This is a genomic window from Streptomyces sp. AC1-42W (assembly GCF_003248355.1).
Classification (GTDB): Bacteria; Actinomycetota; Actinomycetes; order Streptomycetales; family Streptomycetaceae; genus Streptomyces.
In genome coordinates, this window is the sequence record NZ_QKWY01000002.1 from 2,509,641 (window position 1) to 2,567,311 (window position 57,671).

At 68.7% G+C, this 57,671-nt stretch carries 47 protein-coding genes and 1 pseudogene (2 of these 48 cut by a window edge); 37 read left to right on the forward strand and 11 right to left on the reverse strand.

Annotated features, from left to right (window positions below):
* The 7 genes from casB to DNK56_RS29245 all read left to right on the forward strand — a co-directional run.
* Positions 1 to 1,068, forward strand: partial view of a type I-E CRISPR-associated protein Cse2/CasB gene (gene casB, locus DNK56_RS29215; protein ID WP_111338773.1) — the 3' portion only. The gene continues 93 nt to the left of window position 1, outside the view; 1,068 of the gene's 1,161 nt are visible here — the last part of the coding sequence; its start codon lies off the left edge, out of view; its stop codon occupies positions 1,066 to 1,068.
* Positions 1,069 to 1,230: 162 nt separating this feature from the next.
* Positions 1,231 to 2,412: a type I-E CRISPR-associated protein Cas7/Cse4/CasC gene (cas7e, locus tag DNK56_RS29220; protein WP_111338774.1), complete on the forward strand. Its 1,182-nt coding sequence runs from the start codon at positions 1,231 to 1,233 to the stop codon at positions 2,410 to 2,412.
* Entirely contained in the window at positions 2,409 to 3,209 is an 801-nt protein-coding gene (cas5e, locus tag DNK56_RS29225) for a type I-E CRISPR-associated protein Cas5/CasD (protein WP_111338775.1), read from the forward strand. Before cas7e ends, cas5e begins: the two co-directional genes overlap by 4 nt.
* Positions 3,210 to 3,213: 4 nt before the next feature.
* A complete protein-coding gene (cas6e, locus tag DNK56_RS29230) occupies positions 3,214 to 4,011 on the forward strand; it encodes a type I-E CRISPR-associated protein Cas6/Cse3/CasE (RefSeq protein WP_111338776.1) in 798 nt (265 codons plus the stop codon).
* Positions 4,004 to 5,032: a type I-E CRISPR-associated endonuclease Cas1e gene (cas1e, locus tag DNK56_RS29235; RefSeq protein ID WP_241990121.1), complete on the forward strand. Its 1,029-nt coding sequence runs from the start codon at positions 4,004 to 4,006 to the stop codon at positions 5,030 to 5,032. Before cas6e ends, cas1e begins: the two co-directional genes overlap by 8 nt.
* Positions 5,029 to 5,355 carry a type I-E CRISPR-associated endoribonuclease Cas2e gene (gene cas2e / locus DNK56_RS29240; RefSeq protein ID WP_111338777.1) on the forward strand — a complete coding sequence of 109 codons (327 nt, stop codon included), beginning with the start codon at positions 5,029 to 5,031 and terminating at the stop codon, positions 5,353 to 5,355. The genes cas1e and cas2e overlap by 4 nt, the downstream gene beginning before the upstream one ends.
* Before the next feature lie 76 nt (positions 5,356 to 5,431).
* On the forward strand, positions 5,432 to 5,926 hold the full coding sequence (locus tag DNK56_RS29245; RefSeq protein ID WP_111338778.1) for a hypothetical protein: 495 nt from the start codon (positions 5,432 to 5,434) through the stop codon (positions 5,924 to 5,926).
* A 145-nt stretch (positions 5,927 to 6,071) separates the two neighbouring features.
* On the opposite strand, the gene DNK56_RS29250 is transcribed toward DNK56_RS29245, so the two are convergent.
* Together DNK56_RS29250 and DNK56_RS29255 are read right to left on the reverse strand one after the other, a co-directional pair.
* On the reverse strand, positions 6,072 to 7,601 hold the full coding sequence (locus DNK56_RS29250; protein WP_111338779.1) for a helix-turn-helix domain-containing protein: 1,530 nt from the start codon (positions 7,599 to 7,601) through the stop codon (positions 6,072 to 6,074).
* A gap of 334 nt (positions 7,602 to 7,935) precedes the next feature.
* Positions 7,936 to 9,279, reverse strand: a complete 1,344-nt coding sequence (locus DNK56_RS29255; RefSeq protein ID WP_111338780.1) for a hypothetical protein — start codon at positions 9,277 to 9,279, stop codon at positions 7,936 to 7,938.
* Between the two features lie 730 nt (positions 9,280 to 10,009).
* Between DNK56_RS29255 and DNK56_RS29260 the strand changes: the two genes are divergently transcribed.
* The 11 genes from DNK56_RS29260 to DNK56_RS29310 all read left to right on the forward strand — a co-directional run bounded on the left by DNK56_RS29260 (position 10,010) and on the right by DNK56_RS29310 (position 19,849).
* Positions 10,010 to 11,311 (forward strand): TfuA-like protein, encoded by a 1,302-nt coding sequence (locus tag DNK56_RS29260; protein ID WP_111338781.1) that lies wholly within the window; start codon positions 10,010 to 10,012, stop codon positions 11,309 to 11,311.
* 22 nt (positions 11,312 to 11,333) lie between these two features.
* Positions 11,334 to 12,437, forward strand: a complete 1,104-nt coding sequence (locus DNK56_RS29265) for a YcaO-like family protein (RefSeq protein WP_158564903.1) — start codon at positions 11,334 to 11,336, stop codon at positions 12,435 to 12,437.
* 47 nt (positions 12,438 to 12,484) lie between these two features.
* Positions 12,485 to 13,261: a hypothetical protein gene (locus DNK56_RS29270; protein ID WP_111338783.1), complete on the forward strand. Its 777-nt coding sequence runs from the start codon at positions 12,485 to 12,487 to the stop codon at positions 13,259 to 13,261.
* 31 nt (positions 13,262 to 13,292) lie between these two features.
* Positions 13,293 to 13,571 (forward strand): hypothetical protein, encoded by a 279-nt coding sequence (locus tag DNK56_RS29275; RefSeq protein WP_111338784.1) that lies wholly within the window; start codon positions 13,293 to 13,295, stop codon positions 13,569 to 13,571.
* Positions 13,564 to 14,013, forward strand: coding sequence for a GNAT family N-acetyltransferase (locus DNK56_RS29280; RefSeq protein WP_111338785.1), 450 nt, complete (start codon positions 13,564 to 13,566; stop codon positions 14,011 to 14,013). The genes DNK56_RS29275 and DNK56_RS29280 overlap by 8 nt, the downstream gene beginning before the upstream one ends.
* On the forward strand, positions 14,010 to 15,134 hold the full coding sequence (locus DNK56_RS29285; protein ID WP_111338786.1) for an acyl-CoA dehydrogenase family protein: 1,125 nt from the start codon (positions 14,010 to 14,012) through the stop codon (positions 15,132 to 15,134). Before DNK56_RS29280 ends, DNK56_RS29285 begins: the two co-directional genes overlap by 4 nt.
* Positions 15,135 to 15,377 carry an acyl carrier protein gene (locus tag DNK56_RS29290; protein ID WP_111338787.1) on the forward strand — a complete coding sequence of 81 codons (243 nt, stop codon included), beginning with the start codon at positions 15,135 to 15,137 and terminating at the stop codon, positions 15,375 to 15,377. It begins immediately after the preceding gene.
* Entirely contained in the window at positions 15,377 to 16,936 is a 1,560-nt protein-coding gene (locus DNK56_RS29295; protein ID WP_111338788.1) for an amino acid adenylation domain-containing protein, read from the forward strand. Before DNK56_RS29290 ends, DNK56_RS29295 begins: the two co-directional genes overlap by 1 nt.
* Before the next feature lie 14 nt (positions 16,937 to 16,950).
* A complete protein-coding gene (locus DNK56_RS29300; RefSeq protein WP_111338789.1) occupies positions 16,951 to 18,234 on the forward strand; it encodes an MFS transporter in 1,284 nt (427 codons plus the stop codon).
* A gap of 46 nt (positions 18,235 to 18,280) precedes the next feature.
* Entirely contained in the window at positions 18,281 to 19,177 is an 897-nt protein-coding gene (locus tag DNK56_RS29305) for a phytanoyl-CoA dioxygenase family protein (protein WP_111338790.1), read from the forward strand.
* Positions 19,178 to 19,300: 123 nt separating this feature from the next.
* Positions 19,301 to 19,849: a hypothetical protein gene (locus tag DNK56_RS29310; RefSeq protein ID WP_146615266.1), complete on the forward strand. Its 549-nt coding sequence runs from the start codon at positions 19,301 to 19,303 to the stop codon at positions 19,847 to 19,849.
* A 142-nt stretch (positions 19,850 to 19,991) separates the two neighbouring features.
* Here the strand turns inward: DNK56_RS29310 and DNK56_RS29315 are convergent, their stop codons facing one another.
* The 4 genes from DNK56_RS29315 to DNK56_RS29330 are packed head-to-tail and all read right to left on the reverse strand — an operon-like array spanning position 19,992 to position 25,364.
* Complete coding sequence (locus tag DNK56_RS29315; protein ID WP_146610415.1) at positions 19,992 to 20,786, reverse strand: TniQ family protein; 795 nt, start codon at positions 20,784 to 20,786, stop codon at positions 19,992 to 19,994.
* A gap of 12 nt (positions 20,787 to 20,798) precedes the next feature.
* Entirely contained in the window at positions 20,799 to 21,437 is a 639-nt protein-coding gene (locus DNK56_RS29320) for a hypothetical protein (RefSeq protein ID WP_111338793.1), read from the reverse strand.
* Positions 21,438 to 21,465: 28 nt separating this feature from the next.
* On the reverse strand, positions 21,466 to 22,479 hold the full coding sequence (locus DNK56_RS29325; RefSeq protein WP_111338794.1) for a TniB family NTP-binding protein: 1,014 nt from the start codon (positions 22,477 to 22,479) through the stop codon (positions 21,466 to 21,468).
* Positions 22,476 to 25,364: a TnsA-like heteromeric transposase endonuclease subunit gene (locus tag DNK56_RS29330; RefSeq protein ID WP_111338795.1), complete on the reverse strand. Its 2,889-nt coding sequence runs from the start codon at positions 25,362 to 25,364 to the stop codon at positions 22,476 to 22,478. The genes DNK56_RS29325 and DNK56_RS29330 overlap by 4 nt, the downstream gene beginning before the upstream one ends.
* A gap of 323 nt (positions 25,365 to 25,687) precedes the next feature.
* Here DNK56_RS29330 and acnA point away from each other — a divergent pair, with 323 nt between their 5' ends.
* A complete protein-coding gene (gene acnA, locus DNK56_RS29335) occupies positions 25,688 to 28,405 on the forward strand; it encodes an aconitate hydratase AcnA (RefSeq protein WP_111338796.1) in 2,718 nt (905 codons plus the stop codon).
* Positions 28,406 to 28,497: 92 nt separating this feature from the next.
* Here acnA and DNK56_RS29340 read toward each other — a convergent pair whose 3' ends face one another.
* From DNK56_RS29340 to DNK56_RS29350, 3 genes are all read right to left on the reverse strand, one after another.
* Complete coding sequence (locus tag DNK56_RS29340) at positions 28,498 to 29,421, reverse strand: FG-GAP repeat domain-containing protein (protein ID WP_241990122.1); 924 nt, start codon at positions 29,419 to 29,421, stop codon at positions 28,498 to 28,500.
* 139 nt (positions 29,422 to 29,560) lie between these two features.
* The gene (locus DNK56_RS29345; RefSeq protein WP_111338798.1) at positions 29,561 to 30,418 is read right to left on the reverse strand and encodes an FG-GAP repeat domain-containing protein; all 858 of its coding nucleotides are present in this window, start codon (positions 30,416 to 30,418) and stop codon (positions 29,561 to 29,563) included.
* Between the two features lie 212 nt (positions 30,419 to 30,630).
* Positions 30,631 to 31,803 (reverse strand): alpha/beta hydrolase, encoded by a 1,173-nt coding sequence (locus tag DNK56_RS29350; RefSeq protein ID WP_111338799.1) that lies wholly within the window; start codon positions 31,801 to 31,803, stop codon positions 30,631 to 30,633.
* A 157-nt stretch (positions 31,804 to 31,960) separates the two neighbouring features.
* On the opposite strand from DNK56_RS29350, the gene DNK56_RS29355 reads away from it, so the two are divergent.
* From DNK56_RS29355 to DNK56_RS29385, 7 genes are all read left to right on the forward strand, one after another.
* Positions 31,961 to 32,854, forward strand: coding sequence for a LysR family transcriptional regulator (locus DNK56_RS29355; protein ID WP_241990197.1), 894 nt, complete (start codon positions 31,961 to 31,963; stop codon positions 32,852 to 32,854).
* Between the two features lie 161 nt (positions 32,855 to 33,015).
* Positions 33,016 to 33,660, forward strand: a complete 645-nt coding sequence (locus tag DNK56_RS29360; RefSeq protein WP_111338801.1) for a histidine phosphatase family protein — start codon at positions 33,016 to 33,018, stop codon at positions 33,658 to 33,660.
* Positions 33,661 to 34,031: 371 nt separating this feature from the next.
* Positions 34,032 to 35,480, forward strand: coding sequence for an N-acetylglucosamine/diacetylchitobiose ABC transporter substrate-binding protein (gene ngcE / locus DNK56_RS29365; protein ID WP_111338802.1), 1,449 nt, complete (start codon positions 34,032 to 34,034; stop codon positions 35,478 to 35,480).
* Positions 35,481 to 35,519: 39 nt separating this feature from the next.
* Entirely contained in the window at positions 35,520 to 36,443 is a 924-nt protein-coding gene (locus DNK56_RS29370; protein ID WP_111338803.1) for a carbohydrate ABC transporter permease, read from the forward strand.
* Between the two features lie 13 nt (positions 36,444 to 36,456).
* Positions 36,457 to 37,383 (forward strand): carbohydrate ABC transporter permease, encoded by a 927-nt coding sequence (locus tag DNK56_RS29375; RefSeq protein WP_111338804.1) that lies wholly within the window; start codon positions 36,457 to 36,459, stop codon positions 37,381 to 37,383.
* 187 nt (positions 37,384 to 37,570) lie between these two features.
* Positions 37,571 to 38,770 carry an ROK family transcriptional regulator gene (locus DNK56_RS29380; RefSeq protein WP_111338805.1) on the forward strand — a complete coding sequence of 400 codons (1,200 nt, stop codon included), beginning with the start codon at positions 37,571 to 37,573 and terminating at the stop codon, positions 38,768 to 38,770.
* Between the two features lie 58 nt (positions 38,771 to 38,828).
* A complete protein-coding gene (locus DNK56_RS29385) occupies positions 38,829 to 39,218 on the forward strand; it encodes a hypothetical protein (protein ID WP_241990123.1) in 390 nt (129 codons plus the stop codon).
* Here the strand turns inward: DNK56_RS29385 and tnpA are convergent.
* Complete coding sequence (gene tnpA, locus DNK56_RS29390; protein ID WP_111338806.1) at positions 39,133 to 39,609, reverse strand: IS200/IS605 family transposase; 477 nt, start codon at positions 39,607 to 39,609, stop codon at positions 39,133 to 39,135. The two genes, DNK56_RS29385 and tnpA, sit on opposite strands and share 86 nt — an antisense overlap.
* Positions 39,610 to 39,633: 24 nt before the next feature.
* Between tnpA and DNK56_RS29395 the strand changes: the two genes are divergently transcribed.
* The 5 genes and pseudogenes from DNK56_RS29395 to DNK56_RS29415 all read left to right on the forward strand — a co-directional run bounded on the left by DNK56_RS29395 (position 39,634) and on the right by DNK56_RS29415 (position 46,487).
* Complete coding sequence (locus DNK56_RS29395) at positions 39,634 to 40,791, forward strand: RNA-guided endonuclease InsQ/TnpB family protein (RefSeq protein WP_111338807.1); 1,158 nt, start codon at positions 39,634 to 39,636, stop codon at positions 40,789 to 40,791.
* 80 nt (positions 40,792 to 40,871) lie between these two features.
* Positions 40,872 to 41,369, forward strand: a pseudogene (locus DNK56_RS29400) (ABC transporter permease subunit); the annotation flags it as partial.
* Between the two features lie 174 nt (positions 41,370 to 41,543).
* A complete protein-coding gene (gene dxs, locus DNK56_RS29405; RefSeq protein ID WP_111338808.1) occupies positions 41,544 to 43,523 on the forward strand; it encodes a 1-deoxy-D-xylulose-5-phosphate synthase in 1,980 nt (659 codons plus the stop codon).
* 162 nt (positions 43,524 to 43,685) lie between these two features.
* Positions 43,686 to 45,191 (forward strand): amino acid permease, encoded by a 1,506-nt coding sequence (locus tag DNK56_RS29410; protein WP_111338809.1) that lies wholly within the window; start codon positions 43,686 to 43,688, stop codon positions 45,189 to 45,191.
* A 165-nt stretch (positions 45,192 to 45,356) separates the two neighbouring features.
* Positions 45,357 to 46,487 carry a hypothetical protein gene (locus DNK56_RS29415; RefSeq protein WP_111338810.1) on the forward strand — a complete coding sequence of 377 codons (1,131 nt, stop codon included), beginning with the start codon at positions 45,357 to 45,359 and terminating at the stop codon, positions 46,485 to 46,487.
* 97 nt (positions 46,488 to 46,584) lie between these two features.
* On the opposite strand, the gene DNK56_RS29420 is transcribed toward DNK56_RS29415, so the two are convergent.
* Positions 46,585 to 47,703, reverse strand: coding sequence for an LCP family protein (locus DNK56_RS29420; protein WP_111338811.1), 1,119 nt, complete (start codon positions 47,701 to 47,703; stop codon positions 46,585 to 46,587).
* Between the two features lie 353 nt (positions 47,704 to 48,056).
* On the opposite strand from DNK56_RS29420, the gene DNK56_RS29425 reads away from it, so the two are divergent.
* The 6 genes from DNK56_RS29425 to DNK56_RS29450 all read left to right on the forward strand — a co-directional run.
* Positions 48,057 to 49,070, forward strand: a complete 1,014-nt coding sequence (locus tag DNK56_RS29425; RefSeq protein ID WP_111338812.1) for a hypothetical protein — start codon at positions 48,057 to 48,059, stop codon at positions 49,068 to 49,070.
* A 375-nt stretch (positions 49,071 to 49,445) separates the two neighbouring features.
* A complete protein-coding gene (locus DNK56_RS29430; protein ID WP_111339661.1) occupies positions 49,446 to 51,248 on the forward strand; it encodes a stealth family protein in 1,803 nt (600 codons plus the stop codon).
* Positions 51,245 to 52,174, forward strand: coding sequence for a hypothetical protein (locus DNK56_RS29435; protein WP_111338813.1), 930 nt, complete (start codon positions 51,245 to 51,247; stop codon positions 52,172 to 52,174). Before DNK56_RS29430 ends, DNK56_RS29435 begins: the two co-directional genes overlap by 4 nt.
* Before the next feature lie 9 nt (positions 52,175 to 52,183).
* Positions 52,184 to 55,057: a stealth conserved region 3 domain-containing protein gene (locus DNK56_RS29440; RefSeq protein ID WP_111338814.1), complete on the forward strand. Its 2,874-nt coding sequence runs from the start codon at positions 52,184 to 52,186 to the stop codon at positions 55,055 to 55,057.
* Positions 55,058 to 55,115: 58 nt separating this feature from the next.
* Complete coding sequence (locus tag DNK56_RS29445; RefSeq protein WP_111338815.1) at positions 55,116 to 57,119, forward strand: PIG-L family deacetylase; 2,004 nt, start codon at positions 55,116 to 55,118, stop codon at positions 57,117 to 57,119.
* Between the two features lie 43 nt (positions 57,120 to 57,162).
* Positions 57,163 to 57,671, forward strand: the 5' portion of a protein-coding gene (locus DNK56_RS29450) for a GDSL-type esterase/lipase family protein (RefSeq protein WP_111338816.1). It continues 880 nt past the right edge of the window; 509 of the gene's 1,389 nt are visible here — the first part of the coding sequence; it begins with the start codon at positions 57,163 to 57,165; the stop codon falls past the right edge of the window.

Consider the following 57,671-nt stretch of genomic DNA (forward strand, 5'->3'; position numbering starts at 1 on the left):
GAGTACGTCGTGCGCAAGCTCAGGGCCGTGCGTGAAGGCGTGGGCCGGGAGGCGGGTTCCGTCGCGTCGATGCGATCCGTCCACCGCGTCTTCCTCCGGGACGAGGACCTGGACAGCCTCCCGCACGCGTACGTCGCCGAGCACTACGCGTTGACCCTGTTCGGTCTGCACCAGCACGCCTCGTCCGAGCCCGTGCACCGGCCCGGCATCGGGCTCGGCACCGCGTTTCTGCGGCTGTGGCGCACGGAACCGCAGGCCCGGCCCGCTCGGGAGCGGCGACTGCTCGCGGCCGCCACCGCCCAGGACGTGCACGAACTGGCGCAGCACCTCCAGCGCCTCGTACCCCTGCTGCGGCAGGCGGGTATCGGCCTGGACTACACGCGGCTGTTCTTCGAGCTGCAACAGTGGGACGGACCGAAGCGGGACCGCACGCTGCGGGCCTGGGGCCTCCAGTGCACCGACCCCGGCACTTCCGCCCCACCCGGTGACGAGGGCGGCCAGCGCTCCGACGCCGACAGCGCGTCCGCACCGTACTGGGTGACATACGACCCCAAGAGCCGGGACGCCGCCGCCGACCTGGCCGCGCTGCGCTCGGGCATCGGGCGTGAGGCGGGCACGGTGCCCGCCATGTGGACCTTCCACCGCATCGATATGGAGCCCGAATGGCGTGACAGGGGAGCCCTTACGCGGGATCTGAAGGCCGAACACGCGGCGCTCACCCTCTTCGCCCGTCACCAGCAGGCCCAAGAGCACCGGATGCACATCAAGGGCCACAGCCCCGGCACCGCTGTCGGCTCCCTCGCCAAGAAGACGGCGGAGGGCAAGGGCACGGGCGCCACCACCGCACTGGAACGGCGCTTCGGCGTCCTGCTCACCTCCAACGACTTCGACGAACTCGTCATGCATCTGCGGTCGCTCGTACCGCTGCTGAACCAAGCTGGTATCGGACTCGACTACGACCTGATCCGCAAAGCCCTGCGTGCCTGGGACGACCCGCGCCGGCCGGACGCCGCCGCGTCCTACCGGCAGCGCTGGGAGCGCGACTTCCATACCGCGAACATGCCCTGAATCCACCGACCGACCGGAGACGGCCGCCCGCCCGGCCGCCCCGGCGCGTACGCGGGACGTCGTCCCGAAGGAACCCCGCGTACGCCCCACCGCTTCGACTCTCACCCCCGCGTGCCGCCACGGGCGGCGCCCCACGCCTTCACGCCTTCTAGGAGCTGTGCCATGAACCAGCCGCACCTGTTCGTCGAGGTCCACATCCTGCAGAGCCTCCCGCCGTCCAACGTCAACCGGGACGACAGCGGTACCCCGAAGCAGGCCGTCTTCGGAGGCGCTCGGCGCGCCCGCGTCTCCTCGCAGGCGTGGAAGCGGGCCACCCGTACCGAGTACGCCCGGCAGGTGCCCGAGGCCGACCGGGCCACCCGCACCAAGCGCATCGCCACCCTGCTCACCAAGCGGCTCGCCCGGTCCACCGACAAGGGCGGAGCCGGCCTCGCCGCGGAGCAGGCCGACCGTCTGACCACCGCGCTTCTCGAACCGCTCGGGATCACCAAGTCGGCGAAGAAGGACGACCAGTCGGCGTACCTGCTGTTCTTCGGAAAGACGCAGCTCGATGACCTGGTGGCCGCGCTCGACGGCCGTGCCGCCGAACTGGCCGCCCTGCCCGACGACGAGCTGAAGGCGGAGGTGAAGAAACTCCCCGTCGTCCAGACGCTGTCCACCGGGCACCCGGCGGAGGTCGCGCTCTTCGGCCGCATGGTCGCCGACCTGCCCACACTGAACGTGGATGCCTCCGTACAGGTCGCGCACGCCCTGTCCACCCACGCCGTGCGCACCGAGTTCGACTACTTCACCGCGGTGGACGACGAGAAAACCGAGGACCACGGGGCCGAGATGATCGGCACCGTCGAGTTCAACTCCTCCACCCTGTACCGGTACGCGGTCCTGGGCGTGCACCAACTGCGCGACAACCTCTCCGACGCCGCCGAGACCAGGGACACCGCGGTCCGCTTCGTCGAGGCGTTCGCACGCTCCATGCCCACCGGACACCAGAACTCCTTCGCCCACCGCACCCTGCCCCACCTGGTCCTGCTGACCGTCCGCACCGACCAGCCGGTGAACCTGGTCTCCGCCTACGAGGAGCCCGTCACCGGCACCGCCGGCCTCGCCGAACAATCCGCAGTCCAGCTCGCCGAAGAACTCAAGAAGGTCGGCGAGACCTGGGGCAGCAAGCCGCTGCGTACGCTGGCCACCTACACCGCCGAGAAGGACAAGGTCACCGACGCGTTCGGCTCCTCCCTGCCCTTCCCCGCCCTCCTCGACGCCCTGGGCACCCTGGTCGGCGACTGGCTCGACGGCGGAGAGGCGGCCGTAGCCGGCGACGGCGCGGAGGCCGGTGCCCGATGACCGGCACCGAGTACGCGGTCCTGTTGCTGAGGCTCGCCGCCCCCCTGCAGTCCTGGGGCGGTCCCTCCCGCTACAACCGGCGCGAAACGCGCCCCCAGCCCACCAAGTCCGGGGTCCTCGGCCTCCTGGCCGCCGCCGAAGGCCGCGACCGCGCGGCGTCCATCGCCGACCTGGTCGGACTACGGCTCGGCGTCCGGGTCGATCAGCCCGGCTCCCTGCTCCGCGACTACCACACGTACAGCGACTACCGGGGGGTGCCGCTGCTGTCGGCCAAGACCAACGCCAAGGGGCAGCAGACCAGGACCTCACCCGCCAAGTACACGGGCGTCACCCAGCGTTTCTACCTCCAGGACGCCGTCTTCGTCGTGGCCCTCCGCGGCCCGAAGCCCCTCGTGGCGGGCCTGGAGAAGGCCGTCCGGCACCCCGTCCACCCGCTCTCCCTCGGCCGCCGCTCCTGCCCGCCCACCGGCCCCGTCAGCCTCGGCCTGCGCCCCGACACCGGGCTGGAGGAGGCGCTGAAAGAGGTGCCGTGGAAGGCGGGCGAGCACCGCCGCCGCCAGGTCCGGGACGCCACCGTGTCCCTGGAGGCCACCGTGGAGGACCCGGCGGGCGACCACCTCGCCGTGGACGTCCCCGACACCTACGACCTCAAGACCGGAACCACCTTCGGCCGCCGCGCCGTGCGCCATCTGTGGGTCACCGTGCCCACCGGACACGCCGAGCCGCCGCAGTCCGCGCAGGACACAGGCCCCACCGGCCGGTCCGGCCACGACCCGTTCGCCCTCCTGGGCTGGTGACCGCATGCCATACCTGTCGAAGATCACCCTCAACCCGCGCCGCCGGGCCGCCGTCTCCCTGCTCGCCAACCCGCACCGGCTGCACGCGGCCGTACTGAACGGGCTGGCCGTCCAGCCCGTCACGGAACGCGTCCTGTGGCGACTGGAGAACAACCGCCCCCATCAGGCCGAAGTCCTCGTCCTCACCGAGAGCCGCCCCTCCTGGGCGCAGCTCGTCGAGGACGCCGGCTGGCCCGGAGCCGACGGGGGCGATCCGCTCATCGCCGACTACACACCCCTGCTCGACCGCCTGGCGTACGGCCGTGAATTCGGCTTCCGCCTCACCGCCAACCCCGTACACAACGTCCTCGCACCCGCCCGGCCCAGCGAACAACAGGCCGCCCGTCTCAAGGAAGGCGCCGACAGGGGTGGCCGGCCGCGTGGTTTTCGCGTCGCCCACCGCACCGTGGCCCAGCAGGTCGGATGGCTCCTTCAGCGGTGCGAGCGCCACGGTTTCACCATCCCCGACGCCACCGCCACGCCGCCCGCCCCCGGCTTGCGCGAGTTCGCCGCCGACGACCGAGAACCGTCACCGGGGCCGGCGGTCGCCGTCGTCGGCCGGGACATCCTGCGCTTCAGCAAGCGGAAGGACGGACCGCGGGTCACCCTGTCCACGGCCACCTTCGAAGGACGGCTGCGCGTCACCGACCCCGACGCCCTGCGGGCCGGCCTGCTCGGCGGCATCGGCCCCGGCAAGGGCTACGGCCAGGGCCTCCTCACCCTGGCCCCGCTCCGCACCCCCGAGGACGTGACCCATGGCTGAACCGTGGTGGCGGACCGGGCCCCAGGACGTCCACCGGCTGGAGGACCGCATCAGCAGCCTCTACGCCGAACGCTGTCACATCGACCGCGACGACAACGCCATCGTCCTGGTCAACAAGGCGCGTACCGTCCACGTCCCGGCGGCCTGGCTCGCGGTCCTCCTGGTGGGCCCCGGCAGCCGTATCACGCACCCCGCCGTCACCCTGCTCGCCGACTCCGGCACCGCCGTGTGCTGGGTCGGCGAACACGGCGTACGCCTCTATGCCGCCGGTACCGGCACGGCGCGCGGCTCCCAGCTCCAGCTCCGCCAGGCATGGCTGGTCACCCGTCCCAAGGAACGCGTCGCCGTGGCCCGCCGCATGTACGAGATGCGCTTCGCCGGCGAGGATACGACCGGTCTGACCCTCCAGCAGCTCCGGGGCCGGGAAGGCACCCGCGTCCGCCGTCTCTACGCCAAGCACTCGGAGCGCACCGGCGTACCGTGGGTCAAGCGCGACTACAAGCCGGGTGACGCCTTCGCGGCGGGCGACGACGTCAACCGGCTCCTGTCCGCGGCGAACTCCGCCCTCTACGGCATCAGCCACGCCGCGATCACGGGGCTCGGCGCCAGCCCCGCCCTCGGGTTCGTCCACACCGGCAACGCGCTTTCCTTCGTGCTGGACGTCGCCGATCTCTACAAGGCGGAATACACCATCCCGCTGGCCTTCGACCTCGCCGCCCAGGGCCTGACCTCGGAGCGCGACGCGCGCACCGCGTTCCGCGACGCCGTCGTCAAGGGCAAACTGCTGCCCCGCATCGTCACCGACATCAAGCGGCTGCTCGTACGCGAAGGCACCGAGCTCTCCGACGAGGATCTCGGAGCCCTGTGGGACGACGGCGACACCGTCGTCAGCAGCGGCCGGAACTGGAGCGCCGCCGACCACCTCGACATCATCCCGGAACCGGAACCGGAACCCGAACTGGAGCCGGAGCCGAAGCCGGACGACAGGCACGGCTCCGGTGACGAGGAGGCGGCGTCATGAGCGCCGGCACGACCGTGGTCGTCCTCGTCGCGGCCCCGCCCGGTCTGCGCGGACACCTCACCCGGTGGTTCACCGAAGTCGCCGCAGGCGTCTACGTCGGCAACCCGAACCCCCGCATCCGCGACCGGCTGTGGAACGTCGTCGCCGACCGCATCCACGACGGCCAGGCCGTCATGATCGAACCCGCGACGAATGAACAGGGCTGGACCGCCCGTACGGCCGGCCGCGACCGATGGTCCCCCGTGGACTTCGACGGCCTCACCCTGATCGCGCGCCCCCGCCAGGACGGCCGGCCCTGGCGCCCGGCCGCCGAGACGAAGTAACCCCGCCGACCGCACACTCGTGTGCGTGCCTTGATCAAGCCCGCGGCCTCTCCGGTTCGCTGAATAGGATGCGTACATGTCCCACAACATCTGCGCCCTCATCGTGGCCGGAGGGGGCGACGTCGATCAGGCCCGCGCCGTGGGACTGCGTGCCGCCTTCGTGCGCGAGGGCGTGAGCGTGTTCCCGATTGATCACTATTTCTCCGCATACTGGGCCGCGGTACGCGGTAACAGCGCCAGGCTTGATCTTCCTGACGGCCTGAGCGATACGTTCCCGACAGAGGCGGTGTTGCGTGACCTCGTCTGCGAGGTGACCGGCACGGGCAGGCCGCAGTTCGCGATCATCCAGACAGATTATTTCGGGGGTCTCGGCGGCCAGTGGGCCGCAGCGTTCCGCGGCGAAGAGCGGTTGACGCCCGCTGGGGCATCGATCAACCAAGCGCTTGCGGCACTCGGCGTCAGGGCGACAGATTCCCTGGACGAGTTCGACGTGATCGGCCTCGGCGAGTTCCGGAGCAACCCTGATTTCCTTGAAATCTACGCCGACCTATGTGACGAACTGGGCGTGTAGGGCCTCACGGCGGCGCCCGGTGTCCGCCGATCCCGGGCGCCTGTCCGGGCGACCTCCAAAGAGGGAAGGAGCCCCGCGCCGTGAGGTGTGGGGCTCCTTCTCTGCTTCGTCCTGCAGCGCGTCAGCGAGCGGCGTGAGCCTGATGTCAGATGTCCCGGAAGATCTCGATCTGCGCGCCCACCGAGTTCAGGCGTTCCGCCAGTTCCTCGTAGCCGCGGTTGATCACATACACGTTGCGCAGCACCGACGTGCCCTCCGCGGCCATCATCGCGAGGAGGACGACCACCGCCGGGCGCAGGGCCGGGGGGCACATCATTTCGGCGGCGCGCCAGCGGGTGGGGCCCTCGACCAGGACGCGGTGGGGGTCCAGGAGTTGGAGGCGGCCGCCGAGGCGGTTCAGGTCCGTGAGGTAGATGGCGCGGTTGTCGTAGACCCAGTCGTGGATCAGGGTCTGGCCGTGGGCCGAGGCCGCGATCGCCGCGAAGAAGGGGACGTTGTCGATGTTGAGGCCGGGGAACGGCATCGGGTGGATCTTGTCGATCGGCGCCTCCAGTTTGGAGGGCCGGACGGTCAGGTCCACCAGCCGGGTGCGCCCGTTGTCGGCGGCGTACTCCGCGGTGCGGTCGCAGTCGACGCCCATCTCCTCCAGGACCGCGAGCTCGATCTCCAGGAACTCGATGGGCACCCGGCGGATCGTCAGCTCGGACTCCGTGACGACGGCGGCGGCGAGCAGGCTCATCGCCTCGACCGGGTCCTCGGAGGGCGAGTAGTCCACGTCCACGTCGATGGAGGGGACGCCGTGCACCGTGAGGGTGGTGGTGCCGATGCCGTCCACGCGTACGCCCAGCGCCTCCAGGAAGAAGCAGAGGTCCTGGACCATGTAGTTGGAGGAGGCGTTGCGGATGACCGTCGTGCCGTCGTGGCGGGCGGCGGCCAGCAGGGCGTTCTCGGTCACGGTGTCGCCGCGCTCGGTCAGCACGATGGGGCGGCCGGGCGTGACGGAGTGGTCCACGCGGGCGTGGTAGATGCCCTCGGTTGCGGCGATGTCCAGGCCGAAGCGGCGCAGCGCGATCATGTGCGGCTCGATCGTGCGCGTACCGAGGTCGCAGCCGCCCGCGTAGGGCAGCTTGAAGGCGTCCATGCGGTGCAGCAGCGGGCCGAGGAACATGATGATGGAGCGGGTGCGGCGGGCGGCGTCCGCGTCCATGGCGTCCATGTCCAGCTTGGCCGGCGGGACGATCTCCAGGTCGGTGCCGTCGTTGATCCAGCGGGCGCGGACACCGATGGAGTTGAGCACTTCGAGGAGGCGGTAGACCTCCTCGATGCGGGCGACCCGGCGCAGCACCGTACGCCCCTTGTTGAGCAGGGACGCGCACAGCAGCGCCACGCAGGCGTTCTTGCTGGTCTTGACGTCGATGGCGCCGGAGAGCCGGCGGCCGCCGACGACGCGCAGATGCATGGGGCCGGCGTAGCCGAGCGAGACGATTTCGCTGTCCAGCGCTTCACCGATACGGGCGATCATCTCAAGGCTGATGTTTTGGTTGCCGCGCTCGATGCGGTTCACGGCGCTCTGGCTGGTTCCGAGCGCTTCGGCCAGCTGGCTCTGTGTCCAGCCCCGGTGCTGACGGGCGTCACGGATGAGCTTGCCGATACGTACGAGGTAGTCATCTGACATGTCGGCAGGCTATCTCAGATATGAGATGGCACCCGTACGGGGGTGTGCTGTTCGGGTGAGAGTGGCGTGCCGGGTGCGGTGGGGGAGGTCCGGCGGGGTGGGGTCGGGCCGCGCATTCGGGGTACCCGGACCGGGTGGGTGCGCGGCGCACCGGTGACCCGTCGCAGTGAAGGTTGAGCGATTCTCAGCGAAGGTTGAGCGGTCCCTACGGAGCCCACAATGCCCAGGTGGCCCGGTGCGAGGACGCCAGCAAACTCGATCGTGTCCTCGGGTGGCGCGGTAAGGCGGTCGACCCTGGCCCGACGGCCCGCTCTGCCGCCGGACCGCTTTTTCCTCAGACGAGGTAGCGCCGGTCCAGGCTCTTGGGTGCGATGGCCGGGTACGCGAGAAGACGCCGACGGGGAGCGGGTTGGGGCGGATCGGCGGGGGCGGGGACGAGTTCGCGCACGACGAGATCGATGGTCATCGCCTGGGGAGCGAACGAGACGTCGCACTTCCGCGCCGCGGCTTCCAGGTGGTAGACCACGCCCTCGTGGACGACGTTCTCCGCCCGTGTTGCCAGATAGAGGAACTCCGGGTCGATCTCGCGCAGCAGTGACTTCGGTATGCGGGCCGGGAGCGTGAGCGCGTAGTAACGGGGCCAGTCCAAGAGCCGGTGGCGCTCGAGCCAGGACTGGCCGAACGGGCGGAGGCTGGTGAACATGGCGAAGGCCCACTCGAGTTTCACGCCGGTCACCACCAGAAGGAAGTTCACCACAAATGCCAGCCCGACCAGCCCATGGACAAGCATGACGTGGCTGCTTCGGAGGGCCGGTCCCTCGGCCCGTGACAGTACGGCAACCGCGCACAGGGCCCCGTAAACGGCGCCCTGGTAGAAGTCCTTCACGAGCCAGCTGCAGGACCGGCGGCCGGTGGCAGTGCGCCCTAGCGTCAGAGCGGCCAGACCAGCGAGGAGGGCAGCAAGCCAGATCGGGCTCGTGTCACCCGAGATGTCGATCGTTCCGTCAGGGGAGAACGCCGTCACCCACAGCGCCATGGCCACGACCGAAAACGGGAGGTTTCCCGAAACTCCGAAGGCCAGGTGCATCAGTATCGCGAGCCACAGGCTCCAGAGTTCCCCGCCCGGAACCCACAGCATGATGCCCGTCGTGAACTCAACGATGATCACTGAAGCCGCTACGGTTTTCAGGAACGCGGGACGGGCCGGCAGCCCGAGCAGTTGCAGGTAGTGCGCGGTGACGATGCGGCCCGCGCTCCGCTCGGTGAACAGGTACTCGTCATTGACCTTGAGCAGTGCTGCAGTCAGGTAAACGCACGCCAGGAGGTCTCGTGCAACAAATGGATGGACCTCTGCGGGGGTGACCGCCATGACTGCCACGGCAACCCACCCGAGCCAGGAGTGATCCGAAAGCCTCCGGTGCGTCGCGAGTATCCAGTAGAAGGCAAGCGCAACGGCCGCGAGGCGGCCGGCGAGTGAGTGTGCCGTCAACGCGATCAGCAAGGCCAGCGGGAGCGCAGCGACTTGGCCGACAACTGCGGCCACACGCGGTAGGCGAATGCCGAATACCGGTGCGAAGTGTTGCCCCACTGCCGAGAAACCATACTCCCAATGCCTGTTGATCTGATGGAAGAGAAGGCTGGATATCACCAAGGGCATGGGCGTGATCTGGAAAGCCATTACGAATCCCCCGAGTAAGTCAGGTCTCGTGCCGTGCCGGCTCGCTCACGCGACTGCACACGGGGCCTGCGCGATGCGCAGAAGTGCCGACGGTTCCACAGGCGTCGCCCGTCAACTGCCCCGGCTCCAAGATCCTGCATACGGCCACGGCTGGGCGTCAAGAGCCGAAGAGTCGCCTCCGGCCGGTGGCGACGGGAACCCGAGGGGCCTGTCTCATTCCCATCGGTGGGCTGCTTCGCGACCCCATGGATCAGCCGCTACGGGTTCACCAAGGAGACCCCATATCTCAACCAAGGGGGACTCGATTAAGGTTTGAGAAATATTAAAGAGTCAGTCGGCTGCCGTGTTTTCTGTTGCCTCTTGGTTTGGTGCCGCGTTAGGGGTCGGATGCTCGAATCTGCCTATTCCAGCACTCCAGAAATTGGCGGAAAGTTAGTCACCGTAAAAAACTTCTGGACCTGCGATCAAGCTCGATGTAGCCTGCGTCAGGCGCCGCAGTGGCGTCGGCAATTCCCTCAATCTGAATGGGGAGAAGATATGGCTGAGACCATCGTTGAGACCGCCAGTGAGGTTGAAGGGCTCACCGGCGAGGACTTCGAGAACCTGTTCGCGGACAGCCCGCTGATCATCACGGACAGCGAAGTCCGCGACTGACCATCGCATGACGCGGTTCGTGCAGATTGAACCGCTCGATCTGGTTTGACCGGCACGCCGTTGAAGGGGGAAGGGCATGACGGTTCATGTGTTCGTCGGGCCGTCGTGCCCCGAACCTCTTATGCTGAAGAATCATCCGAATTTTGTTCTGCACGGACCCGTGAAGCACGGTGATCTATTCTCGGGTGACCTCTCCTCCGGAGATGTCGCTGTCATTGTGGACGGAATTTATCACCACCGCTTGGCCCTGCGTCACAAAGAGATCCTCGATGCACTGGCGCGTGGCATCGCGGTCCTCGGGGCGGCCAGCATCGGTGCCCTGCGCGCTGCCGAGCTCGACGAGTTCGGCATGATCGGCGTCGGACGCGTCTACCACTGGTACCGCTCCGGCGTCTTCGACGGGGATGACGCGGTCAGTGTGGCCCACGGTGAGACCCGCTCACCTACCGGGATCAACGTGCCGCTCGTCAACCTCCACACCGCCGTCCTGGCCGCGTGCGAGGCAGGCGTCCTACGGCAGGAGGCAGGACGGGGTCTGATGGCCCGACTCGAGCGCGAGTACTACCCTCTCCGCACCCGGGAACGGGTCCTCACCATCGCCAAGGAGTGCGGTGAGGCGCCGTTCGCGGACTGGTACGGCCAACAACTCGCCTCCGACCCAGACGCGTTCGACCAGAAGAGAGCTGACGCCCTCGAAGCATGTGCGCTGGCTGAGCAGTTCGACAACCGCGCACGCCCTGAGCACCGCTGGACCACGGGCGGCAAAGGCGGACGGGACTGGTCTACCGAGTACCACCGACGCTGGCGCAACCGGTTCGCGACGTCGGCACCCGATCTACACCACCGGCTTGCCTACCAGCAGGTCTTCAACCCCGAATTCCCCGACGTGTGGTGGGACTTCCTGCACGTTTCCTCCGATCCGACATCCCCCTGCACTGCCGGCCGGTTTCGCGCTCACATCCAGCGGCAGCTGGGCCCGGTGGCTCTCCGGTGGCTCGACGACCCGCGGCTGCGGGCGCGCATCACCCGGCTGTTGTCTCCACTGCCCGACCTGGTGAACCGCCACGACGCCAAGCTGCTCCTGCAGAGGGAGACGCCTCAGGACCGGGCTCGAAGCGCTGACTGGCTGGAACAGACGCGGCGGCACCTGGACGCTCACCCGGAACGCAGTCTCAGCCAGATCCGGGAAGCTGTCTGCGCGCGGCTGCTGGGACGTATCTGGGGCGTCGGCGTCGAGGACCTGGCCACGGAGTGCGGCAGGAGGGGCCTCTCCTCAGTGCGCCAGGCATCCGCGGCCTTCCGGCCCTTCGCCATCGGCTACCTGTCCGACCTCCAGGGACCCAAGACACGTGGAGCGCGCAGCCATGCCCAAGGTTAGATTGCCCGGAACGCACCGGGCCGTGGCGCCGGAGACCACGTGGGCACGCCTGAAACCCAGATTGCGCCGCTACGGGATCACTCGCGTCGCCGATGTCACGCGCCTGGACAACATAGGCGTCCCCGTTTTCCTTGCCGTACGGCCCGATTCGGAGACCCTCGCCGTCACCCAGGGCAAGGGCGCTTCGCCGCTCCTCGCGAAGCTCTCCGCAGTCATGGAGTCCATCGAGCTGTGGCACGCCGAGCGCCCGCCGCTGGACGCCTTCACCGCCCCGCCCGCAAGCTTGGAGCTGCCCTATTCCGTGCGGGACCTGAACCTGCGGGTGGCGGAGGACTGGATCGAGGAGCTCGCGCTCCCATGGGTCTGGGGGCGATCGCTGGCCGACGACCGACCCGTTCCGGTCCCCCTCGACCTTGTCCGGCTCTCGTACAGCGGAGAACACTTCTGGCACCCCCGAATCTTCGAGACGAGCAGCACCGGGCTGGCGTCCGGCAACACTTTCGCGGAGGCGTGTCTCCACGGGATCTACGAAGTGGTCGAGCGCGACGTACTGGCAGCTCATCCCTCCCGCACTGACCCCGTCCGTGTCCGGGTGAATCCGGCGACAATCCACAGCGCACACCTGCGTTCCCTGATCCGGCATCTCACGGACGCGGGCGTCGAGTTCGAGATCATGTGCATTCCGAACCGGTTCGGCATTCCGACATTCGCCGCCTTCGTCTGGTCGGCCCTCTTTCCCATCGTGTGTGCTGGATCCGGCACCCACCTGGACGCGGACGTCGCCCTGTCCCGTGCGCTGACCGAAGCCGTGCAGAGTCGGCTGACGGAAATCAGTGCCACGCGCGACGACATCCCCTCGGACCAGGACACCACCAGAGACGCGAGCACGGATCCGGGCTTCGGCGCACACGCCGAGGGCCTGAGCTTCGAAGAAGCCCTGCGTGGTCACGGAAGCAGCTACGACGACATGGAACACGAGCTCGCCTTCGTGGTGCGGCGCATGACCGACAGCACCGGTCATGCGCCCGTCGTGGTCGAGTTGTCCGAGGAATCCGAGCCGTTCAGCGTCGTGCGCGTCGTCTGCCCGGGGTTCTCGTACGCGGAAGGCCGCACTCTCACCCCCTGACCACCCGGACTTGTGACCCGCGAGACCATTCGATACGAGGTTTTCCAGTGAAGATTCAGCAGGACCGTTTCCGGCACTCGGAGGGCTACGTCCTGGAGTACGAGGTTTCCGAACCCGAAACCGTTTCCAGCCCGTATCTGCACATCCTCTTCCACGGCTTCAGCCGTATCGAGAAGCACGTGCCTCCGGTCTTCGCGCGCAAGCAGTGGAAACAGGCGGCGCAGTCCGTTTGCCTTTCCTTCTCGGACCCGATCCACCGCTTCACCCAGGACTCGTGCTGCGGCTGGTTCCTGCTGGGCGAGGAAGAGTTCGTACCGAAGATGTACGACCTGCGCGCGACCCTGTTGGAACGCCACGGCCTCAAGGGAACCGTCTGGCACGGTCTGTCGTCGGGCGGCTACGCCGCGCTCAAGCACTGCATGCGGGCGGGGGGCGACGACCTGGCGTTCGTCATCGCACCGCACAACGACCCCACCGTCCTCCCCCAGTGGGACCGCGAAGCGAAGCCGTTCGCAGCTCTGCCCGGCATGGCTCCTCCCGAGACCGTGACCGACATCATCAAGGACTGGGCGGCTCCTGGCGCGGGTCGCTATCTACACGCGTTGGTTTCGGAGAAGGACTCGTACTTCGCTCTCGAGCACCTACGCCCGATCCTGCGGAGCCTGAGGGGCCATGAGAGCGCCCACGCAGCCATGCTTCGCGATGAGCGGGGCCATGGGTTCGTCAAGGACGCCGACTACGACTCCCAGCTCAGGGACGCCATCAGCCGCTGGGAGACCTACCGGGAACTGCACTCCTTCCGAAGCCTCAGCGCCTCTGAATGACGACAGGACCTATCCGAGTGAGGAGTACGCCGTGCCCGAGGTAGAAGTCGTCCTCTCGACCCCGCTCGCTCAGTTCGCCGACGGCGAGAGCAAGTTCCGAGTGCCCGCCGGCACCTTCAAGGAGATCATCGACAAGGTCTACGAGCGGCATCCGACACTGCGCGTGCGCATGGAGGACAAGTCCGGCGCCCTTCTGCCCTTCGTCAGTGTCTACATCGGTGAGGACAACATCCGTGATCTTGGATCACTGGATGTCGCGGTGGCGCCGGACAGCACGGTGATGATCATGTCGGCGGTGGCCGGTGGCTGAAGCCGAACCGTCGCGGACCATCCGCGAGGCCACGGTCGCGGACGCCCGGGCCATCCGTGAACTCTACGGATTCGGCGACGTCGAAGAGTTCGCGGCACGACTCGCGGACCCGCCCACAGCACCCGGGACGACGCACTATGTGGCCGAGTCCGACGGAGAGATGGTCGCGGTCTTCGCACTCACCGCCCTCGGCCGACTGCGCCCCGGCGGAAGGGACCGGTTGATGCTCCACGAGATCAAGCTACGGCCGAGTGTCCGAGGGGCCGGCGTCGCGGAGGACATCCTGGCCTGGCTGGAGGCCGGCCGCGCCGTGGGCACCGAGAGGGAACTGCTCGCACTGGCCCCGCTGGGGCAACGTCCCGCAGCCTTCAACCAGTTCGGGCTGACGGAATCCCATCAGGCGTTCAAGTGGGCCGTCGTGGAAGGAGGCGGGCGCACATGACGGAGCGCGCGACATCGCCATACAGTGCGGAGTTCGGCGACTGGCTGGCCGGTTTGCGTGACTGGGCCGGCAAATCACCGGACGGTGCCACTGCCTGGCGTGAGGTGGCCGGTCAGGGGCTGCTGGCCCTGCCCGTACCCGCAACGGCGGGTGGTACCGGCACCGGTTACGAGGCTGCCTGCCTCGCCCTGGAGGCGTTCGCCGAGGAGAGGGGTCGAAGCGGCCTGCCCTTCGCGATGGCGGCGCAGATGTGGGCGTGTCAGGAGCCGCTGCTTGCGTTCGGCACCCCGGGCCAGCACTCCAGATACCTGACGCCGCTCATCGAGGGAAGGGTCGTCGGCGCCTTCGCAGCCACGGAGTACGACTCGGGCTCGGACCTGTTGTCACTGCAGACCCGCGCCGAGCGGGACGCCGACGGGCGGTGGCGGCTGAACGGCTCCAAGACCTTCGTCACCAACGGGCCCACCGCTGACGTCTTCGTGATCCTGGCCCGTACCGCCGAGGGCAGTGCCCTTTCCGGGCTGACCGCCTTCCTCGTCCCTCGCGGCACCCCGGGCCTGCGGATCGGCAAGGACATCGACAAGGCCGCGCTGGACGGCGCTCAGCTCGGTTCGCTGCTCCTGGACGACTGCACGGTCGACGACAAAGACCAGCTTGGCGGAACCGGCTGTGGGTTCGCCGTGCTCATGCATGCGATGCGCCACGAACGTGCCTTCATCCTGGCTCCAGTCCTGGGGATGATGGCTCGGGCGCTGCGTCGCGCTGTCGAACACACGCGGGCACGCGCGCAGTTCGGGCAGCCGCTCAGCACGTACGACACGATTCGACAGCGCCTGGTGCGGATGCACCTGAGCCTGACGAGCGCGCGCGAGGTGCTGTATACAACGGCTCGTGCAGCGGATGAGGATTCTCTGGACCATGGCCGGTCGTCGCTGACGAAGCTGCACGTGAGCACCGAGTTTAACCGGTTCTGCCACGAACTCCCCGATGTGTACGGCGGTTACGCACTGCTGCCCGAGACAGAAGCCATGACGCTGATGGCCGACGCGGTGGCCAGCCGGTACTACTCCGGAACCTCCGACATGCAGATGAAGATCATTTCTGAAGGGCTGGGTTTGTAGATGACACAGGACACTGTGCTCGAGTCCGTCATTGCCGCGGTGCGGGAGGTGGCGCCGGGCGCCCTGGTCTCCGAGGACACCCAGCTCATAGCCGGGAGGATCATCGATTCCCTGTCACTGCTGAGCCTGGTCGCACTACTCGAGAAGGAATTCCCCGTCACCATCCGGGACGCGGAGGTGGTGCCGGTTAACTTCGAGACTCCGACCGCCATCCGCGCGTTCTTGAAGACCAAGGGCTGCTGATGGCTCCCGGACGATCTCTGGTGGACGACCTTCGCGCGACCGCCGCGCGCCACGGCGACCGTCCCGCCGTCATGGACGGGACGATCACGCTCACGTACGAGGCGCTGGACGCCGGCGCGGAGCACATCGCGGGGGCCCTGCGAGAGCTGGGTGTCCGGCCCGGGGACTGCGTAGTCTGGCACGGGGCGAAGAACGCCCTCGCGGTGGCGACGGTCCATGGCATCCTCCGCTCCGGGGCCGGCTACGTGCCCGTCGATCCTGACGGCCCCATCACCAGGGCCGAACTCATCGTCGGTTGCAGCCGCCCTCGGGCACTGGTGGCGGACGCCGAAGCCCGGGACCAGTGGCGTGCGGTTATGCCGCAGCTCGTCTGGCAATCGCTGACCGCTGGCTTCGAAGGGGCCGACGCGCTGTGGTGCGCGATCCCGCAGGACGCACCGCGCGCGCCGGTTGCTGATCTCGCCTACGTACTGCACACCTCCGGCAGCACCGGCGTTCCCAAGGGCGTGGTGCACACCCATGCGAGCGCCTCGGCCTTCGTCGACTGGTCGGTCCAGGAACTCGGGCTCGCCGAGCGTGACGTCATCATCAACTCCGCACCGTTGCACTTCGACCCCACGACGCTGCACCTTTTCGGTGCCGCCCGGGTGGGTGCCGCGGTCGCGCTGATGCCCGCGTCGGCGGCACCGTTTCCCGCCGCTTACATCGACTTCTGCCGGCAGGTCGGCGGGACCGTCTGGTACGCCGTGACGTCGACCCTGGCCTGGCTCACCCGCCGGGGCAAGGACCTGCTGCCGGAGCTCGGGACACTGCGTGCGGCGGTGGTCGGCGGCGAGGTGCTGCAGCCCGACGACGTGAACGTGCTGCTGGCGGCCGTGCCCGGGCTGCGGCTGCTCAACGTGTACGGCCCCACCGAGAGCAACGTGTGCACGTTCCACGAGATCCGCGGTATGCAGTCGGCCCATGCCGTCATCCCTATCGGGCGGGTGCTTCCCGGCGCCGAGATCGCCGTGGTGGACGAGCGACTGGAACCGGTGAAGCAGGGCTCTGCGGGCCAACTCCTGGTTCGAGGCGCCATGCTGATGGAGGGCTACCTCGATCCCGACCAGACGGCCCGGGCGTTCGTCCGGACCGCGGACGGGCGGTCATGGTACGCCAGCGGCGATCTCGTCCGGGAGACGCCGTCGGGAGAACTCGAGTTCATCGGTCGCGAGGACGCACAGATCAAGTCGCGCGGCTTTCGTGTCGAGCTCGGAGAGATCGAGCGGCACCTTCGCGCGCTCGGCGGCGTCCGAGAATGCGTCGCCGTGGCGACACCGGACGCCGTCTTCTCCAACCTGATCACCGCGTTCGTCACCGCGGACCACCCCGACGACGTCAAAGAACTGCCCGATCTGCTGCGCGCCCGGCTCCCGCACTACATGATCCCGCAGCGCATCCTGCTGGTCACGGACGAACTGCCGCGGAACTCCAACGGGAAGGTCGACCGCAAGGTGCTGGCGGAGTTGGCAGCACGACCGACGCTGGGTGAGATCCCCAGCCTTACGATCATCCGCTGAGGGAGAGAAGAACCATGACGCTCCCTTCTACTCTCGCCGACGACGATGCCACCGAGGTCCTCAAGGTCCCCGACTTCCGTCGACTGTGGGCCGCGAACGGTTTTAGGTACGCGGCCTCCGAGGTCGCCGGGTTCTCCCTGCCCGTCACCGCGCTCCTGCTGTTGCACGCGAGTCCGCTGGTGATGAGTCTGATCTTCGTCTGCAGTCGGGCGGGATTCCTGACGGTGGGTCTGCCCGCCGGCGTCTGGATCGACCGCTGGCGCAAGAAGCCGGTGATGGTCTGGGCAGACGTCGCATACGCCGTGACCTTCGGCAGCATCCCGATCGCTTATGCCCTGGACGTCCTCACCGTGACCCAGTTGATCGTGGTGGCCCTGGTGGTCAGCATGGCCGGGGTCTTCTTCGAAGTGGCCCACAGCAGCGTGTTGCCGCACGTGCTGCCCAGACGGCGAGTGGCAGACGGCAACGCCCGGCTGCAGACCTCCCAGACCACCATTCAGGCGATCTCCCCCAGCGTCGCGGGCGTGGTGACACAGAGCATCGCCGCACCTGTTCTCTACTGCTTCGTCGGGCTCTGCCACCTGATGTCGCTCCTGCTGGTACGACGTATCCACCCGTCCGGGGACGTCGCGCGAGGCAGGACCACGCCCGAGCGCAAGTTCCGCCGTGAGATCGCGGACGGTATGGGCGTCCTGTTCAAGCAGCCCCTGCTCCGCCTGCTCCTCAACCAGGCCGCCATGAACAACATCGGCGCGGGCATCATCCTGGCCATGCTGCCGGTCTTCCTTCTCAAGGAGATCGGCATCTCGACCTGGATGTTCGGCCTGCTGTCCACGCTCGGCGCCCTGGCCGGGTTCGCTGCCTCTCTCCTGGCCCCACGACTGCGGCGCCGGTTCGGTGAGATCCGGATGACGCTCATCTTCTCCGCCCTGGCACCGTTTGCCGTGGTGGCGGCCCCCCTGGCCGGCGTCTTCCGAGGCGTCGCCGTGCCGCTCATAGCGCTGGCGGAGGTCCTCATCGGCGTCGCTATCGTGGGCCGGTCGGTGTCCACGGCCGGACTGCGGGCCAGGGTGACCCCGAACGAGTACATGGGCCGGGTCACGGCCGCATACAGCGTCGTCGTCCAAGGGGCCACACCTCTGGGGGCCCTCGCCGGCGGCCTGATCGCCAACCACTGGTCCACCGGCACGGCTCTGTGGGCGGGAGCGGTGGCCATGGGCGTCCCGCTCGTTCTGCTGCTCCTGTCCCCCATACGCCGCCACAGCAGACTCCCCGAAGAGTGGGAGGTCCGCGGCTGAAGCCCGCAAGCACACACAGAGGTACAGTGATCAACTGGAGACACGCATGACCAACGCGCTGGAACAGGCCGCTGCCGACTACGCGGAGCACGGCTTCGCCATCATTCGCAACGTCATCCCCGAAGACCTCCTCGAAGAAGCACGTGAACACGTCGACTGGCTCACGGCCAAGTACCCGCAACTACGTCCCGAGCACTTCCACCACCCTCTGATCCGCAACGACGCGTTCTGGGTCCGTCTTATATCGGACCCGCGGCTCGTGGACATTGGTGAGTACTTCCTCGGCCCCGACCTCGCCTGCTTCACCGCGCACTACATCTGCAAGCCGCCGTACGACGGCCAACCAGTGCTCTGGCACCAGGACGGCGCGTACTGGAAGCTTGCACCGATGAACGCTCTCACGGTGTGGCTGGCCGTCGACGAGAGCACCACCGAGAACGGCTGCCTGCGCATGATCCCCGGCAGCCACGAACTGCCCTTGTACGAACCGAACCTGCGCACCGACAAGCCCAACATGCTGTTCTCGGAAGCCGACGGCGGACTGGTACGCCAGTGGGCCGAGGAGCGGGGCATTGTCGACATCGAGCTGAACCCCGGGGACGTCTCGATCCACCACCCCCACCTGCTGCACTGCTCGGAGGCGAACACCTCACCGAAGCGGCGCTGCGGGCTGGACATCGGGTACATCGCCACCTCCACCCGCATCGAGAGCCAGGGGCTCTACCTGGATCCGGTCCTGGTGCGCGGCGAACCCGTCGAAGGTGTGAACAACTACCGTCCCCTGCCACGGTACTTGCCCGGCGAGACCATTACGTTCGCCGGCCACGAGACGTGGAACGACCGACCCGGCGTTACCTCCGCCTCCTCCTCCGCCGTCGAGACCCCCATCGTCACGACCGAGCGCATGATCGCCCGCCTGAAGGAAGGCACCGTCGCCCAGTGAACCCGGGACACGGGCACCGGGCGTGACCGTGTCCGGCGAGAGCGACGCCGCGGGACCTGGGAAAGGACCGAGCAGAGCATGCAGAGAGTTGTCTACCTGCGGGACCGGCCCGACGGCCAGCGGATGAAAGACGTCGTGTACGTCCATCCGCCGCGTTACAAGGGCGAGGAGTTCCAGAACCCCGCTGGACTGCCGCGCCCGGTGGTGCGTGGGCTGCCCTTTCCCTGGGTCACCCCCATGGGCGACGGTCAGCCGCTCTTCCGCGAGATAGAGCGGGTGAAGGCGGAGCTGTGCCGTCGACTCTGGGGCTGTCAGGTGTGCGGGAACGATCTGGGCACCACGGCGTGGGTGGCCCTTCAGGAGCCGCGGGAAGGGTCGGCGGTGGTGTCCTCCGCTGCCATCCATGCCGAGTGCCTACGGATTGCGGTGGACTACTGCCCCGTGCTGGGCAACCCGAGCATGGGCTACGTGTTCACGGAGGCGTACGACGACGACATCGTCGCCGTCTCCGACACATCACCGGACCGGAACCCGCATGCGCCCACGGCGCGGTGGCATCTGCGTCCGGTTGTCGAGACCTCGCGACCCGACCGGGTCCGCAGGTTCCATTCGCTTGCCGAAGTCAAATCAGCAGCCCGGGGGGCCGCCTCCCAAGAGACGGACCCCCGTTGACCTGCACGTCCGCAAGATCCGCGCCGTGGTGGCGTCTGGCTCCGCTCAAGGGTTCGCGGTGGGGCAGATGGAGCAAGGTGTCCTTCGTCGGGTTCTGCGTCGCGTCGCTTCGTGGGTGCGCCGCCCCGGCTGCTGGCGGCGGTCAGGGTTCGTGGGTCAAGTGTTCTTGGGTGAGTCGCTCCTTTTTGCGCCGGTGGTAGAGGTATGTGCGGCAGGTTGCTGAGCATGTGAGGCGTATCTGGTTCTTGCGCCCTGGCAGCAAGGGGCCCGAGCAATAGGCGCAGATCGTCGGCTGTTCTCGGGGCGGTGCCTTTGGATCGGGTGTCGGCAGTGGGGATTCGCCTCGCTCGATCCTGCGACGTATGTAGGCCCGATGGCTGCAGACCTTCGAGCACCAGCGTCGTCGGCTGCCGGGGCCGAGTGGCGTGCCGCACTCGTCGCAGGTGGGCTGGGCCGCCAGAGCTTCGGCCCGTTCGCGTTGCCGTTGCCGGTAGCCCTTCTGACGGCAGCCTGCCGAACACCAGCGACGCGTCTCTCCATGGACGGTGATGATCAGCTTCCTCCCGCAGAACTGGCAGGCCACGGTCTGCTGCCTGTTCGGCTTCGGGTGCCGTCGCCGGTAGGCCTTCTGCCGGCAGGCCTGTGAACAGGTCTGTTTGTGACTGATGCCGAGGGTGGGGTTGCCGCATTGTGCGCAGTGCGTGCGGTCGAGGATCTCGCGCAGGGCGTCGGGGTCACGGCCGGTCACGGCGGCCAGACGGCTCCAGCTGGGGTGACCGCGGTGCAGTGGCGGCTCGCAGAGAAAGCTCCGCAGGTGGTCGGCTTTGAGATGATTGGCGGCCGCCAGGCGCACGATGAAGGACCTCGCGCGTTCTCCGGCGATCGGACGGACCTGGATGGGGAGCCGGGCCAGCGGACGGTAGTCGGGGGAAGACATCAGCACGCGGTTTCAGCAGATCGGCGGGGTGGGGCCGCGGTAGCCAGTCCGCTGGTTACGGACGTAGGCATTGAGCGTGGAGAAGGAGATCGAGATGCCGTGGTCGTCCATGAGCGTCTTCCAGATGTCCTTTGCGCTGACGTCCTGCGTGATCATCGGGACGATGATGTGCCGGACCGAGGCGATGACCGGGGTTTTCCGGTAATGGCTCGGGCGTTCACGAGCGGGCGGCATCACGGCGGTCAGGGCCGCGCGGACGGTGCGCCGGCTGACGCCGTGCCGCTGGGCGAGGTGCCGTAGCGAGAGACCGGCTTCCGCGTCCTTGCGGATGGCTCGATAGAGCAGGTAGGTGCCCCTAGGCAGCCGCTGGTACTGGCCGGTGACGGTGGTCCGCCGACGGGGCACGATGGCGTCCGTCAGGGCCAGGTTGAGATGGTCGGCCGGATGGCCGGTGAGGGTGGATAGACGGTCGAGGCGGGGCTTTCCGGTCCAGTTGGGCGGGCCGCAGGCGATCGCGTGCAGGGCACTGGGCCGAAGGTGGTTGGCCTTGGCCAGGCGCCTGATGTAGGTCTCGGTGCTCTCGCCCAGGTGCGGGCGGACGCGCATGGGAAGCGGAGCCGCGGGACGTTCGTCGGCGGCGGGGGACGGCATGGCGGGGCGGTGCCTTTCTGCGTGGCGGTCAGCTCGATTCCGAACTGTGGTCGAGAGGGATCGCTTGGAGACTCGCCTTCGTGATCTTCTCGCTGCCGGTCAGGATCGCGTCCAGGGCGGCGCCCCTGATCAGGTGGGACAGCGAGCCGATCATGCCGCCGGTGCGGTCGTGCAGATAGCGGTCCAGGGCGGTGAGGCTGCCCATCTTGTGATCGTGCAGCCGCAGCGAGTCCTCCAAGGTGGCCACCAGCCCCTGCCACTCCGTGTTGTAGGGCAACGATGCGGTGGGGACGAGGGTGAAACGTCCGGCGATCTGCTCGCCGCGAGTGCCGTCGAACAGTCCCTTCCGTTCGACGTTGATCCCCGCGTAGACGAATGTGGCGGGAATGCGCTCGGAGAAGTACTTCAGGGTGTCGGAGACCTCGGCGCCGGACCTGGTCGTCAGCGAGATGTTGTGCAGCTCGTCGACGAGGACCAGGCCCACACGGGCGTCCGTGAGGACTCCGCAGACAGTTTCCAGGATGTCGGTGATGTTCGAGCGGACGCGGACCGGCAGGCCGAGGAAACGGGCGAACTCCACCGCCACCATCCGCGCCGTCGCGGCGGGCGGGACGGTGATGTAGACGACCGGGATGCGGTCGCTCACCCCGGGATGCCGTGCCCGGTCGAGGAGCTCGTGAGCCCGGCCGAGCTGGGTGATCGCGGTGGTCTTGCCCGTGCCGGCCGGACCAGAGACGAACAGCCCGCGCCGGGCGCTGACCGCGTGCCGGTTCAGCAGGACCAGACGGCGGCCGCAGGTGACGGTGTGCTGGACGGTTGACGTCGCCACCACCAGCAGCCGGGTGTGATGGTCCAGGCGGTCCTCGTCGTAGCGGGTCAGCTCCGCCGGGCTGAGTGCGGCCCGCTCGGCCGCACTCAGCAACGCGGGTATGACGGGCTGATCGTCGACGAAGGACCGCCAGCCGGACAGGTTCGTCAGATGCCGTTCAGGCTCCCGCGGGCCGTTGGCGAAGGGGACGAGCGGGTCGTGCGATGTGGTCATGAACGCTTCCAGGGATCGGCGAGAGGATCGAACAGGCCCAGCGGGATCACCTTGGCCAGCGGCGCCTCTTCCTCCGATGCCTCGGGTTCAGGGACCGGGTCGGGCTCGGCGGCAGGGGGCGGCGTAGGAACAGGAGGGGTGGCCTTGGTGCGGGCGGCGACCTGCTTGTCCCGCCGCGTACGTTTCTGCGGCTTGCCCGGCCCGTCCTGCTGCGGTCCGGCGTGGGCCCGTGTCAGTAGAGCCGCAGCCGCCTGAGCGATCTCTTCCTCGGTGCCCTTGGGCAGGCCCTGGGCAGCGTGGTCCCAGGCCAGTTCACCGAAGGGAACCGGGGTGTGACGCAGGTGCTTCCAGGTCGCCTCGATCCACTCGCCGTCGCCGTGGTGGTTGCGTACCCAGATCCGGGAAATGTCGTAGGGGTCATGATGGACCTCCCACAGCCCCTTCTTCTCCGCGACACCGGAATGCTGACGGCGGATCAGGCCCGGCGCGTCGTAGGTGCGGCGCTTGATCCTGATGCCGTAGTCGTTCACCGCCCGCCAGGTTGAGGGCAGCAACTCGACATAGTCCTCGGCGCTCAGAGCCACCGGAACGTAGCCGCAGGCCTCGATGAGCGCGGCGTACTTCTCGTTCGGCGTGAACGACCGGCCCGGGTGCAACGGGTCACGCAGACCGTCGTGTTCGCGATTTTGCCACGCCGAAACGAGCCATTCGTCGAGAAGCTCCTGCAACTCCGGCAGGGACCACAGCGGCTGCTTGTCCAGGCGGCGGCCGCGGTGGTCGGTGCTGCGGCCGGTGTAGCCGGCGACGAACTGCGCGAAGAGCGTGCCGACGGAGTCCAGCATCTTCTCCACGTGCCCCTTCTGGAACGGGGACGCCTTGTGCGTGGGCTGGAAATCGATCTCCAGGAAACGGCAGGACGCCTTGAAGTTCCGAGAGATGAACACCTTCCCGTGGTCACAGACGATCATTTCCGGCACGATCACCGGCTTCGCCGCCGCGTGCTCCAGGTGCTCGTCGACCTCCAGCAGCCGACGGTAGGGCAGCACCGACCGCGACATCCGCAGGGCCTCCACCCAGCCCGGACGCATCACCTCGGGGGTGAGCGCGCGGGCCAGCAGCACGCTCGCGTCGACCGACTTCGTGGTGGGCCGCAGCACCGCCGCGGGAACGGTCCTGGTCGCGACATCGACCATGCCGGTGAGCTCGACCTTGCCCACCACGCCGTCGTCCAGGCGGACCAGCACGTCCAGCGGGGTGGAGTCGATCTGCACCACCTCGCCCGGCGCGAACACCGTCCACTGCCCGAATGGCGTCTTCGCCCCATGCGCGCGTGAGCGGCGGTTGCGGGCCGTCGCCGACACGGGCTTGCCGTAGGTCAGTTTGGACAGCAGCCGGTAGAGCGTCGACTGCGACGGCAGTTCCACCGTCTCGCCGTTCTCCCGCAGAATCTCGCCGGTCCGCCAGATGATATAGGTCCCGGTCCGGGTGGAGTCGTCGACGCCCTCCTTGATCGCCTGCCGCATGGCCTCCACCACCGCGTCGGGGACCGTCCCGAACTGCGGCTTCTTGCGCACCGGTCGGCGGTCGGCGAGCCCGAGCAGTCCCTCGGCCCGGTAGCGGCGGCGGAAGTTGCCGACCGTACTCACGCTGACCCGATAGCCCGCGGCCGTCAGCTCGGCCGCCTTCGCCCGCTCCCGCGCGGTCAGCGAATGACGGGCCGGATCGTACTCAGGCCGAGGACCGGCATCCTCACCCCGGTTCGGATCGACGCCGTGCAGGACCTCCAGGATGTGGCCTTCCCACCACAGAGCCTTCTCCCGCGCGTGCTCCGGAAGCGCCTCCAGCAGCGACACCGGCGGCAGCGGCAACCGCCCCGCACTGCCCAGCACTTCGAAGCCCTCATCGCCCAGCAGCACCGCCAGCGGGACCTCCCGCGGCACATCGCCCTCACCGGCCAGCGTCACCGCGATCGCGGACACCGCGAGCACCGCCCGCACCTGGCCGGCAAACCGCACCCGATCGCCCACCCCGACAGTCGCCGGCCTCGACAGCCTGCGCATCCGGCTCCCTTCCCCACGCGTGTCCCGTCTCGGACGCAGCAGTCCCAAGCCCTGCTCTGCCCGCTGCAGCCCGACGACAGAACCCTCCACCGTGTGCACCACCGTGCCACTGCTCAGCAGAGCCCCACCAAGGTCAGCGTGAAGGGTCCCCGCCCAGAGCAGATGGAACAGCGCGGGCAGGACACGCAGGACATCCCCGGCCTCCTCGACCCCGGCCCGCAAACCCTGAGGCCGCCGGAAGACCTCCACCAGTCGCTCGACGACATCGGTCTCACGACCACACCGCCCGTGCCGGTATCGGGCCAGCCACCGCACGTTCGCCATGAACACCGGATCCGGGACACCGACGTGCGAAAACTCCCACCCCGCCGCCGAGCAGGCCCGCTCGGTCGCGGCGAACGCCTGCGCGGTCCGCTCGTCGACATCGTCCTCGGCACGGACATCGACCACGCGGGCTCGTCCGTCGGCCAGCCGTACGAAGTAGTCCGGCGCGTGCCGCCGCTTCGCTTCCTCCTCGCGCCAGTGCAGCCAGAACGGCTGTGAGGCGATCCCCACCACATCCGGCGCGAAGTCCAGCAGAATCAGCCGGTCCCGCTCCAGCCACGACTCGTAGCCCACATGGCCGCCCGTGGTCACCGCGTAGTACCAGCCGGCGAAGCTGCGATCCCCCTTGTTCCACCGGAATCCGCGTACGGGCGGTACGTCCTCGAACCGGATACTCCACCCCGAGCCCAGCGCGGTGCGACGACGCTCGCCGCCATCGTAGAAGTCCAGGTCAAAGGCGCCCAGCGCAGGATCGCCGTACGCGTGTACCGGTTCCCCCACCGTCTCCCCAGGCAGCCAGACCTAAACGATCACTCAACCTTCGGTGAGAAAACCTAGCGGTCACCAACCTTCGGTGACAATGCTCAACCTTCACTGCGAGGGATCACCGGGGCTCCCGGACATGACCCGTCAGCGGTCATGTACTAGAGTTATCTCGACATCGAGATATATGCCGAAGGCGCACAGCGGGCACCGTTCGGTAAGGGTTACCTAACTAAGCCTTACCTTAGCGGATGGTCCGGTGGTCCGAGGCGGCACCACGCGGCGCCCGCCGTGGTGAGGCGCGGCGCGGAGTTACGCGCACATTGATGAAGGAGACTGTCGTGTCGGCGAACAGCTTCGACGCCCGCAGCACGCTGCGCGTGGGCGACGAGTCGTACGAGATCTTCAGGCTGGACAAGGTCGAGGGCTCCGCGCGCCTCCCCTACAGCCTCAAGGTCCTGCTGGAGAACCTGCTCCGCACGGAGGACGGCGCGAACATCACCGCCGACCACATCCGCGCGCTCGGCGGCTGGGACTCCCAGGCGCAGCCCAGCCAGGAGATCCAGTTCACGCCGGCCCGCGTGATCATGCAGGACTTCACCGGTGTGCCCTGCGTCGTGGACCTCGCCACCATGCGCGAGGCCGTCAAGGAGCTCGGCGGCGACCCGGAGCGCATCAACCCGCTCGCCCCCGCCGAGCTGGTCATCGACCACTCCGTCATCGCCGACAAGTTCGGTACGAAGGACGCCTTCGGCCAGAACGTCGAGCTGGAGTACGGCCGCAACAAGGAGCGCTACCAGTTCCTGCGCTGGGGCCAGACCGCGTTCAGCGAGTTCAAGGTCGTCCCGCCGGGCACCGGCATCGTCCACCAGGTCAACATCGAGCACCTGGCCCGTACGGTCATGGTCCGCAACGGCCAGGCGTACCCCGACACCCTCGTCGGCACCGACTCGCACACCACCATGGTCAACGGCCTCGGCGTCCTGGGCTGGGGCGTCGGCGGCATCGAGGCCGAGGCCGCCATGCTGGGCCAGCCGGTCTCCATGCTCATCCCGCGCGTCGTCGGCTTCAAGCTGACCGGCGAGCTGCCCGCCGGCACCACCGCCACCGACCTCGTGCTGACCATCACCGAGATGCTCCGCAAGCACGGCGTCGTCGGCAAGTTCGTCGAGTTCTACGGTGAGGGCGTCGCCGCCACCTCGCTCGCCAACCGCGCCACCATCGGCAACATGTCGCCCGAGTTCGGCTCCACCGCCGCGATCTTCCCGATCGACGACGAGACGCTGAACTACCTGCGCCTGACCGGCCGCGACGCCAAGCAGGTCGCCCTCGTCGAGGCGTACGCCAAGGAGCAGGGCCTCTGGCTCGACCCGGCCGCCGAGCCCGACTTCTCCGAGAAGCTGGAGCTCGACCTCTCCACGGTCGTCCCCTCCATCGCCGGCCCGAAGCGCCCGCAGGACCGCATCGTCCTCGCCAACGCCAAGGCCCAGTTCGCCCAGGACGTCCGCAACTACGTGGACAGCGTGGACGAGGCGGGCAAGGAGTCCTTCCCGGCCTCCGACTCCCCGGCCATCGGCGCCGCGGGCCCGACGAACCCGGTCCCCGTCACCGCCCCCGACGGCACCACGTACGAGCTGGACCACGGCGCCGTCACCGTCGCCGCGATCACCTCCTGCACCAACACCTCGAACCCGTACGTCATGGTCGCCGCCGCGCTCGTGGCGAAGAAGGCGGTCGAGAAGGGCCTGACCCGCAAGCCGTGGGTCAAGACCACCCTGGCGCCGGGCTCGAAGGTCGTCACCGACTACTTCGACAAGGCGGGCCTCACCCCGTACCTCGACAAGGTCGGCTTCAACCTCGTCGGCTACGGCTGCACCACCTGCATCGGCAACTCCGGCCCGCTGCCGGAGGAGGTCTCCAAGGCGGTCAACGAGCACGACCTGGCCGTGACCTCGGTGCTCTCCGGCAACCGCAACTTCGAGGGCCGGATCAACCCCGACGTCAAGATGAACTACCTGGCCTCCCCGCCGCTGGTCGTCGCGTACGCCATCGCCGGTTCGATGAAGGTGGACATCACCAAGGACGCGCTCGGCACCGACCAGGAAGGCAACCCGGTCCACCTGGCCGACATCTGGCCGACCGAGGCCGAGGTCAACGACGTCGTCGCCAACGCCATCGGCGAGGACATGTTCAACAAGTCCTACCAGGACGTCTTCGCGGGCGACGCCCAGTGGCAGGCCCTGTCGATCCCGACCGGCAACACCTTCGAGTGGGACGCCGAGTCCACCTACGTGCGCAAGCCCCCGTACTTCGAGGGCATGACCATGGAGACCGTGCCGGTCGAGGACATCACCGGCGCCCGTGCCCTGGCCAAGCTGGGCGACTCGGTCACCACCGACCACATCTCCCCGGCCGGTGCGATCAAGGCCGACACCCCGGCCGGCCAGTACCTCACGGAGCACGGCATCGCGCGCCGCGACTTCAACTCCTACGGCTCGCGCCGAGGCAACCACGAGGTCATGATCCGCGGTACGTTCGCCAACATCCGCCTGCGCAACCAGATCGCGCCGGGCACCGAGGGCGGCTTCACCCGCGACTTCACGCAGGACGGCGCGCCGGTCTCGTTCATCTACGACGCCTCGCAGAACTACCAGGCCGCCGGCATCCCGCTGGTCATCCTGGCCGGCAAGGAGTACGGCTCCGGCTCGTCCCGCGACTGGGCCGCCAAGGGCACCGCGCTCCTCGGCGTCAAGGCCGTCATCGCCGAGTCCTACGAGCGCATCCACCGCTCGAACCTCATCGGCATGGGCGTCCTGCCGCTCCAGTTCCCGGAGGGCGAGACCGCCGAGAGCCTCGGCCTGACCGGCGAGGAGACCTTCTCCTTCACCGGCGTCACCGAGCTGAACGACGGCACCACCCCGCGTACGGTCAAGGTCACCACCGACACCGGCGTCGAGTTCGACGGCGTGGTCCGCATCGACACCCCCGGTGAGGCGGACTACTACCGCAACGGCGGCATCCTGCAGTACGTGCTCCGCAGCCTGATCCGCAACAAGTAAGGGCTACGGCGTACGAAGAGAGGGCCGCATCCCCGGTGTCGGGGATGCGGCCCTCTCACGTGCTCATGTCCCGTGAGGGACCGTCACACGGCTCAGAACAGGAACTTGTAGCTGTTCCAGCCGCTCGTGCCGACCAGCTTCTTGGACTTGTACGGGGCGGTGGCGTTGCCGGTGCCCTGGTACAGGTACAGCTCGCCGCCCTTGCGCGCGAGCAGGTCGGTCTTGCCGTCCAGGGTGATGTCACCCGTCGACACGAGGGTGTCGTACTGGTTCCAGCCGCTGCCGATCCTGGTGCGCTTGGCGAACGGGGCCTTCTGGTTGCCGGTGCCCTTGTAGAGCCACAGGACGCCGGCCTTGTCGCGGGCGACGATGTCGTTCTTGCCGTCGCCGTTCAGGTCGCCGTTGCCGGCGATCTGGGTGTAGATGTTCCAGCCGTAGCCGGCCTTGATGCGCTTGGTGACCTTGCCGTCGCCGTACCCGAGGTAGACGTACAGGTCGCCCTTGGAGTCGACGGCGAGCATGTCACCGGCGGCGGCTCCACCGATCTGGCCGGGGGAGACGATCTTCTTGTAGATGTCCCAGCCGTAGCCGATCTTGACGGCCGAGGAGTCGAACTTCAGGTAGCCCATGTCCCCGTTGTTCTCGCGGAACCAGAGACCGTCGCTCTCACCGTCGACGCCCTCGGCGTCCCGGTGGTCGACCTGCATCATCGCGGAGACGCCGAACCAGTTCTCGCCCCTCTGGACGCGCGCCGTGAGGCCGCCCTTGCCGTTCGGGCCGTACGCGTACGCGAGTCCGGCCGAGTTGACGGCGTAGAGCGAGAAGTACGGGACGGGGACAGAAGCGGCGGCGCTCGCGGGAGCGGCTGCCGGCTGGTTCTCCGCCGCGCCCAGCGTGGGCTGCGGGGCATCGGCTGCCACGGCGGAGGTGCCGGTGGCGACGAGGGCGGCGGTGAGCGCCGCGGCTGCCGCGCGAGCGGCTATGCGCACGGGGCGCCGGCCAGTGGTTTTGGCCACAAGTACTCCATGGATCGTGAAGTGGGAGGCGGCCCGCCGCACATGGGCGGCGGACCACCGATTCACCCGAATCGTGTCACGATTCAGTATTCGAATCTTTCACGTTTCGTCATGGGCCTGTAACCGAACCGAACCGGGCTCAGAAGAAGAGGCGGTACGTGTTCCAGCCCGAGGTGCCGATGCGGGCCTTCGGCTTGTACGGGGCGGTGGCGTTCCCGGTGCCCTCGTACAGGTACAGCTCACCCTTCGCGTTGCGCGCGACCAGGTCGGTGATGCCGTCCATGGTCAGGTCGCCCGCGCCGAAGAGGGCGTTGTACTGGTTCCAGCCGCTGCCGATCTTCGTACGCTTCTTGTACGGGTCGTGCTGGTTGCCGGTGCCCTGGTACAGCCACAGGACGCCGGCCTTGTCGCGGGCGACGATGTCGTTCTTGCCGTCGCCGCTCAGGTCGCCGTTGCCCGCGATCTGGGTGTAGATGTCCCAGCCGTAACCGACCTTCAGGCGCTTGGTGACCTTGCCGTCGCCGTAGCCCAGGTACAGGTACAGGTCGCCCTTCTTGTCGCGGGCGAGCAGGTCACCGCCCCCGGCGCCGCCGAACTGACCCACCGAGACGACCGTGTTGTAGATGTCCCAGCCGTAACCGACCTTCTTCGCCGGTTCGTTGTCCTCGTAGTACCAGATGTTGCCCGAGGTGCCGAGCTGCCAGCGGCCGTCCGCGATGCTGTCCGCGTCGTTGTCCACCAGGCCGACGAACGCGAGGCCCGTCATGCCGGTCTCGAACTGGACGCGCGACGAGATGGTGCCGTCACCCTGCGGCACATAGGTGTACGCGGTGCCGGCGCTGGTGAGGCCGTAAAGGCCGAACATGGGTGCGTCGCCGACTTCGGCGGCGGAGGCGGTGGCGGCGGAGGCGCCGGTGGCGACCAGGGCCGCGGTTATCGCGGCGGCGGCGAGACGGGGCACAGCCCGTCCGGGCCGACGGCCAGAGATCTTGGCCACGTGTGTTCTCCATGGATGATGGGACGAGGCGTGACGCGCCGCGGGATACGGGGACACGCCACGGAATTGAGGGTGATCCTTTCACGAGTCCCCCACGTCTCCAAGGGTTTGGCGAAATGCGGCCACCACCCGGCCTTCGCCCCGATATACGGACACCCGCGGCGTTCGCGGGTACTCCACTGACACGGACCGGCCGCACCGGGCGGTGGCCGTTACGCCCGGCGCGCCCGCTCCCGCGATCTGACCCAGGCGGTGAACGCCTCGACCGCGTCCACCACCGCTTCGAACCGCGGCGAGTGGTACAGGTCGAAGGCATGGTGGCCGCCCCGCAGCTCGGCGTACACGACCGGGTTCGCGGAGGCGGCCCGCAGCCCCTCGACCACCTCCCGGATGCCGGCCACCGGCACCAGCGGGTCCAGATCGCCGTGCGCGACGAACATCGGGGGCGCGTCCGGCCGGGCGTGGCCCAGCGGCGACGACTCGGGGCCCTGGTCCCAGTACGAGCCCAGGAAGCCGTTGAGGACGACGACCCCGCTGACCGAGGTGTCGGCGTCCTCGAACCCCGGCTGGAACGCGGGGTCACCGGCGGTCAGCGCGGCGATCGAGCCCATGTGGCCGCCCGCCGAACTGCCCGCGACGAACACGGTCGAGGCGTCCGCCCCGTACTCGTGGGCGTGCTCCCGCGCCCAGGCGATCACCCGCTTCAGGTCGATCATGTGCTCCGGGTGCCGCACCTGCGGCTTCAGCCGGTAGTTGGCGCTGATGGTGACCCACCCCCGGCTCGCCAGCCGGTGCAGCAGCGGGAGGGACTGGCTGTTCTTGTGGCCGCCGCTGTAGTGGCCGCCGTGCATGTGGATCAGCACCGGCCCGCCCTGTGGCCGGGCGCGGTGGTGGTACACGTCCAGCAGATTGCGGCGCCCCGCGTCCCCGTACGACAGATTCGCCACCCGCCGCACGCTCCGGTGGCGCCGCAGGATCGGCAGGAACACGATCCGCGCCCACGGCGGCCGGCGGCGCAGCCCCCGGGCGTGATCCGCGTCGATCGAGGCGCGCCAGCCCTGGCCCAGCTCCTTCGTCATCGCCCGCTCGATCCGCTCCCGCTCGCCCGACGCGCGGTGGGCGACGACCGCCAGGCCGGGCACGGTCGCGGCGGCCGGCGCGACGATCGCCCAGGCGCCCGGCGAGTCCAGGACGTCGTCCTGGGCGAAGGCCATCGCCGTGGGGACCAGCAGCATCCAGAAGAAGACGGCGTACGGCAGCTCGTTGGCGGCCAGGCCGAAGAAGTAGGAGGGGCGGCCCAGCGGACGCTCCCAGGGCACCGGCCACAGCGCGCACAGTGTTCCGATCGCCGCGACGGCGACGGGGATCAGATATCCGACGGGCACGGTACCTCCCAAAGACGGCAGCCGGTACTGCCCGCTCGCCCACCCCCGGCCGGGGGCGGCCCGACCAGTCTTCCCCGGCCCGCCCCGGTCATCAACGACCGTCCTGGTAACGTCCTTTGACTCTGGGCTAAAGAATCCGGGGGCCGCGCGCGTGGAGATGCGGGAGATAGAGATCTTCCTGACCCTGGCGGAGGAGCTGCACTTCAGCCGCACCGCCGAACGGCTGGGCGTGAGCCCCGGCCGGGTCAGCCAGGCGGTCAAGAAACAGGAACGGCTCATCGGCGGACCGCTGTTCGACCGCACCACCCGCACCGTGCGCCTCTCGCCCCTCGGTGAACAGCTGTACCGGGCCCTGGAACGCGGACACCGGCAGATCACCGAGGGCATCGAGGCGGCCAGGGCCACCGCCCGGGGCACCAGGGGCACCCTGACCCTCGGCACCATGGGCCCCTACTCCCTCCAGATCGAGAGGACGCTGGAGCTGTTCCGCGCCCGCCACCCCGACGCCCGCGTCCGGCACCGCGAGATCCAGCCCGCCTCGCCCCTGGACCTGCTCCTGTCCGGCGACGTGGACCTGGTGTACGTGTGGCTGCCCGTCGAGGAGCCCGGACTGACCGTCGTCCCGACCGCGCACGTCTCCGAACTGCTCCTCATGGTCGGCGCCGGGCACCCCTTCGCCCGGCGGGAGTCCGTCTGCCTGGAGGACTTCGGCGACTGCGCCGTGGTCGAGGGCGGCTCGATCCCCGCCACCATGGAGGAGGCCCTGAACCCCCGCCGCACCCCGTCCGGCCGCCCGGTGCCCCGGGGGCCGCGCGTCACCACCTGGCAGGAGGCGCTCAGCGTGGTCGCCTCCGGCCAGGCGGTCGCCGCCGTGCCGGCCGAGACGCCCCGCTTCTACGCCTGGCCGAGCCTGGTCTACCTCCCCATCCGCGACGCGCCGCCCTGCCGGTGGGCCCTCGCCTGGCGCACCGCGGCCGCCACCCCGCTCATCCGCGCCTACGCCGGGGCGTCGGCCGACGCCGACCGCTTCCGCGACGACCCCCGCGCGTAGCCGTACCGGATCAGGCACGACCCCCGCGCGCAGCCGTACCGGATCGCCCGCCGGGCGCGCCCCGCGCCGTGCGGCCCGGCCGGAATGGGATCGTGGGGCGGCGGGTTCGCACCCGGCGACACGCGTGAGCGGTTACGGCACTGAGAGCGGACGGCCTTCACATGGGCGAACTGATCCTGATCCGGCACGGCGAGACCGCGTGGTCCCGCGACGGGCGGCACACCAGCCACACCGACCTGCCCCTGACCCCCCTCGGCGAACGCCAGGCCCGCGCCCTGGCCCCGCTGCTCGCCGAGCGCTCCCTCGCCCTCACCCTCGTCAGCCCGCTCGTCCGGGCGCTGCGCACCGCCGAGCTCGCCGGGCTCGCCGCGCCCCGCGTCACCCCGGAGCTGCACGAGTGGGACTACGGCGGCTACGAGGGCGTCACCACGGACGAGATCCACCGCACCCGGCCCGGCTGGAACCTCTGGACGGACGGGGTGGCGGCCGGGCCCCCGGAGCATCCGGGGGAGACCCCGGCCCAGGTCGGTGAGCGGGCCGACCGGGTGCTGGCGCAGGTGGCCGACGCGGCGGCGCGGGCCGGCGACCGGGACATCGCGCTCGTCGCCCACTCGCACTTCCTGCGTGTCCTGACCGCCCGCTACCTGGGGCTCGGCCCGGCCGGGGGCACCTTGTTCCAGCTGGCCACGGGCGCGGTGTCGCGGCTGGGCCGGGAACACGGCAACCCGGTCGTCACCGCGTGGAACGTCGCGCTGCCGCAGAGCCTCTTCCCAGCGACGGCCCACAAGGACCCGGAACACTACTGACGAGTTGATTGGACTGGACCAATGGTGGTCTTCAACGGAACCGCGCCACAAGGAGATCGCCCGTCCGGGCGGCACGGCGCCACCCTAGGTCTCAAGTAGGGAAAGACTCTTTCGTAAGTCCGCATTCGATCTTGCGTAGTTGACGAGAAGTGGACTATACCTGTCGGCGTCCGCATAGCCGAGGTAGTCGGCGGCGGTCCAGGGGGAATCGGAAGCGGTCCGTGCGAACGAGTGCGCGGCGCGCCGGAGGCTCCCCGTGGCCAGAATGATCCAGCTTCAACTGACCGCGGTGGCGGGACCCTTTGCCGAGGCACATTCTCGCTGGGCGACCGGTACACCGCCTGAGTCCTGGAGAAGGCGAGGACTTGAGCATGGGAACCACCTCCGCTCACGGTAATGAGGGTCTCGGACGCCGTGATCTGATCAAGCGGTCCGCAGCCATTGGGCTGATCACCGTGCCGACGATGAGTCTCCTGACGAGCTGCGCCACCGGTGGCGGCGGCAGCGACGAGAAGAAGACCAAGGCGCCGGCCGGCAAGACCTCCGCCACCAACCCCCTCGGCGTGAAAAAGGGCCTGGCGCTCGAAGCGTTCATCTTCAAGGGCGGTCTGGGCGACCAGTACGCCAAGGACGCGGAGGCCGACTACAAGTCGACGTACGGGGCGACGGTCAAGCACACCGGCACCCAGCAGGTCGGCCCGAAGCTGACCCCGCGCTTCGCGGGCGGCAACCCGCCGGACGTCATCGACAACTCCGGCGCCGACCACCTCAACATGAACAAGCTCTCCGACCAGGGCCAGCTCCAGGACCTGAAGGCGCTGCTCGACGCGGGCTCCATCGACGACCCGGCCAAGAAGGTCCGGGACACGATCCACCCGAGCACCCTGGAGAAGGGCCTGCACGGCGACACGTTCGACGTCCTGTACTACGCCTTCACCATCTACGGCACCTGGTACTCCCAGAAGCTGATGGAGTCCAAGGGCTGGGAGTACCCCAAGTCCCTCAGCGACATGGTCAAGCTCTGCGGCGAGATCAAGAAGGAGGGCATCGCGCCCTGGACGTACGCGGGCAAGTACCCGTACTACGTCCACTTCAACCTCTTCGCCCAGATCGCCAAGATCGGCGGCATGGACGCCTGGATGGCGATCGACAACCTTGAGCCCAACGCGTGGACGAAGAACGACGCGGTCAAGGAAGTCATCGAGCACTACGAGGAGTTGGCCGCCAAGAAGTACTTCCTGGAGGGCAGCCAGGGCCTCACCCACATCCAGTCCCAGACCCAGTGGACCAAGGGCAAGGCCGTCTTCATCCCGAACGGCTCCTGGGTCGAGAACGAGGCCGCCCCGACCACCCCGGAGGACTTCGGGATGGCGGTCGGCGCGCTCTTCGACGGCACCGGCGACAAGATGCCGCACGGCTCCCTGCGCGCCGAGCCCAGCGAACCGTTCATCGTGCCGAGCAAGGGCAAGAACCCGGTCGGCGGCATGGAGCTGCTGCGCATCATGCTCTCCAAGAAGCACGCGCAGAACTTCGCCACCAAGGTCAAGTCCCTCACCTGTGTGATGGACGCGACCGAGGGGATGAAGCTGTCGCCGGGCCTGGCCTCGGCCAGCTCGGTCTTCAAGGAGGCCGGCACCAACCTCGTCAGCTGCCAGCTGCAGGAGTGGTACCCCGCCCTGACGGACGAGAAGATGGGCGGCCTGACGGGCCAGCTGCTCACGGGTGACCTCAAGGCGTCCGACTGGATCAAGAAGACCCAGGAGGCGGCCGACAAGGTCGCCCAGGACGACTCGGTCGCCAAGTTCAAGCGCACTTCCTGAGCTGCGCCCCGAAACCGAGGAGAAGGGCCGGGAAAGACCATGCAACACGGCAAGTACCGATTCGTCGCGGGCTTCCTGGCCCTGCCTCTGATCGTCTACGCGATCTTTGTGATCTCACCTTTCGTCCAAGCGTTCCAGATCTCGATGACCGACTGGTCGGGACTGGTCGGGACGGCCGAGTTCGTCGGGCTCGACAACTTCCAGCGACTCTGGGAGAGCGACGAATTCTGGAATGCGCTGCGCCACAACATCTACATGCTCGCGCTGATCCCCGTGATCACGCTGGGAATGGGCCTCTTCTTCGCCTTCATGCTCAATGTCGGCGGACGGCGCAAGAAGAACGAAGTGGTCACCGGGGTGGCCGGTTCCAAGTTCTACAAGTTCGTCTTCTTCTTCCCCCAGGTCATTTCCATCACGATCATCGCGGTGATCTGGTTCAACATCTACAACCCGGACCCGCACGACGGAATGCTCAACTCGTTCCTGGGGACCGTGGGGCTCGACTCGCTGCAGAACGCGTGGCTGGGCGAGAAGAGCATCGCGCTCTGGTGCATCAGCGCCGTCATGGTGTGGAGCAACGTCGGCTTCTACGTCGTGCTCTTCTCCGCCGCGATGGCCTCGATCCCGCGCGAGATCTACGAGGCGGCGCTGCTGGACGGCGCCGGCCGCTTCGACACCTTCTTCAAGATCACCGTCCCCCTGCTGTGGGACACCGTGCAGACCGGCTGGGTGTACATGGGCATCATCGCGCTCGACGCGTTCGCCCTGGTGCAGATCATGTCGGTCAACATGGGCGGGCCGGACGGCGCCACCGACGTCATGCCGCTGCGGCTCTTCCAGACGGCCTTCCGCGACAGCCAGTTCGGCTACGCCTCCGCCATGGGTATCGCGATGCTGATCGTCACGATGGCCTTCGCCGTGCTCACCATGCGCTTCGCGCGGCGTGAGCGAATCGAGTTCTAGGGGTTACGGGCGCATGACGATCGACGAAACCGAGGCCGTGGCCAAGCAGGACCCGGCCCCGACGGGGACGGCCCGGCCCGTACCCGCCAAGCGCAAGGGCGGCGGCGAGGGCGGTGTCCTCAACGTCTTCTCGCACGGCATGCTGGTCGTGTGGACGCTGATGGTCGGCGTGCCGCTGCTGTGGGTGCTGTGGAGCGCGTTCAAGGACAGCAACGGCATCCTCACCGACCCGTGGGGCCTGCCGACCTCGCTGCACTGGGAGAACTGGTCCAACGCGTGGAACGACGCGCACATGGGCCGCTACTTCATCAACACCGCCATCGTGGTGGGCGGTTCGGTCACCGGCACGATGATCCTCGGCTCGATGGCCGCGTATGTGCTGGCCCGGTTCCAGTTCCCGGGGAACAGGTTCATCTACTACCTGTTCGTGGCCGGCATGTCCTTCCCCGTGTTCATGCTGGTGATCCCGCTCTTCTTCGTCCTGCGGGACTTCCCCGGCGGCTCGCTCCTGGCGACCTACCACGGGCTGATCCTGGTCTACATCGCCTACTCGCTGCCGTTCACCGTCTTCTTCATGACGGCGTTCTTCCGCACGCTGCCCGCCTCGGTGGCGGAGGCGGCGATGATCGACGGGGCCTCGCACACCCGTACGTTCTTCCAGGTGATGCTGCCGATGGCCAAGCCCGGCCTCATCAGCATCGGCATCTTCAACTTCCTGGGCCAGTGGAACCAGTACCTGCTGCCCATGGTGCTGGACCAGGACGAGGACAAGTACGTCCTCACCCAGGGGCTCGCGATGATCGCCCTCCAGCAGGGCTACGACAACGACTGGGGCGCCCTCATGGCGGGCATGATGATCGCCATCATCCCCGTCCTGGCCGTGTACGCGATCTTCCAGCGCCAGGTCCAGGCGGGCCTCACCGCCGGCGCCCTCAAGTAGGCGTTCACCTCTCGAAACCGGAAACCGCCCGTCGGCTCGGCCGACGGGCGGTTCTTCGTGCTGCCCGGCCCCGGCGCGGCGGTGGCGTGACCCGGGACCGCCCGCGCTCAGGTCTTGACGGGGAGTACCCCAAAACGGTCAGCTTGGAGTTCACATGTTGGAGAATAGGGCAGGAGTGAGTGAGTCGATGGAGACTCCCGGGTCGCAGACGTCTCTGCATCGCGCCAACCTTGAGCGGGTCGTACGCGCCGTACGCATGGCGGGTTCGCTCACCCAGGCGGAGATCGCGAGGAGTACGGGCCTGTCCGCGGCCACGGTCTCCAATATCGTTCGCGAACTGAAGGACAGCGGCACGGTCGAGGTCACCCCCACCTCCGCGGGCGGCCGGCGCGCCCGCAGCGTCTCGCTCAGCGGGGACGCGGGCATCGTGATCGGCGTCGACTTCGGCCACACCCATCTGCGCGTGGCCGTGGGCAACCTCGCCCACCAGGTGCTCGCCGAGGAGTCCGAGCCGCTGGACGTGGACGCCTCGTCCGCCCAGGGCTTCGGACGGGCGGAACAACTGGTCAACCGGCTGATCGACACGACCGGGATCAGCCCCGGCAAGGTCATCGGAGTGGGGCTCGGCGTACCCGGCCCGATCGACGTGGAGTCCGGCACGCTGGGCTCCACGTCGATCCTGCCGGGCTGGACGGGCATCAACCCCGGCGACGAGCTCTCCTCGCGCCTGGGCGTACCGGTGTACGTGGACAACGACGCCAACCTCGGCGCGCTCGGCGAGCTGGTGTGGGGGAGCGGCCGGGGGGTCAAGGACCTCGCGTACATCAAGGTCGCCGGCGGCGTCGGCGCCGGTCTGGTCATCGACGGCCACATCTACCGGGGCCCCGGCGGCACCGCCGGCGAGATCGGCCACATCACCCTGGACGAGTCGGGCCCGGTCTGCCGCTGCGGCAACCGCGGCTGCCTGGAGACCTTCACGGCCGCGCGCTACGTCCTGCCGCTGCTCCAGCCCAGCCACGGCCCCGATCTCACCATGGAGCGGGTGGTCCAGCTGGCCCGCGAGGGCGATCCGGGGTGCCGGCGGGTGATCGGTGACGTCGGGCGGCACATCGGCAGCGGTGTCGCCAACCTTTGCAATCTCTTGAACCCGAGCCGGGTCGTGCTCGGCGGTTCGCTGGCGGAGGCGGGCGAGTTGGTCCTCGGACCCATCCGGGACTCCGTGTCCCGGTACGCCATCCCCAGTGCGGCGCGGCAGCTCTCGGTGCTGCCGGGGGCCCTGGGAGGACGCGCGGAGGTGCTGGGCGCGCTGGCCCTCGTACTGAGCGAGATGGGGGATTCGACCCTTCTGGAGAACGGCACGCCCGCAGCGACCCCTGCCTTCACTTAGAGAACGGATGGCACCGTTGTCATCTCGTTAAGGATTTACTCCTTGACGTCTATTCGTCGTGACCCTGGCGGGCTTCCTGGGCTGGGTCGGCATGCAGACCCGGGTGATGGGCGACAAGTCCACCATCACCACCCCGCTCGGCAGCTTCGTCCGCGACCTGACCAGCTACTACTTCGGCGACATCGCCGCCGCCCACGGCCTCGCCATCGCCGTGATCGCCGCCTTTTACCTGGCGCGGCTGCGCGACTCCCGCCGCCGCAGGGCGGCCGAGCTGCCGCACCGCCCGCAGAGCGAGATCATCCTGCGCACCGTGCTGCTCGCCGCGTACGGGTCAACGGTATCCGGCCAGGAATCCCAGCCATTCAGGGCTTGGGAGGAATGGCTTCTCCGGGCTGCTCCGACGCCCGCTCTGCAGCGGGCGTTTTTTGCTGCTCGATGTACTCCTTGATGACAGACAGCGGGGCTCCGCCGGCGGAGGCGGCGAAGTACGAGGGCGACCAGAAGTGCTCGCCCCACAGGTGCCGGCGGATGTGGTCGGCGTACTCCTTGCGCAGGTAGTGCGCGGACACGCCCTTGAGGGAGCCGACCAGGGTGGAGAGCTTGACCTGCGGTGGGTAGTGGATGAGCAGGTGTACGTGGTCGCGGTCGCCATTGAACTCGCGCAGCTCGGCGTTCGCCTTGACGCACACCTCCCGCATGATCTCTTCGCATCGGGTCAGGATCTCGTCGGTGAAGACGCCACGCCGGTACTTCGGGACGAAGACCAGATGCACGTGGAGGGTATGGACGACGCTACGACCCCTGCGAATGCCGGGGTTTTGTTCCCATCGTGGTGACATAGACACGATGCTACGATGACAGCCATGAAGATCGTCGTGCAGGTTCGCCTTATGCCGACGCCCGAGGTGGCGTCGGCACTTGAGCGCACCCTGCGCACGGCGAACGACGCGGCGAACCGGCTGTCCGGCCAGGCGCACGAGCGGGGCGAGTTCTCCCGCAAGGCGTTGCAGGGCTTCGCCTACCGCGACCTGAAAGACCGGGGCCTGTCGGCTCAGCCCGCGCTGCATGTACTGCGGAAGACCGCCGACGCCTACACCACCCTGCGCGCCAACGTCCGCGCGGGGAATCTCGGCAAGCCGGGGTCGAAGCGCCGGGCCAGGGCCGAATCGAAGCCGATCAGCTTCCGCCCTGACGCGGCTCAGCCGTATGACAACCGGTGCCTCAGTTGGCAGGTCGATGAGCGGACAGTGAGCATCTGGACCACCTCCGGACGTATCCGGGGCGTACGGTTCGCCTGCTCCGGTCGGGCCCGTGAGCTCCTGGCCGAGCACCGCAAGGGTGAGTCCGATCTTGTCCACCGCGACGGCATGTGGTTCCTCATCGCCACGTGCGAGATTCCCGAGGCCGAGCGGTACGATCCGACCGACTTCCTCGGTGTGGACCTCGGCATCGTCAACATCGCCACCACCTCGGACGGCAGGATCCACGCCGGACGCGGGCTGAACCGCTACCGCAAGCGTCAGCTCGCCCTGCGGGCCAAGCTCCAGAAGAAGGGCACCAAGTCGGCCAAGCGGCTCCTCAAGCGGCAGTGCCGCAAGGAGCGGCGCAAGGCGACCGAGGCCAACCACATCATCGCCAAGCGCATCGTGACCGAGGCCGAACGCACCGGGCGCGGAATCGGCATGGAAGACCTTGCCGGTATCCGCCAACGGGTACGGCTCCGCAAGCCCCAACGGGTCGCGCTGCACTCCTGGGCCTTCGCCCAGCTCGGACAGTTTGTCGAGTACAAGGCGCGTCGCGCCGGTGTTCCCGTGCTGTTCGTCGACCCCGTCCACACCTCCCGCATGTGCGCGGAGTGCGGGTACACGGACAAGCTGAACCGTGTCTCTCAGGGACGGTTCGCGTGCCGGTCGTGCGGATTCGTTGATCACGCCGACCACAATGCCTCCCGCAACATCCGCGCACGAGCGTGGAAGCTGTGGCGAAGCGGGGCGGAGTCACACGCCCCCGCACCCTCATAGGGTGCTGGACGGAGGAGCCCACCCGGCAGCCAGTCGGGCGCTACCTCCAAGCCCGGCCCCTCGTAGCCGGGTAGTTGACCCAGGAGCAGGGCCTCCCGCTCTCCCTGGTGATCTTCCTCGCCATCCTGGTCGTCACCGACTTCATCCTGCGCCGCACCACCTACGGCCGTCAGGTCTTCGCGGTCGGCGGCGGCATCGAGGCGGCCCGCCGGGCCGGCATCAACGTGTCCTGGATTCGCATCTCGGTGTTCGCGATCTCCGGCACGCTCGGCGCGGTCGGCGGCCTCTTCCTGGCCTCCGCGACCGGCGGCGCCGACCGCTCCCTCGGCGGCGGCAACCAGCTCATGATGTGCATCGCCGCGGCCGTCATCGGCGGTACGTCCCTGTTCGGCGGACGCGGCAAGGTCTGGTCCGCGCTGCTGGGCATCCTGGTCATCCAGTCGATCGTCCAGGGCCTCAACCAGATGGACCTGTCGTCGAACGCGATCCAGTACATGATCACCGGCGCGGTGCTCCTCATCGCCGTGATCATCGACTCGGTCTCCCGCAAGACCCAGAAGACCGCAGGCCGCGCCTAGGGCCTGTCGTCAAATTGCCGTCTGCCGGGCGGCGCCCGGCCCCCCGCCAAGGGGCGCCGGGCTCCGGCGTGCGGCGGGACGGAAGGGGCAGTACGCCCCGCCCCCCGCTCCGGAGGGAGGCCGTTAGACTCATCGGATCGGCAAGCTCGACCAGCACAATCGCAAGGAGGCACGGTGACACAGCCGCGCGAAGCGCGTCCCGCACGGGCGGTGGTGGGCGACGGAGGAGATCTGCTGACCGGCATCGGCGGACCACGTGACCTCGACCGACTCACCCCCGAGCAGCTGGTTCGGCTCGCCGAGGAGATCCGCACCTTCCTCGTCGACGCCGTCTCCAAGACCGGCGGCCACCTCGGACCCAACCTCGGCGTGGTCGAGCTGACCATCGCCCTGCACCGGGTCTTCGACTCGCCGAAGGACAAGGTCCTCTTCGACACCGGCCACCAGAGCTACGTGCACAAGCTCCTCACCGGCCGCCAGGACTTCAGCAGGCTCAAGAGCAAGGGCGGCCTGTCCGGCTACCCCTCGCGCGCCGAGTCCGAGCACGACGTCATCGAGAACTCGCACGCCTCCACCGTCCTCGGCTGGGCGGACGGCCTCGCCAAGGCCAACGAGGTACGCGGCAAGGACGACCACGTCGTGGCCGTCATCGGCGACGGCGCGCTGACCGGCGGCATGGCCTGGGAGGCGCTGAACAACATCGCCGCCGCCAAGGACCGCCCCCTCGTCATCGTCGTCAACGACAACGAGCGCTCCTACGCCCCCACCATCGGCGGCCTCGCCAACCACCTGGCCACCCTGCGCACCACCGACGGCTACGAGCGCTTCCTCGCCCGCGGCAAGGACCTCCTGGAGCGCACCCCCGTCGTCGGCAAGCCGCTGTACGAGACGCTGCACGGCGCCAAGAAGGGCCTCAAGGACTTCATCGCCCCGCAGGGCATGTTCGAGGACCTCGGCCTGAAGTACGTCGGCCCCATCGACGGCCACGACATCGAGGCCCTGGAGTCCGCGCTCCAGCGCGCCAAGCGCTTCGGCGGCCCCGTCATCGTGCACTGCCTCACCGAGAAGGGCCGCGGCTACACCCCCGCCCTCCAGGACGAGGCCGACCGCTTCCACGCCGTCGGCAAGATCCACCCCGACACGGGCCTGCCCGTCGCCACCTCCGGCCTCGACTGGACCTCGGTGTTCGGCGAGGAGATGGTCAAGCTCGGCCACGAGCGCGAGGACATCGTCGCCATCACCGCGGCCATGCTCCAGCCGGTCGGCCTGACCAAGTTCGAGAAGGAGTTCCCGGACCGGATCTACGACGTCGGCATCGCCGAGCAGCACGGCGCCGTCTCCGCAGCCGGCCTCGCCACCGGCGGACTGCACCCCGTCTTCGCGGTGTACGCCACCTTCCTCAACCGCGCCTTCGACCAGGTCCTGATGGACGTCGCCCTGCACAAGTGCGGCGTCACCTTCGTCCTGGACCGGGCCGGCATCACCGGTACGGACGGCGCCTCGCACAACGGCATGTGGGACATGTCCATCCTCCAGGTCGTCCCCGGCCTGCGCATCGCCGCCCCGCGCGACGCCGACCAGGTCCGCGCCCAGCTCCGCGAGGCCGTCGAGGTCGACGACGCGGCGACCGTCGTCCGCTTCTCCAAGGGCGCCGTCGGCCCCTCGGTCAAGGCCGTCGGCACGGTGGGCGGCATGGACGTGCTGCGCAAGCCGGCCGCCGCCAAGCCCGACGTGCTGCTCGTCTCCATCGGCGCGCTCGCCCCGATGTGCCTGGAGATCGCCGACCTGCTCGACGCCCAGGGCATCTCGACCACGGTCGTGGACCCCCGCTGGGTCAAGCCCGTCGACGAGGCCATGGCCCCGCTCGCCGCGCAGCACCGCGTGGTCGTCACCGTCGAGGACAACAGCCGGGCCGGCGGCGTCGGCTCCGCGATCTCCCAGGCCCTGCGCGACGCCGACGTGGACGTGCCGCTGCGCGACTTCGGCATCCCGCCGGTCTTCCTCGACCACGCCTCCCGCAAGGAGGTCATGGCCGAGATCGGGCTGACCGCCCCGGACATCGCCCGCCAGGTCACCGGCCTGGTCGCCAAGCTCGACGGCCGCTACGACACGGCCGCCGACAACCGCACCGTCGCGGAGCACGTCGCGGACTGAGCCGTACCACCGCTTCGGCCGAACGGGCCGGTCGGACCACCCGTAACGAGTGGTCCGACCGGCCCGTTCGCGTGAAATCCGGCCCCGGCAGGCGTGCCGCGCGCACGTGGTGATGCATGCTCCGAATCATGGCGGGCACGACAAGTGCGTGGAGGTACGCCGGTGAGCACGCAGCAGGACCTGCCCCCCAGCGGAGACGGGCTGTTCAGGACCAAGACGGTCGAGCAGTCCATCCGGGACACCGAGGAGCCGGAGCACGCCCTCAGAAAGTCGCTCTCCGCGCTCGACCTCACCGTCTTCGGGGTCGGCGTCGTCATCGGCACCGGGATCTTCGTCCTCACCGGAAAGGTCGCCAAGGAGACCGCGGGCCCCGCCACCGCCCTCGCCTTCGTGGTCGCCGGCGTCGTCTGCGCCCTGGCCGCCCTGTGCTACGCGGAGTTCGCGTCCACGGTCCCGGTCGCCGGGTCCGCGTACACCTTCTCGTACGCCTCGCTCGGTGAACTGGTCGCCTGGATCATCGGCTGGGACCTGGTGCTGGAGTTCGCGCTCGGCACCGCGGTGGTCGCGGTCGGCTGGTCCGGCTACGTCCGCTCGCTGCTGGACAACGCGGGCTGGCATCTGCCGGACGTGCTGTCCGGGCCCGACGTGGCGGAAGGATTCGGCTTCGACATCCTCGCCTTCGCCCTGGTGCTGCTGCTCACCGTGATCCTGGTGCTCGGCATGAAGCTCTCCGCCCGGGTCACCGCCGTGGTCGTCGCCGTGAAGATCGCCGTCGTGCTGATCGTCATCATCGCCGGACTGTTCTTCATCGACACCGGCAACTACTCGCCGTTCATCCCGGAGGCCGAGCCGCAGCCCTCCGGGTCGGGGCTCGACGCCCCGCTGGTCCAGCTCATCTTCGGCTACGCCCCGACCAACTTCGGCGTGATGGGCATCTTCACCGCCGCCTCCATCGTCTTCTTCGCCTTCATCGGCTTCGACGTCGTCGCCACGGCCGCCGAGGAGACCAAGCTGCCGCAGCGCGACATGCCGCGCGGCATCCTGGCCTCCCTGCTCATCTGCACCGTGCTGTACGTCGCGGTGTCGATCGTCGTCACCGGGATGCAGCACTACACGGAACTGTCCGTCAGCGCCCCGCTCGCGGACGCCTTCAAGGCGGTCGGGCACCCCTTCTACGCGGGCGTCATCAGCTTCGGCGCCGCCGTCGGCCTCACCACCGTCTGCATGATCCTGCTGCTGGGCCAGACCCGGGTGTTCTTCGCGATGAGCCGCGACGGCCTGCTCCCCACGTTCTTCTCCAAGACCCACCCGCGCTTCCGCACCCCGTACCGCCCCACCATCCTGCTCGGTGCGGTGATCGCCGTGGTCGCCGGGGTGACCAGCATCAACGAGCTGGCGACCCTGGTGAACATCGGCACCCTCTTCGCCTTCGTGGTCGTCGCGCTCGGCGTCATCGTGCTGCGCCGCACCCGCCCGGACCTGCACCGCGCCTTCCGTACGCCGCTGGTGCCGCTGATCCCGGTCCTGTCGGTGGCCGCGTCGGTCTGGCTGATGCTGAACCTGCCGGCCGAGACCTGGCTGCGGTTCGCGATCTGGATGGTGCTCGGCGCGATCGTCTACTTCGCGTACGGCCGCTCGCACAGCCGCCTGCACCGCGACCGGGGCTGAGCCGGGCCGCGGACTGCCCGGGGGCCTCGCATGCGCGGGCGGACGCGGTGATTCCATGGGTTCGAACGGTGATTCTATGATGGGTGCTCCCCGACTTCCGGGTGCCGGTCGTGACACAAAGCCGCAGATCGGGAGCGGACCATCACGGAAGGAAGACGCCACGACATGCGAGTCAGGTCGAGACGTGTCCGGGGGAGTGCCTCCGGCAAGGGCGAGGACGCCCTGCGAGACGTCGAAAGCCCCAGTGGGACGGCCGGAACCCCGGTCGACGGACGCTGGCTCGTGCGTGGCAAGGACGGCCGGCTCACCGCGTACGCCCGCGACGAGGACGGGATCGTGCGCTGGACCGAGGAGCGTCCCGGCGGCCCCCGCTGGCAGGGCCCGGAGTTCTTCCCCGCCCCGGACGTCGACCGCATCGGCATCGCCCAGGGCGAGGACGGCTACGTCCACTTCGTCGGGCGCCGCTCGGTGCGGGAGGACGAGGGCCCGCCGGCGGTGGACCTCGTCCACGCCGTCCAGTACCAGACGGGCCGCCCGGTCACCGCGTTCCGCTCGCTGGGCAACCCGTACAAGGACGGTGACGAGCGCGGCGCCCGCATCGGCCCGCCGGGCGCCGCGGTCGCCCCGACCGGCATGGTCCACGTCTTCGTCCGCAACGCCAACGGCGGGATGATGCTGCGCCGCGAGGCGAAGAACGGCAAGTGGGAGGGGTGGAAGGACCTCCGGGGCACCCTCGGCAAGGAGACGATGGCCGTCGCGGTCGCCGAGTCCGGGCGCATCGAGCTGTTCGTCCCCGGCACCACCAAGGCGATGCGGTGGGCCCAGAGCGAGCCGGGCGGCGCCTTCGAGAAGGGCACCAACCTCAACGTCAAGATCGCCGGCGGCGCGGTGAGCGCGCTGGCGACGGCACCCGACCGCACCACCTACTACTGGACCGACGCCGCCACGGGCGCCCTGGTCGCCAGCCGTGCGGACACCCCGCCCGTCACCATCGGCGACACCCCGGCCGAGGGCCGGATCGCCGTGCTGCGCGCCGAACTGGACGGCTACGACTGCACGGTGCTGGCCCACCGCACGCGCGACGGCCGCGTGATGCTGGCGGCCTGCGGTACGGAGAACGAGGCCGGGGGCCTGTGGTGGGCGGCGACGGGGGAGCGCACCCCGGCCCCGCCCGCGCTGGCGCTCGACGGCCGGGGGCGCGTGGTGCTCGCGCTGATGGGTGAGCGCGGCGGGCTGTACGTGGCCCGGCAGAACGACGAACCGGGCCTGGCGCTGGGCCCGGCCGAGCGGGTGTGAGGAAACGCCGGACAGCGGGGGAGCGGGGCGCCGGCTGCGGCCGGCGCCCCGCTCCTTTCCGTTCTGTGCGTCCGGGGTCCCGGCCCCGGACGCCGGGTCAGCCCTGGCCGAGCGCGGGCGACTTCTTGGCGGACTCGGGGATCGGCGCGTCCTCGCGGATCGCCTTCCACAGGGCCGACGCGCGCGACTCGACGGCCACGACGCGGTTGCGGTCGATCTTGTCGTACTCGACGGGCAGCATGATCGTCTCCATCGACTCCGGGTCGACCCCGTTCATCGAGCGGGCGAACTTCGCCAGCGAGGTGAGCGAGGCCAGCTCGTCGTCGGTGGTCAGGGCGGCGGTGGCCGAGTTGGCGATCTTGTAGGCGCTGGTCGGGCTGCCCAGCAGGTCCTGGTTCTTGACCTCCTTGAGCAGCGCGACGAGGAACTGCTGCTGGAGGCCGATGCGGCTCAGGTCCGTACCGTCGCGCAGGCTGTAGCGGGTGCGGACGAACTTCAGGGACTCGGTGCCGTCGAGCTTCTGCGGGCCGGCTTCGAGGTCCAGCCCGGTCTTCTTGTCGTGGATGGGTTCCTTGACGTCGATGGTGACGCCGCCGATGGCGTCGACCAGCCCCTTGAACCCGGCGAAGTTGATCTCCAGGTAGTGGTCGATGCGCACGCCGGACATCTTCTCGACGGTCTTGACCACGCAGGACGGGCCGACCTGCGAGTAGACCGAGTTGAACATCACACGGTTCGCGGTGGGCACCGTCGAGCCGTCCGCCTTGGTGCACTCGGGCCGGGTGACGAGGGTGTCGCGCGGGATGGACACGGCGACGGCCTTGTCCCGGCCCTCCGGGATGTGCACGACGAGCGCGGTGTCGGAGCGTGCCCCGCTGACCCCGGCCCCGCCGCCGAGTTCCTTGTTCTCGGACCCGGCCCGCGAGTCCGAACCGAGGACGAGCAGGTTCTGCCCGCTGGTCGGCAGCTTCTCGGGGCGGTCCTCGCCGAGCGCCTTGTTGATGTCGACGCCGGTGATGTTGCCGTCGAGCCGGCTGTAGAGCCAGTAGGCCGTGCCGCCTGCGGCGATGAGCAGGACGAGCAGGACGATCAGGGTGATCTTGAGGCCGCGGCGCCGCTTGCGGCCTGCCTTGCGGCTCGCCTTGCGCTTCCCCGCGCGGCCGGGGGACGCCGGACTGCTTTCCTGCGTGCTCTCGGCTGTCGCGTCATGGGTCATCGTGGTCGAGTCCTCAAATCTCGTGGCCCCTGGGGCGGGCTGTGGAGTGCGTGGGACTCGGGTGGGGGGCGCGGCCGGTCCGTGCGTGTATGACTGAGCGTGCACTATAGAACAGAGGATCGTGCGAACGGGTGTTTTGGTTCCCGGTGACCGGGGACTGAACGGCCGCGCCCGGCAGGCCGGGGCTGAGCATATGATGCTATTGGTCCCGTGTGCGCGGGATGAAGAGCCGGTGAAGGGCAGGGGGGCCAGGGGGTATGAGGAGAAGGAAACCGGACTTCTCGGGCGGCGCCCTGCTGTCGGCTCCTCCGTCCGGCGGTCACCGGGTCACCGGGACCCCGCGCGGACGCTGGATGACGCTCGGTAAGGACGGCAGGCTCACGCTGTACGCCCGCACGGACGGCGGACTGCTGCGCTGGACGCAGCGAAGCGTCGCCGGCGACGCCTGGGACGGCCCCGACCTCTTCGCGATCGAGGGCCTGACCGACCTGACCGTCGTCCAGGGCGCCAACGCCTACGTCCACTTCCTGGGCCGCCGCGAGGGCCGCGACGCCGAGGGCCCCCACGTGGACTTCGTGCACGCCGTCCAGTACCAGACGGGCCGCCCCGTCACGGAGTGGCGCTCCCTCGGCAACATCTACCGCGACCGGGAACGGGGCCTGAAGGTGGGCGCCCCGGCCGGGGCCGTCGACGCCCAGGGCACCGTCTTCGTCTTCGCGCGCAACGCGGGCCGCGGCCTCCAGATGCGCCGCGAGGGCAAGGGCGGCAAGTGGGGCTCCTGGCAGGACCTCAAGGGCAGCGGCCTCTCCGCGGAGATCGTGCCCTCGGTGACCTCCGGCGGCCTCGTGGAGGTCTTCGTCACGGGCGACCGGGGCGTGCAGCAGTGGCGCCAGGAGGCACCGGACGGCCCGCTGGTGATGGCCCCCGCCCTGCAGTTCTACGCCCTGGAGGGCTCCGCGACGGCGCTGGAGACGGCGCCGGACCGGCTCACGTACTACTGGACCGACGCGGCCACGGCCGGGATCGTCGCCTACCGGGCCGGTGCCTGGCCCGTGCTGCTCGGCGGACATCCCGGAGAGGGGGCCGTCGTGGCCCTGCGCACCATGCTCGACGGCTATGACTGCACGGTCCTGGCACAGCGCGGAACGGGAGGAACGCTGCTGATCGGGGTTTGTGGGACCGGCGCGGAGCAGGACGGAGTCTGGTGGTCCGACACCGCGGAGGAGTGCACCAGTGCTCCGGCGCTGGCTGTGGACGGCCACGGTCGTGTCGTCGTGGCGGTGCATGGCAAGGACGGCTCGATGTCTCTTGCCCGCCAGGAGCCGGGTCCGGGTCTCACGCTCTCGCCGCAGTGGCTCAGGCTGTGAACCGGCTGTGTGCTGATCGACGGCGGGTCGTCATTTCGCCGTTACATGGTGTTTTCGTGAAGCCGTAAAAGGCTGTACGACTTTTCAGTGGTATTCATCACTGGCATTTGTTGCATATGTCCACTTTTTTAACTGGACGTTGACCACTTCTTTGTGTGAAGGTTCTGTGGCTTGTTCACAAGTGAGCAAGCTCGACCGCCTCGCGGGGCGGTCTTCATGGGGGATGACAGGTTTCGGTCTCATGCCGTCCTCGTCCGGCCGCAACGAGGCGTCCGGTCGAGTCGGGCGCTGGACCGCAGTGGCGTGGGTGGTGGATGCCTCGTGGTCGGTTCCGGCAATCCGGAGGCGGGATCGCTGGTTTCGGCGTACCGGTCCGTGGTGCCGGCCGGGGCACGGAGGCGCATCGTCCGCAAGGTGCCGGCCCCGCTGCGCTCCGCGGTCAAGTCGTCCTTCGGCTCCGTCGACGCCATCCGGTCCGCGACCGTCGTGTGGGCGATGGGCGGCCGCCGCAACGCCCCCCGGCACAGCGTCGCCGCCACCCGCCGCGTCGTACGCGTCAAGGGCCGGCACATGCACGCCCTCGTCGTCGACGGCGCCACGGCCTGGGCCGCCCGGGCCCGCAACCTCCACATCCTCATCGCCGCGCTGGAAGCCGGCGGGATCGACTACTTCTGCATCCGGGGCGCCACCAAGGACCTGCCCACCGTCGCGGTCCCCGCCGACCAGCGCGAAGCGGCCGAGGAAATGTTCCAGATCGCCTTCGACCAGACCCCCGGCTACGTCGGCGCCGCCACCGCGGCGGAGTCCGGCATGCGCCCGGGCGACAACGCCAAGTCCTGGCGCCAGCTCCGCAGGCACGACGCCCTCCGGCTCGCCTGGTACGTCACCGACCCCACCCAGGAACTCTCCTTCGGCGCCGACCAGGGCTGCGACGTGGAGTTCTGGAAGGAGCGCGACGGACTGCTCGAGGCACCCCGCCCCAACCGGGTGGTGGCCGAGGTACCGGTCGACGCCCCCCGCTACACCGTCCCGCAGGCCCTGTTCGCCCTCATCCCCGGCGCCTACACCACCGGCAGCGCCCGCACGGTCGCCGAGTTCACCCAGCCCCTGGCCGAGGACCACCTCTTCCCCATCGACGTCGTCTACACCTGGGTCGACGACTCCGACTCCCAGTGGAGCGCCGAACGCGACGCCGCCCGCTCGGGCCGCACGGGAAGCCCCGCCCGCACGCTGCACGCCCAGGCCGCCAACGACTCCCGCTTCACCAGCCGCGACGAGCTGCGCTACTCCCTGCGCTCCCTGCACCAGTACGCGCCCTGGGTCCGCACCATCTACCTGGTCACCGCCGGCCAGGTGCCCAGCTGGCTGGACACCGAGGCACCCGGCATCAAGGTCGTCGACCACCGCGAGATCTTCTCCGACCCGACCGCCCTGCCCACGTTCAACTCGCACGCCATCGAGAGTCAGCTCCACCACATCGAGGGCCTGTCCGAGCACTTCCTGTACTTCAACGACGACGTGTTCCTCGGCCGCCCGGTCGGCGCCGACCGCTTCTTCCACACCAACGGCCTGACCAAGTTCTTCCAGTCCAAAGCACTCATCCCCAGCGGCCCCGTCGCCACTGAGGACCTGCCGGTGAACGCCGCGGGCAAGAACAGCCGGGCCCTGATCGAGCGGTCCTTCGGCACCCGCATCGCGCAGAAGATGAAGCACACCCCGCACGCACTGCGGCGCAGCATCCTCTCCGACATCGAACTGGTCTACAGCGCGGAGCACCACCGCACCCAGCACTCCCGCTTCCGGTCGCCCGAGGACGTCCCCATCGCCTCCTCCCTGCACCACTACTACGGCTTCCACACCGGTCGCACGACCACCGGGAACCTGCGCTACCAGTACATCGACCTCGCCGCCGACCAGGCCCGGCGACGCCTGGACAACCTCCTGGCCCACCGGAACTTCGACACGTTCTGCCTGAACGACACCGTCGAGCACCCCGACCCCGAGGCCCAGGAACGCATGGTCCGATCGTTTCTTGACCGGTACTTCCCCGTCCCCAGTCGCTACGAGCTACCCGACGGGGTCGTCGGGCCCACCCGGCTCACCGACCGCCGCGTCCCGCACACGACGCTCGACGCGGTTTCCACGCACAACGGCCTCGCTGACGGAGTTGCCAGATGAAACGCCGACGCCCCATGCGGGCATTGCGCCGCCGGACCGCCCGCGTCCGGTCGGTCCTGCTGCGTCGCTACTTCCTGCCCCGCCGTCAGGGTCGCGCGGCTGTGCTCCGCTACGCCGCCGTGCTCGACGGGCAGACCGTGAACCTCCACGCCCGGATGCCGCACTGGGTACGACCGGACGAGGGCGCCCGGATCGAGTTGAAGCGCCGAGGCCGTCGGCACACAGCAGCTGCCAAGGTCTACTCCGACCACGACGGGGGAGTGGCGATGGACGCCGCGATCCTGCTCGGGCAGGAAGTGAACGGCCTACCGCTGACGCCCGGCCGCTGGAAGATCCGGCTGCGCCTGTCCCGCGGGCTCCGACGGCGTTCACTGCCGCTGCTCTTGGTGGACCCGCCCGTTCCGTACGGTGGTCCGACGCGCCCCATGGAGGCGTCCGCCGCTACCGGCGGCCGCTACCGGCTCGGTCGCAGCGTCACCGGAAACGCCCTGGTCACCTTCAGTCGGCCGCAGCCGTCGACAGAGGTCGTACGGGTCCACGTGACCCACAGCCAGGTGGACGTGACCTTCCGTGTGGTGGGCGCCGAGCCCAAGGCCCCATCCGTCGAGTTCGCCGCCTCCGGCCGCCGTCTCGAAGCCGTCGCGGAACCGTCCGGCGACGGCCTCTGGCAGGTGACCGTGCCGCTGGATCTCATGGTCCCCACCCGGGACCGTGCCGAGCAGTGGGACCTGATCCTCATCTCCGACAACCTGCGCGACATGCGCCTGGGCCGACGCCTTCACGACGTCCGCAATCCCGGACGTGTCTTCGCTTACCGGCAGACCGCGGTCACGCCCATGGGCCTGCACCCCCTCCTCGTACTGCCCCGCTACACACCCGCGGGTAATTTCCGCATCCAGTGCAGCCCGATGACGGAAGCCGTGTAACCGCACCTCATGAAGATCACCTTTCTCCTGCTCACCGCGGACGCCGTGGGGGGCACCGAACGAGCGGTGTTCAACCAGGCCGCCGAACTCGTGGGCAACCATGACGTCCGCGTGATGAGCATCCTCAAGACCAAGCCCGAGCTGTTCTTCCCGATCGATGAGCGCATCCGCGTCGACTACCTCATCGACCAGACCGGTGCCACTCCTGCCCCCATCCGTCCCACCGGTCTCGCCTCCGAGGCATGGGCACAGGTCGCGGACCGGCCGAGCAGCCTGGTCGACCCCGCATGGGAAGCCGCATTCAACCGGTTGACCGACCTGGAACTGGAGTACGCCCTCCAGCACACCGACACGGACCTGCTGATCACCACTACGCCGGCGCTGATGGCCCTCGCGGTGCAGCTGGCACCCCCGCACCTGATGACGCTCCACCAGGAGCACCGGGTTTCCGAGCTGCGGGGCGCCAGCGCCGAACCGCTGCTGCGTTACGCCTCCCGCTTGGACGCCCTCGCCGTGCTCAGCAACCGCACGCGTGACTGGTTTGCCGAGACCCTAGGCCACAGCGCGCCGCGCATCGACGTCGTCCCCAACGCTCTGCCGCGCGGATTCCGACCCCGCTCGACCCTGGAGACCCAAAGCGTCGTCATTGCGGGCCGCCTGGTCGGCGAGAAGCAGATCGACCACGCGATCACCATCTGGGACACTGTCGTCCGCAGACATCCCACATGGCGGCTCCGCATCTTCGGGGACGGTCCGCTCGCCGGTGGCCTGCGGCGCCAGATCGACATGCTCGGCTTGCACGACAGCGTTCAACTCAATGGCAACTCCCCACATCTGGCGGAGGAGTGGGCCAAGGCCAGCATCGCCCTCATGACGTCCCGCAACGAGGCATTTCCCCTGGTACTTACGGAGGCTCAGGCCGCCGGGGTGCCGGTGGTTTCGTATGACTGCCCCAACGGTCCGCGTGAAGTCATCCTGGACGGCCAGACCGGCATCCTTGTGCCGGCCGGGGACACGGACGCAGCCGCCCATGCGCTCATCCGCCTGATCGAGGACGCGCAACTTCGCCATGCCATGGGCCACGCGGCAGCGGAATCGGTTGCCCGGCTGGCACCCCCCGTGGTCACCGCCATGTGGGAGACGATCTTCGCCGAGCTGCACGCCGCACGGGCCTCCGGGGACCGGGAGTCACGCAAGGCGGAACGCCAGGCATTGCACGCATTGATGAGCGGCCAGGACGGAATCCTTCGCCCGGCCGCTCCGGCCCCGGCTACGACCATCGACACCAAGGCCCAGCGCGCTTTGGAGGAGCGGTTGCTGCGTACCGACCGGTCCCTCGTGCGCGATGGCGGGCAGCTGTGCCGCCGTATGGGCAGCGAATCCCCCTGGGATGTGGTCCAGTACAACCTGGCGCTGGTCGCGACGGCCCTGGAGAACGCGCGCATCCCGTACTTCCTGACCAGAGACACCAACGTCAGGCACGCGGTGGCTGTCCACGCGTCCAACCGGGAGGCCGTGCTCAAGGCGCTCACCGCGGCGCACTCGGACAACGCGGTGTACGTGGCACTGCTCAATGAACGCCAGAGCCCAACTGCCACCTTCCTGGCAGCTTTTGCGGAGCAGTACACCCAGGCGCCCTGCTCCGCAGTACGCGTCTATCAGAACGCCGTCACACCTGCCCGCACGCTTCGTCTCGCCGGGGTCTACGGATGCACCATCAACTTCTGGGAGGAGGACCCGGACGATGCGAGCACCCTGGTCTCACCCGTGCGCACCGTGGTGGGCGACCGGGTCTCCACCCAGACCATGAACATGGTCGCGACAGTACGGGGCGGACGGACCTACCCCACGATCGAGCCGTATGCCGTTCCCGTCCACGGGGACGTCGACTTCCCCATCGACGCCGTCTACACCTGGGTCAACGGCGGGGACATCGCCTGGCTGGAACGGAAGAACGCGGTTATGCAGGCCCTCGGCATGCAGACCGAGGACTCCGCGAGCAGCGCCGCCCGCTTCCGCGACCGCGATGAACTGCGCTACTCACTGCGCTCGATCGACATGTACGCCCCCTGGATTCGCACCATCTACCTGGTCACTGACCAGCAGGTACCGGAATGGCTCGACCTGAACCACCCGAGGGTCCGTGTGGTCGACCACCGGGAGGTCTTCACCGACCCGTCCGCGCTGCCGACATACAACTCGCACGCCATCGAGAGCCAACTGCACCATATCGATGGGCTTTCCGAGCACTTCCTGTACTTCAACGACGACGTCTTCGTCGGCCGGGTGCTCCAGCCGAGCATGTTCTTCCACAGCAACGGTGTCGCCAAACACTTCATGTCTCCGACGACCGTGCCCATGGGGCCGATCACGGTCGCCGACGAGTTCAACGTGAGTGCCGCCAAGAACAACCGCGAACTGATAGCCGGGTCCTTCGGGCAGACCATCGCCCACTCGTTCCTGCACGCGCCTCACCCCCTGCGCCGCAGCGTCCTCGCGGACATCGAGCACTACTACGGACCCGCCGTCACCCGCACCGCTGCCAGTCGCTTCCGCAGCCACTCCGATCTCGCTGTCGCCTCGTCCCTGCACCACTACTTCGGCTTTCACACCCAGCGATCGGCACCGGGCAGCATCAACTGCGGCTTCGTCAACGTGGGCCTCAGCGAGCATCGGCAGCGTCTGTCCCGCCTTCAGCTCAACCGGCCGCACGATGTGTTCTGCCTGAACGACTACCACGACGGAGACGTGACCGAGGACGAGCAGGACGCTGTCCTGGCAGCCTTCCTGCCCTCGTACTTCCCGGTGGCCAGCCAGTTCGAGGCAGGCTCTCCGCGCAACCAGCGCTTCCACGCCGGGAGTCTGCCGGGGTGGCCGCTGTGAGCCGGTCCTGCCCCCACTTCTCCTTCTCTGCCGTGTCCGATCGGAGCGTTCAGCGACCATGACCCAACCAGCCGAGGCGAACTCCACTTCGCTCTTCCAGGTGTTCGCGCACGCCGACGACGATCTCTACTTCGCCAACCCCGACCTCTACCGGGTGCTGGCCGCAGGCCACCGTGTGACGAGCGTTTACCTCACCGCCGGCGAGGCGGACGGGCGCAACGTGGACACGCGCGACCCTCTGCGGGGGCAGGCTCCGGTCGACTACGCCGGATACATGGAGGCACGGCAGAACGGGCTGCGCGCCGCCTACGCCACCATGGTCCTCGGCACCAGGGACGCCGCTTGGGTCCGGGAGGCGGTCGAACTCGTTCCCGGTGTGGCCGCTGAGCGGTGCTATCTGTCGGACGCACCGCACGTGCAGCTCTTCTTTCTGGGGCTGCGAATGGTTGATGCCGCCCATGGGTTCCCGGCAGAGCAGCCGAAAGTGCGGCTGACCGGTCTCTGGGACGGCCGTGCCGTCCGGCAGCCGACCCTCCTTGCCGCTGAGTCCCCCCTGCACCAGGCACAGGCCTTGAGCCGCGAGGACGTCGTCGGCGCTCTTGCACAATTGCTTTCCTATGCCCAGCCCACGCTTCTGTGGACCATGGACCCGGACCCGCTGCACGAGTCGTACGACGAGAACCGCGGCATCACCTCCAGCGATCACGCGGACCACACCGCCACGGCTCAATTCGCCCGCGAGGCACTCCGCAGACACCTGCGTGCCGGGGGCCGCCCGCCTTTGACCGAGCACTTCACGGGCTATGGGAACAAGAACTGGCCGAGCAACCTCAGCGAGCGTTCCCACACACTGAAGAAGACGCTGATCGAGGTATACACAGGGGCCGACGGCCACGCCTGTGCGCACCGCTACTGCGGTGATCTCCAACTCGGCGACGGTTCCGACATACGCCGATACGGGTGGAGCACCCGCAGCCGTTATCCGCAGGACACGCGGTGGTTGCACCGGCAGACGGACGGCCGACTCGCCGCATACGCGGTTCTGGGCGACCAGGCGGCCGTGTGGACGGAGACGGAAGCCGGCTCCGGGCGCTTCGGGGGACCGGTTCTGCTGCCCGGCGGCGACCTCGTGCCGTGCCTCGCCGTCGCCCCCGACCGCACCGGCGGCGTCCACCTCGTCGGTCTGCGGCGCGTGCCCGGTGCTGAGGGGCGGGTCGACGTAGAGGTGGTGCGCATGTGGCGCCAGGGACGTACGGGCTCCGTGCTGCCCTGGGAGTCGATGGGGAACCCCGACGCTGCCACCCGAGACTGGCAGCGTTGCCGCGAGGTTGGAGTACCCACTGCGGTGGTGGACCCGGCCGGGCATCTGCACGTCTTCGTACGCAACTTCGCGGTGGGCGTCAGCATGCGCCGAGAGACGCCGGAAGGGCTCGCCGGCTGGGAGGTTCTCGGCGGCCGCGGAATGCAGGACACCCTCACCACGGTGGCACGGTCCACCGGCCGAATCGACATGTACGCAGCGAACAGGACCGGCGGAGTCCGGTGGCGACAGGAGACCGTATACGGCCCCTTCAAGCTGGAGGATCAGCTGGTGACAGGCGTGCCGGAGAGCTGGCGACCCGCGTCGGGGCTGACCCCCGTTCAGATCGGCCGCAGCCGAGTGGCGCTGTTCTACCGGGAGGAGGAATCCGGAGCGGTGATGCGTCATCGGCAGCGGCCCAACGGAACGTGGGAGCAGCGGGTGGATCGGCTCAGTGACGACGGAGGGACCGGTGCGATTGCCGCGGCCCGGCTGATCGCCCCGGACCACGACCTCGTGGTCCTCGCCCGCAGGGACGAACACAGCCGGCCGGCGGTCGCCACACTGACGACGGACGACCGGGGCACCGGACAGCCCGAGTGGGAGCGCCACGACATCCAGATGGTCGGCGCACCGTCCGTCGCGGTCGATGTTCACGGCCGGGCAGTGGTCGCGGTGCTCGGCACAGACGGTCGACTGCACTGGGCGAGGCAGGAAGAGCCCGAGCGGGGTACCCGTTTCGGCCCGTGGCAGGCAGGCTGACCCCCGCCTCGGGGCCAGGCGACAACGGAGACGAGAAGAAGACATGGGAAAGATCTGCATCATCGGCAACTCGGTTGCCGCCTCCCGTACCGAGGAGGAGTCGCCGCTCGCCGGGTGGGGCCAGTACCTCACCGAGTTCCTGCGGCCCGAGTGCGACGTGCGCAACTACGCGCGCGATGCCATGACGCTGCGGGCCTACTACACAGGGCGATTCACAGCGTTGCTCACCCTCATCAGCCACGGTGACCTCGTACTCATCGCCTTCGGCAACGTCGAACAGCGGATCAACCAGCTCAACCGGTACCACGGTGCGCGGGAGTTCAAGGAGTACTTGCGGCTCTACGTCGAAGCGATTCGAACCGAGGGCGCTGTGCCCGTCCTGCTCACCCCAGCGGCCCGGTGCACCTTCGACATCTCGGGCAACCCGGTGAACACGCATGACGACTACCCTCGGCTGACCCTGGAGGCGGCTGCGGAACTCGGCTGCCCGGTCATTGATATGACGGCCTCCACCACTCAGCTACTCACTGAGCTCGGCCCCATGCGGGCCAA

Coding starts and splice junctions, on each gene's coding strand:
- DNK56_RS29325 (WP_111338794.1), bottom strand. CDS start 22,479: ATGACCACATCGCACGACCCGCTCGTCCCCTTCGCCAACGGCCCGCGG.
- DNK56_RS29305 (WP_111338790.1), top strand. CDS start 18,281: ATGACCAACGCGCTGGAACAGGCCGCTGCCGACTACGCGGAGCACGGC.
- DNK56_RS29445 (WP_111338815.1), top strand. CDS start 55,116: ATGACCCAACCAGCCGAGGCGAACTCCACTTCGCTCTTCCAGGTGTTC.
- cas5e (WP_111338775.1), top strand. CDS start 2,409: ATGACCGGCACCGAGTACGCGGTCCTGTTGCTGAGGCTCGCCGCCCCC.
- tnpA (WP_111338806.1), bottom strand. CDS start 39,609: ATGTCACCACGATGGGAACAAAACCCCGGCATTCGCAGGGGTCGTAGC.
- cas1e (WP_241990121.1), top strand. CDS start 4,004: ATGGCTGAACCGTGGTGGCGGACCGGGCCCCAGGACGTCCACCGGCTG.
- DNK56_RS29295 (WP_111338788.1), top strand. CDS start 15,377: ATGGCTCCCGGACGATCTCTGGTGGACGACCTTCGCGCGACCGCCGCG.
- DNK56_RS29370 (WP_111338803.1), top strand. CDS start 35,520: ATGCAACACGGCAAGTACCGATTCGTCGCGGGCTTCCTGGCCCTGCCT.
- DNK56_RS29415 (WP_111338810.1), top strand. CDS start 45,357: ATGCGAGTCAGGTCGAGACGTGTCCGGGGGAGTGCCTCCGGCAAGGGC.
- DNK56_RS29320 (WP_111338793.1), bottom strand. CDS start 21,437: ATGCCGTCCCCCGCCGCCGACGAACGTCCCGCGGCTCCGCTTCCCATG.
- DNK56_RS29435 (WP_111338813.1), top strand. CDS start 51,245: ATGAAACGCCGACGCCCCATGCGGGCATTGCGCCGCCGGACCGCCCGC.
- DNK56_RS29375 (WP_111338804.1), top strand. CDS start 36,457: ATGACGATCGACGAAACCGAGGCCGTGGCCAAGCAGGACCCGGCCCCG.
- DNK56_RS29395 (WP_111338807.1), top strand. CDS start 39,634: ATGAAGATCGTCGTGCAGGTTCGCCTTATGCCGACGCCCGAGGTGGCG.
- DNK56_RS29300 (WP_111338789.1), top strand. CDS start 16,951: ATGACGCTCCCTTCTACTCTCGCCGACGACGATGCCACCGAGGTCCTC.
- DNK56_RS29440 (WP_111338814.1), top strand. CDS start 52,184: ATGAAGATCACCTTTCTCCTGCTCACCGCGGACGCCGTGGGGGGCACC.
- DNK56_RS29310 (WP_146615266.1), top strand. CDS start 19,301: ATGAAAGACGTCGTGTACGTCCATCCGCCGCGTTACAAGGGCGAGGAG.
- DNK56_RS29360 (WP_111338801.1), top strand. CDS start 33,016: ATGGGCGAACTGATCCTGATCCGGCACGGCGAGACCGCGTGGTCCCGC.
- DNK56_RS29355 (WP_241990197.1), top strand. CDS start 31,961: ATGCGGGAGATAGAGATCTTCCTGACCCTGGCGGAGGAGCTGCACTTC.
- DNK56_RS29285 (WP_111338786.1), top strand. CDS start 14,010: ATGACGGAGCGCGCGACATCGCCATACAGTGCGGAGTTCGGCGACTGG.
- cas7e (WP_111338774.1), top strand. CDS start 1,231: ATGAACCAGCCGCACCTGTTCGTCGAGGTCCACATCCTGCAGAGCCTC.
- ngcE (WP_111338802.1), top strand. CDS start 34,032: ATGGGAACCACCTCCGCTCACGGTAATGAGGGTCTCGGACGCCGTGAT.
- DNK56_RS29260 (WP_111338781.1), top strand. CDS start 10,010: ATGACGGTTCATGTGTTCGTCGGGCCGTCGTGCCCCGAACCTCTTATG.
- DNK56_RS29315 (WP_146610415.1), bottom strand. CDS start 20,786: ATGTCTTCCCCCGACTACCGTCCGCTGGCCCGGCTCCCCATCCAGGTC.
- DNK56_RS29250 (WP_111338779.1), bottom strand. CDS start 7,601: ATGTCAGATGACTACCTCGTACGTATCGGCAAGCTCATCCGTGACGCC.
- DNK56_RS29420 (WP_111338811.1), bottom strand. CDS start 47,703: ATGACCCATGACGCGACAGCCGAGAGCACGCAGGAAAGCAGTCCGGCG.
- DNK56_RS29425 (WP_111338812.1), top strand. CDS start 48,057: ATGACGCTCGGTAAGGACGGCAGGCTCACGCTGTACGCCCGCACGGAC.
- DNK56_RS29255 (WP_111338780.1), bottom strand. CDS start 9,279: ATGGCTTTCCAGATCACGCCCATGCCCTTGGTGATATCCAGCCTTCTC.
- DNK56_RS29290 (WP_111338787.1), top strand. CDS start 15,135: ATGACACAGGACACTGTGCTCGAGTCCGTCATTGCCGCGGTGCGGGAG.
- cas2e (WP_111338777.1), top strand. CDS start 5,029: ATGAGCGCCGGCACGACCGTGGTCGTCCTCGTCGCGGCCCCGCCCGGT.
- cas6e (WP_111338776.1), top strand. CDS start 3,214: ATGCCATACCTGTCGAAGATCACCCTCAACCCGCGCCGCCGGGCCGCC.
- DNK56_RS29380 (WP_111338805.1), top strand. CDS start 37,571: ATGGAGACTCCCGGGTCGCAGACGTCTCTGCATCGCGCCAACCTTGAG.
- DNK56_RS29245 (WP_111338778.1), top strand. CDS start 5,432: ATGTCCCACAACATCTGCGCCCTCATCGTGGCCGGAGGGGGCGACGTC.